This is a genomic window from Streptomyces cinereospinus (genome assembly GCF_042430725.1).
In the GTDB taxonomy this organism is placed as follows: Bacteria; Actinomycetota; Actinomycetes; order Streptomycetales; family Streptomycetaceae; genus Streptomyces; species Streptomyces cinereospinus.
The window spans coordinates 1-50,103 of record NZ_JBHMCY010000055.1; the positions used below are offsets into that span (position 1 = coordinate 1).

At 73.2% G+C, this 50,103-nt stretch carries 38 protein-coding genes and 3 pseudogenes; 18 read left to right on the top strand and 23 right to left on the bottom strand.

Going from position 1 to position 50,103, the window contains the following annotated elements; translation table 11 throughout:
• The first annotated feature begins 741 nt into the window (after positions 1–741).
• Positions 742–1,494 (top strand): SDR family NAD(P)-dependent oxidoreductase, encoded by a 753-nt coding sequence (locus ACFF45_RS24900; RefSeq protein WP_381348680.1) that lies wholly within the window; start codon positions 742–744, stop codon positions 1,492–1,494.
• 718 nt (positions 1,495–2,212) lie between these two features.
• On the opposite strand, the gene ACFF45_RS24905 is transcribed toward ACFF45_RS24900, so the two are convergent.
• The gene (locus tag ACFF45_RS24905; protein ID WP_381348681.1) at positions 2,213–2,902 is read right to left on the bottom strand and encodes a GntR family transcriptional regulator; all 690 of its coding nucleotides are present in this window, start codon (positions 2,900–2,902) and stop codon (positions 2,213–2,215) included.
• Between the two features lie 522 nt (positions 2,903–3,424).
• Here ACFF45_RS24905 and ACFF45_RS24910 point away from each other — a divergent pair.
• The 6 genes from ACFF45_RS24910 (at position 3,425) to ACFF45_RS24935 (ending at position 10,355) form a co-directional block, all read left to right on the top strand.
• Positions 3,425–5,062 carry a bifunctional 3-(3-hydroxy-phenyl)propionate/3-hydroxycinnamic acid hydroxylase gene (locus ACFF45_RS24910; protein ID WP_381348682.1) on the top strand — a complete coding sequence of 546 codons (1,638 nt, stop codon included), beginning with the start codon at positions 3,425–3,427 and terminating at the stop codon, positions 5,060–5,062.
• 522 nt (positions 5,063–5,584) lie between these two features.
• Positions 5,585–6,928, top strand: a complete 1,344-nt coding sequence (locus tag ACFF45_RS24915; protein ID WP_381348683.1) for an MFS transporter — start codon at positions 5,585–5,587, stop codon at positions 6,926–6,928.
• Positions 6,929–7,014: 86 nt separating this feature from the next.
• Positions 7,015–7,602 (top strand): nuclear transport factor 2 family protein, encoded by a 588-nt coding sequence (locus tag ACFF45_RS24920; protein ID WP_381348684.1) that lies wholly within the window; start codon positions 7,015–7,017, stop codon positions 7,600–7,602.
• Positions 7,603–7,715: 113 nt separating this feature from the next.
• A complete protein-coding gene (locus tag ACFF45_RS24925) occupies positions 7,716–8,603 on the top strand; it encodes a cyclase family protein (RefSeq protein WP_381348685.1) in 888 nt (295 codons plus the stop codon).
• 69 nt (positions 8,604–8,672) lie between these two features.
• Positions 8,673–9,281, top strand: a complete 609-nt coding sequence (locus ACFF45_RS24930; protein WP_381348686.1) for a nuclear transport factor 2 family protein — start codon at positions 8,673–8,675, stop codon at positions 9,279–9,281.
• Between the two features lie 210 nt (positions 9,282–9,491).
• Positions 9,492–10,355, top strand: a complete 864-nt coding sequence (locus ACFF45_RS24935; protein ID WP_381348687.1) for a phosphotransferase enzyme family protein — start codon at positions 9,492–9,494, stop codon at positions 10,353–10,355.
• Positions 10,356–10,650: 295 nt separating this feature from the next.
• On the opposite strand, the gene ACFF45_RS24940 is transcribed toward ACFF45_RS24935, so the two are convergent.
• The 8 genes and pseudogenes from ACFF45_RS24940 to ACFF45_RS24975 all read right to left on the bottom strand — a co-directional run bounded on the left by ACFF45_RS24940 (position 10,651) and on the right by ACFF45_RS24975 (position 19,252).
• Complete coding sequence (locus tag ACFF45_RS24940) at positions 10,651–12,099, bottom strand: MFS transporter (protein ID WP_381348688.1); 1,449 nt, start codon at positions 12,097–12,099, stop codon at positions 10,651–10,653.
• Positions 12,096–12,773, bottom strand: coding sequence for an HAD family hydrolase (locus tag ACFF45_RS24945; RefSeq protein ID WP_381348689.1), 678 nt, complete (start codon positions 12,771–12,773; stop codon positions 12,096–12,098). Before ACFF45_RS24945 ends, ACFF45_RS24940 begins: the two co-directional genes overlap by 4 nt.
• Positions 12,770–13,261 carry a nucleotide triphosphate diphosphatase NUDT15 gene (locus ACFF45_RS24950; RefSeq protein ID WP_381348690.1) on the bottom strand — a complete coding sequence of 164 codons (492 nt, stop codon included), beginning with the start codon at positions 13,259–13,261 and terminating at the stop codon, positions 12,770–12,772. Before ACFF45_RS24950 ends, ACFF45_RS24945 begins: the two co-directional genes overlap by 4 nt.
• Positions 13,258–14,526 (bottom strand): FAD-binding protein, encoded by a 1,269-nt coding sequence (locus ACFF45_RS24955; RefSeq protein ID WP_381348691.1) that lies wholly within the window; start codon positions 14,524–14,526, stop codon positions 13,258–13,260. Before ACFF45_RS24955 ends, ACFF45_RS24950 begins: the two co-directional genes overlap by 4 nt.
• A gap of 76 nt (positions 14,527–14,602) precedes the next feature.
• Positions 14,603–15,133 (bottom strand): hypoxanthine phosphoribosyltransferase, encoded by a 531-nt coding sequence (gene hpt, locus ACFF45_RS24960; RefSeq protein ID WP_381348692.1) that lies wholly within the window; start codon positions 15,131–15,133, stop codon positions 14,603–14,605.
• A gap of 647 nt (positions 15,134–15,780) precedes the next feature.
• Positions 15,781–16,503, bottom strand: coding sequence for a 3'-5' exonuclease (locus ACFF45_RS24965; RefSeq protein ID WP_381348693.1), 723 nt, complete (start codon positions 16,501–16,503; stop codon positions 15,781–15,783).
• A 123-nt stretch (positions 16,504–16,626) separates the two neighbouring features.
• Positions 16,627–17,865, bottom strand: coding sequence for a DUF5919 domain-containing protein (locus ACFF45_RS24970; RefSeq protein ID WP_381348694.1), 1,239 nt, complete (start codon positions 17,863–17,865; stop codon positions 16,627–16,629).
• A gap of 110 nt (positions 17,866–17,975) precedes the next feature.
• A pseudogene (locus ACFF45_RS24975) lies at positions 17,976–19,252 on the bottom strand (copper amine oxidase).
• A 182-nt stretch (positions 19,253–19,434) separates the two neighbouring features.
• Between ACFF45_RS24975 and glgX the strand changes: the two are divergent.
• The 3 genes from glgX (at position 19,435) to ACFF45_RS24990 (ending at position 25,968) form a co-directional block, all read left to right on the top strand.
• Positions 19,435–21,543, top strand: coding sequence for a glycogen debranching protein GlgX (gene glgX / locus ACFF45_RS24980; protein WP_381348695.1), 2,109 nt, complete (start codon positions 19,435–19,437; stop codon positions 21,541–21,543).
• Between the two features lie 279 nt (positions 21,544–21,822).
• Positions 21,823–24,174 carry a malto-oligosyltrehalose synthase gene (gene treY, locus ACFF45_RS24985; protein ID WP_381348696.1) on the top strand — a complete coding sequence of 784 codons (2,352 nt, stop codon included), beginning with the start codon at positions 21,823–21,825 and terminating at the stop codon, positions 24,172–24,174.
• Positions 24,175–24,714: 540 nt separating this feature from the next.
• Positions 24,715–25,968, top strand: a complete 1,254-nt coding sequence (locus ACFF45_RS24990) for a M14 family zinc carboxypeptidase (RefSeq protein WP_381348697.1) — start codon at positions 24,715–24,717, stop codon at positions 25,966–25,968.
• Between the two features lie 155 nt (positions 25,969–26,123).
• Here the strand turns inward: ACFF45_RS24990 and ACFF45_RS24995 are convergent, their stop codons facing one another.
• The 3 genes and pseudogenes from ACFF45_RS24995 to ACFF45_RS25005 all read right to left on the bottom strand — a co-directional run bounded on the left by ACFF45_RS24995 (position 26,124) and on the right by ACFF45_RS25005 (position 28,617).
• Complete coding sequence (locus ACFF45_RS24995; RefSeq protein ID WP_381348698.1) at positions 26,124–26,543, bottom strand: SSI family serine proteinase inhibitor; 420 nt, start codon at positions 26,541–26,543, stop codon at positions 26,124–26,126.
• A pseudogene (locus ACFF45_RS25000) lies at positions 26,540–27,892 on the bottom strand (M14 family zinc carboxypeptidase). The gene ACFF45_RS24995 and the pseudogene ACFF45_RS25000 overlap by 4 nt, the downstream one beginning before the upstream one ends.
• Positions 27,893–28,065: 173 nt before the next feature.
• Positions 28,066–28,617 (bottom strand): FHA domain-containing protein, encoded by a 552-nt coding sequence (locus ACFF45_RS25005; protein ID WP_381348699.1) that lies wholly within the window; start codon positions 28,615–28,617, stop codon positions 28,066–28,068.
• Positions 28,618–28,788: 171 nt separating this feature from the next.
• On the opposite strand from ACFF45_RS25005, the gene treZ reads away from it, so the two are divergent.
• Positions 28,789–30,534 carry a malto-oligosyltrehalose trehalohydrolase gene (gene treZ, locus ACFF45_RS25010; RefSeq protein WP_381348700.1) on the top strand — a complete coding sequence of 582 codons (1,746 nt, stop codon included), beginning with the start codon at positions 28,789–28,791 and terminating at the stop codon, positions 30,532–30,534.
• A gap of 167 nt (positions 30,535–30,701) precedes the next feature.
• Here the strand turns inward: treZ and ACFF45_RS25015 are convergent, their stop codons facing one another.
• The 3 genes from ACFF45_RS25015 to cyc2 all read right to left on the bottom strand — a co-directional run bounded on the left by ACFF45_RS25015 (position 30,702) and on the right by cyc2 (position 34,888).
• The gene (locus ACFF45_RS25015; protein ID WP_381348701.1) at positions 30,702–31,634 is read right to left on the bottom strand and encodes a phosphotransferase family protein; all 933 of its coding nucleotides are present in this window, start codon (positions 31,632–31,634) and stop codon (positions 30,702–30,704) included.
• 423 nt (positions 31,635–32,057) lie between these two features.
• Positions 32,058–32,627 (bottom strand): PDZ domain-containing protein, encoded by a 570-nt coding sequence (locus ACFF45_RS25020; RefSeq protein ID WP_381348702.1) that lies wholly within the window; start codon positions 32,625–32,627, stop codon positions 32,058–32,060.
• Positions 32,628–32,722: 95 nt separating this feature from the next.
• Positions 32,723–34,888 carry a germacradienol/geosmin synthase Cyc2 gene (gene cyc2 / locus ACFF45_RS25025; RefSeq protein WP_381348703.1) on the bottom strand — a complete coding sequence of 722 codons (2,166 nt, stop codon included), beginning with the start codon at positions 34,886–34,888 and terminating at the stop codon, positions 32,723–32,725.
• Between the two features lie 158 nt (positions 34,889–35,046).
• Here cyc2 and ACFF45_RS25030 point away from each other — a divergent pair, with 158 nt between their 5' ends.
• Positions 35,047–35,841: an alpha/beta fold hydrolase gene (locus ACFF45_RS25030; RefSeq protein WP_381348704.1), complete on the top strand. Its 795-nt coding sequence runs from the start codon at positions 35,047–35,049 to the stop codon at positions 35,839–35,841.
• Between the two features lie 72 nt (positions 35,842–35,913).
• Here the strand turns inward: ACFF45_RS25030 and ACFF45_RS25035 are convergent, their stop codons facing one another.
• The 3 genes from ACFF45_RS25035 to ACFF45_RS25045 form a co-directional block, all read right to left on the bottom strand.
• A complete protein-coding gene (locus ACFF45_RS25035; protein ID WP_381348705.1) occupies positions 35,914–37,122 on the bottom strand; it encodes a damage-control phosphatase ARMT1 family protein in 1,209 nt (402 codons plus the stop codon).
• 22 nt (positions 37,123–37,144) lie between these two features.
• Positions 37,145–37,792: a ScbR family autoregulator-binding transcription factor gene (locus tag ACFF45_RS25040; RefSeq protein ID WP_381348706.1), complete on the bottom strand. Its 648-nt coding sequence runs from the start codon at positions 37,790–37,792 to the stop codon at positions 37,145–37,147.
• A 67-nt stretch (positions 37,793–37,859) separates the two neighbouring features.
• A complete protein-coding gene (locus tag ACFF45_RS25045) occupies positions 37,860–38,762 on the bottom strand; it encodes a ScbA/BarX family gamma-butyrolactone biosynthesis protein (protein WP_381348707.1) in 903 nt (300 codons plus the stop codon).
• A gap of 192 nt (positions 38,763–38,954) precedes the next feature.
• On the opposite strand from ACFF45_RS25045, the gene ACFF45_RS25050 reads away from it, so the two are divergent.
• Together ACFF45_RS25050 and ACFF45_RS25055 are read left to right on the top strand one after the other, a co-directional pair.
• On the top strand, positions 38,955–39,605 hold the full coding sequence (locus ACFF45_RS25050; protein WP_381348708.1) for a ScbR family autoregulator-binding transcription factor: 651 nt from the start codon (positions 38,955–38,957) through the stop codon (positions 39,603–39,605).
• Between the two features lie 94 nt (positions 39,606–39,699).
• Complete coding sequence (locus ACFF45_RS25055; protein ID WP_381348709.1) at positions 39,700–40,233, top strand: hypothetical protein; 534 nt, start codon at positions 39,700–39,702, stop codon at positions 40,231–40,233.
• A gap of 451 nt (positions 40,234–40,684) precedes the next feature.
• Here the strand turns inward: ACFF45_RS25055 and ACFF45_RS25060 are convergent, their stop codons facing one another.
• On the bottom strand, positions 40,685–41,647 hold the full coding sequence (locus ACFF45_RS25060) for an ABC transporter substrate-binding protein (protein ID WP_381348710.1): 963 nt from the start codon (positions 41,645–41,647) through the stop codon (positions 40,685–40,687).
• 440 nt (positions 41,648–42,087) lie between these two features.
• On the opposite strand from ACFF45_RS25060, the gene ACFF45_RS25065 reads away from it, so the two are divergent.
• From ACFF45_RS25065 to ACFF45_RS25080, 4 genes are read left to right on the top strand one after another with little or no spacing between them, the layout of a single operon-like run.
• Positions 42,088–44,862, top strand: a complete 2,775-nt coding sequence (locus tag ACFF45_RS25065) for an ATP-binding protein (protein WP_381348711.1) — start codon at positions 42,088–42,090, stop codon at positions 44,860–44,862.
• The gene (locus tag ACFF45_RS25070) at positions 44,859–45,335 is read left to right on the top strand and encodes a roadblock/LC7 domain-containing protein (RefSeq protein WP_381348712.1); all 477 of its coding nucleotides are present in this window, start codon (positions 44,859–44,861) and stop codon (positions 45,333–45,335) included. Before ACFF45_RS25065 ends, ACFF45_RS25070 begins: the two co-directional genes overlap by 4 nt.
• Positions 45,336–45,369: 34 nt before the next feature.
• Positions 45,370–45,789, top strand: coding sequence for a DUF742 domain-containing protein (locus ACFF45_RS25075; protein WP_381348713.1), 420 nt, complete (start codon positions 45,370–45,372; stop codon positions 45,787–45,789).
• Entirely contained in the window at positions 45,776–46,375 is a 600-nt protein-coding gene (locus tag ACFF45_RS25080; protein ID WP_381348714.1) for a GTP-binding protein, read from the top strand. The genes ACFF45_RS25075 and ACFF45_RS25080 overlap by 14 nt, the downstream gene beginning before the upstream one ends.
• 15 nt (positions 46,376–46,390) lie before the next feature.
• Here ACFF45_RS25080 and ACFF45_RS25085 read toward each other — a convergent pair whose 3' ends face one another.
• The 4 genes and pseudogenes from ACFF45_RS25085 to ACFF45_RS25100 all read right to left on the bottom strand — a co-directional run.
• A complete protein-coding gene (locus ACFF45_RS25085; protein ID WP_381348715.1) occupies positions 46,391–47,059 on the bottom strand; it encodes an ABC transporter permease in 669 nt (222 codons plus the stop codon).
• A complete protein-coding gene (locus ACFF45_RS25090) occupies positions 47,056–47,742 on the bottom strand; it encodes an ABC transporter permease (protein WP_381348716.1) in 687 nt (228 codons plus the stop codon). The genes ACFF45_RS25085 and ACFF45_RS25090 overlap by 4 nt, the downstream gene beginning before the upstream one ends.
• On the bottom strand, positions 47,739–48,884 hold the full coding sequence (locus tag ACFF45_RS25095; RefSeq protein WP_381348717.1) for an ABC transporter ATP-binding protein: 1,146 nt from the start codon (positions 48,882–48,884) through the stop codon (positions 47,739–47,741). The genes ACFF45_RS25090 and ACFF45_RS25095 overlap by 4 nt, the downstream gene beginning before the upstream one ends.
• A 140-nt stretch (positions 48,885–49,024) precedes the next feature.
• Positions 49,025–49,519, bottom strand: a pseudogene (locus ACFF45_RS25100) (FAD:protein FMN transferase); the annotation flags it as partial.
• Positions 49,520–50,103: the final 584 nt, after the last annotated feature.

Below are 50,103 nucleotides of genomic sequence, written 5' to 3' on the forward strand. Positions count from 1 at the left end.
GTCCAGCGGCGTGGGCCGGCTCGGCGGACTCGCCTCCATCGAGGACTTCCTGGAGTACAAGCAGATCACCCAGGACTACGTGCCCGTCAGCCACTGACGTCCTGATCGTCCTGTGCGTCGTGGGGGCGGCACCGAACGAGCGGCGCCCCCACGACACCCCCATCCCCCACGACACACCCGTCCGGCACCACACCCCCGCCCGGCACAGCACCCCCGTCCGGCACGACACCCCCGTCCGGCACGACACCCCCGTCCGGCACAGCACACCCGTCCGGCACAGCACACCCGTCCGGCACAGCACCCCCGTCCGGCGCGACACCCCCGTCCGGCGCGGCACCCCGGTGCCGCGGCGGCCGTCCCCACCAGACGCCGGACGGCCGGACGGCCGGACGGCCGGACGGCCGGACACCACCCGCTGCCCGGTCGTCGCCGCCGCGGCACCGCCTCGCCGGCGCTCCCGCCCCAGCCGGCGGCACCCCCTGCCGAAGCCGTCCCGGCCCCCGCAGGGACGCGCTTCACCCAGCCCGGCGCCTCGGTCCAGCCCGGCATCCGTCACCGGAGCGGCCCGTCACGGCAGGGCGGCCGAACCACCGCTCTCCACCCCCTCCCCCCTCCCCTTCGTCTCCCCTCCCCTTCGTCTCCCCTCGCCTTCGTCTCCCCTCGCCTCCCCTCCCCTCGCCTCGCCTCGCTGACATGCGACGCGCCGGCAGCCGCACCGTCCACCCGATGAGGAGCACTTCCATGTCAAGCACGCTTTCCCACAGCGGCCGGGTGGCCGTCGTCACCGGTGCCGCCGGTGGCTTCGGCCACGCCATCTCCACCGAACTCGCCCGGCGCGGCGCCGACATCATCGCCGTCGACCTCAACCCGGCGGACCACACCGTCGCCGCGGTGGAGGAGGCCGGACGCAAGGCCGTCCAGCTCCAGGCGGACATCTCCGACCCCGCGCAGGTGGCGGCCATCACGCCCGAGATGCTGGGATTCGCCGGCCGGGTCGACATCCTCGTCAACAACGCCGGCATCTTCCCCTTCGAAAACCTCTTCGAACTCGACTTCGCCCGCTGGAAGCGGATCCAGGAGATCAACCTCGACTCGCAGTTCCTCATAACCAAGGCCGTCATCGGCTCCATGCGGGACAACGGATGGGGCCGGATCGTGAACCTGGCCTCCAACTCACTCGGCCTCGCCGTGCCGAACATGGTCCCCTACATGGCCAGCAAGGGCGCCGTCATCGGCTTCACCCGCGCCCTCGCCAGCGACCTGGCCCCGTACGGCATCACCGTCAACGCGATCTCCCCGACCGCCTCGCGCACCCCGGGCGGCGAGCATTTCATCGGTGAGGACACGCTGACGATGGTGGCCGGCATGCAGGCCATCAAGCGGGTCGGCACCGCCGCCGACATCGTCGGCGTCGCCTGCTTCCTGTCCAGCGAGGACAGCTCCTTCGTGACCGGCCAGACGATCGTCGCCGACGGCGGCCTGGTCCGCGTCTGACGGCGCGACGGCATGGGGACCGGCTCGGCACCGCCGAGCCGGTCCCCGTCGTGCTTCGGGCGGCTACAGGGTGCCCGTGGCGCTTCGGGCGGCCACAGAGTGCCCACGGCTCTCCGGGCGGCTACAGGGTGCCCACGGCTCTCCGGGCGGCCACAAAGTGCCCGCGGCGCCGGAGCCCGAAGCCGTCCGCCGCGCGGACGGGCGTCCCACACCGGGCCGACACGCTTCCCCGTCGCCTTCGCGGGGTTCCACCCGGCCGCTCCCCGTGCAACGGTGATGGACGCCTCCGGAGCGGTACCCGCAGCGCGGGAGGCGCCGGTGCGCCGACGTCGTCCCACCGGGAGTGCCGGCGTGGCGCGGGAGGGCGGGCGCCGGCCCGGCCGGCACGGCACGGCACGCGGCCCGTTCTGCGCCCATGTCATCGCCCTCGTCCACGTCAGGAACCCCGCCCGCGCGCGACCCGGTCGAGGACGCCGTGACGGACCACCGGGCATCCCCTGCTTCCCGGCACATCGAGTCCGCGACCGCGGTCGGGCCGCGTCTGCGGGCGGCCGGCCCGGCGGGCGGCGTGCCCGCGCCGGGCCGCCCGCCCGGCGTGGCGACGATCAGCGCGGAAGCCGGGCCCCGGGCGGCCTTCCCCTCGCCCGGGGCCCGGCGGCGAGCGTGGCGGCCGGCTCGGGCGTGCGCCGGGCAGGCGGCCGGAGAAGACCCGCGGACGTCAGTCCAGAAGCGAGGCGAGGCCCCGCAGGGCGATCTGCTCGTTGGTGTCCAGGTGGATCAGTGTGGCGTGAGCGGCACTGCCGGGATCGCGCTCCATCATCGAGGCGAGCAGGTGGGCGTGGGCGGCCTCGCGGCGCCGGGGCTCGTCCGGATCGCTGTCGCGGCTGCCGAAGGCCAGCCGTACGTACCGCTCGGCCGCGTGCCGGAGCGTGTCGAGGATGCGCAGGTCCCAGTCGGTGGCCGCGGGGCGCAGCAGGCCCAGGTGGAACTCGTGGTGGACCTCGTATATCTCGTCGAGTCCCAGCGTCGCGTCGCCGAAGACCGCCAGCTGCTCCGCGAGCCGGTCGTGGTCGCGCTTGGTCAGGAGCAGGGACGCCCGCCCGGCGATCTCCGGCTCGATCTGCCGGCGCATACGGTAGATGCCGCGCAGATCCTCGCGGCTGAGCGGCGCGACCGTCGCGCTCTTGCCACGGGTGGCGACGACCAGCCCCTGTCCCTCCAGTCGGCGCAGGGCCTCGCGCACCGGGACGACACTGACGCCGAGGTCGCCGGCGATTTCCCGGAGGGACAGCTCCTGAGCGGGGCGGAGGTCGCCGGCGAGGATCGACCGCCGCATCTCGTTCGTCACCTGATCGGCGACCGACAGGGGTTTCACGCGGCGCACGCCGACCGCGCTTACGTCAGCCATGATGGGCCCTCCCTCTGGGTTGTTTCCGCAGCATTCTCAAGAGGTGCTGTTATAACAGATAAAAGATCCGCCACCGTCGTCCGAAAGACATTTTACGAAGGCGACTCAATGGAGTTATCGCGCCGAAGTCACCGGCGCCCCGGACCGGCCGACCCACTGCCGCAGGGCCTTGATCAGCACGTTCGTCCGCGAAAAGCATGTTCCTGGTGGCCACCGTAGCGCCGGCCACCGGGCCGGACCTAGACACAACCCCATCTTAATTTTCTCTTCAACCCCCGTCCGTTATTACATGGGGCTTGCGCATTCTCCTGGTCAGATGGTGTGCTCTTCGTCGGCAAGCGCTCGTCCGGCGCCCCATTCCAGCCGTTTACCGCGCTTCGCCCGAACCCGGCTCGCTCTCATGAGGAGAGTCGCAGCAAGTGTGCCCTTAATGCCGGGTTCGACATGCCGGTATCTCGTTATCTGTGATCACACCTTCGATACCGGCCCTACACCACTCACTTCGAACGAAAGGTGAGCCGCATGTCCGCTCTGCACGACACCACCGTGGCGCTCCCTCCCGGCCTCACGGTGTGCGACGTGGCGATCGTCGGCTACGGTCCGGTCGGGATGACCTGCGCCGCCCTTCTGGCGCAGGCCGGGCTGGACGTCATCGTGGTCGAGCAGCACCCCCAGCGCTACGCGCACTCCCGGGCCGGCCATCTCGACGGCGAGACCATGCGCACCTTCCAGCGTCTCGGGATCGCCGAGCGGATCGAGCTCATAGCCCGCCCCATGCTCTGCTGGCAGCTGGTGACGGCCGAGCGGGAACAGCTGGCCACCATCCGGCTCGGTGAGAGCGGTTCGGGCTGGAAGGCGGACTACCTGTCCCATCAGCCCGAGCTGGAGGCCATCATCGACTCCCGCGTCCTGGAACTGGGCGGGCGCGTGATCATGGGGATGACGGCGGAGCAGGTGAGCCAGGACGCCGACGGAGTGCGGCTGACCGTCCGGCCCACCGCCGACCCGGAGGCCGGGACGCGCACGATCCAGGCCTCCTACCTCATCGGCGCCGACGGCGCGCGCAGCTTCGTCCGCACCACCCTGGGGATCAGGCGTGAGGACCTGGGCTTCTCCGCGAACGACGAGTTGGTGATCGACTTCGAACACCACGACCCCGACCGTGACCTGCCGCAACTGCCCGACGTGTACCAGGTCCTCGATCCCGCCCGTCCCCAGCTCGCGGGCCGGTGGAGCGGCGGCCGCTGGTCGCGCTGGGAGTTCCACGCCGTCGGTGACGAGACCCGCGAGGACCTGGACAACGAGGAGACCTGCTGGAAGCTGCTCGCCACCTGGGGGATCACCCCGGAGCACGGGCGGATCGACCGGCGCGCGGTCTACCGGTTCGAAAGCACCCTCGCCGACCGCTGGCGGATCGGGCGCGTCTTCCTCATGGGCGACGCCGCGCACACGATGCCGCCCTTCATGGGCCAGGGCATGCTCTCCGGCGTCCGGGACGCGGTGAACCTGTCCTGGAAGCTGGCCGCCGTCTTCGCCGGTGAGGCCGAGGAGACGCTGCTGGACACCTACCAGGCCGAACGGGCGCCGCATGTGCGCGCGCTCATCGACGCCTCCGTGGCGGTCGCGGAGACCGCCCTCCTCACCGATCCGGAGCGGGCTCGGCTCCGGGACGACGCCCTCCGCAGGGGCGAACTGCCCACGCCACCGCGCTTCCCCCGGCTCGGTGCCGGCATCGTCCGCCCCGAGACGGCGGAGGGGGCGGTCGAGTCGGACGGCCGGCCCTCGCCCCAGGCCCGGGTCGCGTTCGGTACCCGCGTCGACCGGCTCGACCAGTTCCTCACGCCCGGCTGGACCCTGGTGTCGCGGCACGCGGTCCCCGAAGAGCTCTTCGACGCGCGGCAGCGGCGCCTGCTCGAAGAACTGGACGTCACGTTCGTCCACGTCACCCCGGGGGACGTACCCGACGCCTACCTGGACATCGACGGCGAGTACGACCTCTGGTTCCGCCAGAACGGACAGAAGGCGTTCCTCCAGCGCCCCGACGGATACGTCTTCGGCGGCGTACCCTCGGTCGACCAGGTGCCCGCCCTCCTGGACCTGCTGGTCGACCGGCTGGTCGAGCACGGCTGGTCCAAGCCGCAGCTCGGCGTCGCGGCCTGACGCCGCAGGGGTCCGTACCGACGTCCCGGCCCACCCGGCGGCGGGACTCTCTCCACCCCGGCTCACCCGCCCCGTCCTCGGGGGCATGACGCCCCTCTCCCGCACCCGGTCCGCACCCGCCGGCCCGACGCGCCTCCAAGAACGCCACACCCGAACGGCGCCACCCGCCCGGGGGCGGACAGGACCTCCCCGGCACGGCCGACACCGCCGAGCCCGTCGTCATCACCGCTCCGCCCGGGCCGCCATGCGGCCCCCGTCCGCCGGACTCGCACCACACCGCGAGACCGCCACCCCGGGAAAGACAGACCCCTCGGCGCGCTTCAGGGCCGATGTCCCCGCGAACCCGGCGGTTCCGGCCCTGCGAGACCCCCGCGGACGCCGCCCACCCCCGGCAACCGCACCGGGACCGACGTCCCACCCGTCACACGGCCACAGCACACGTGGTGCCGTGCCGCGTCACCTGCTCCCTTCTCCACACTCCCTCGCTGTCCCCAGCCGTCCCGTGCTCGATGAGGAGTACAGATGCATCCGTCGAAACACCGCAGCCCCTGGCTGGTCGTCATCGGTTCCGGTCTCGCCCAGACCGTGGCCTTCGGCCCGCTGCTGCTCAACACCTTCGGCCTTTTCCTGCTGCCCATCACCGACGAGACCGGCTGGAGCCGGTCCACGGCATCGATCGCGTTCACCTGCGCCGCCGTCGGCATCGCGTCGGGCACCCCGCTCGCCGGCCGGTTGCTCGACCGCTTCGCGTTCCGCCTCGTCCTCATCCCCGCCTGGATCCTGTACGCCGTCGCGGTCGCGTCCATCGCCGTCGTACCCCGCGATGTGCCGGTGTTCTACCTGCCGTTCTTCTTGGCGGGCTTCTTCGCCGGCGGCACCTGGCTGCCCCTCACCAAGGTGGTGCTGGGCTGGTTCGACAACAAGCGGGGAACGGCCATCGGGCTGATGGCGGCGATCGGTGCCGTGGGCACCGTCCTGACCCCCATCCTGGCGCGTTTCCTGATCGACGCGGTCGGCTGGCGGCAGGCGTACGCCTGGATGGCCCTGGTGGCCGTGGCCGTCTCCCTGACGATGATCCTCACCCTGGTACGGGTCCGAGGCGAACGCAGCGTCCGCGGCCGTCTGGTTCGCGATCCCGCCGACGCACAGCGGCAGGGAAGCCTCTCCCTGCCCGGCCTCAGCGTGCGGGAGGCACTCGCCGGCCGTCACTTCTGGATGATCGCCGTGGTCCTCTGCGTCAGCGGGATGGCCGTGATCGGCATCCAGGTGAACGTCGCGCCCATGATGACGGACGAGGGCCTCACCGACGGCCAGGTCACCTCCCTGCTGAGCATCTACGCGCTGGCCTCGCTGGCCGGCAGGATCGGCACGGGCGTCCTGCTCGACCGTGTCCAGGCCAGGTACCTGGCCGCCGTCGTGCTGCTCACCCCGGTGGCCGGCATGTTCCTCCTCCAGCCGTCCTTCGCCAGCTCGGCGGTCGGCATGGCTCTGGTCGGAGTGGCCTTCGGTATGGAGATCGACCTGCTGGCGTTCCTCGTCAGCCGCTATCTGGGGATGCGCTGGTTCGGCAGCCTGCTGGGCATGGTCCACTGCGCCGTCCTGCTCTCCTCCGCCTTCGGTCCTCTGATCATCGAAGTCGGCCGCGAGGCGGTCGGGGACTACCGCGCCCTGTTCCCCTACCTCTCCGCCGCGTTGGTGCTGTGCTCGGTGACGGCACTGTGCCTCGGCCCGTACCGCTATCCCGCCATCGACGGCTTCGACCAGGCCGCGGCCGCGGAGGCGCCGGTCCCCGCGCCGCCGGCCGACACCCCTCAGGACCAGCCCGCTCCCGTCTCCGCGCCTTCGCCCGGAGCCGACTCCCGGTGACCTGTGAGCCGCGGCCCCCCACCGGCCGCGGCGACGCCGCGCGGGATCCCGCCCGCGCGGCGGCACGAAAGGAATTCCCCGCCCCGATGAACGCCGTCAGCGACATCACCCAGCTCGTGCTCAAGGAACGCCAGGGCCGCGACCGCGGCTGGTGGCAGCAGATGCACGACTCCTTCCACCCGGACTCGACCGTCACACTGAGCTGGTTCGACGGCACCGGGCCCGAGTTCACCGCCCGCTCGAAGGACATGTACGACAGCGGCCTGCGTCCCCTGCACCGCCTGCGCCCGCCGGTCGTGCACGTGGACGGGAACCGTGCCGTCGTGGAGCTGCCCGCCGCCGTCTCCGCGAACTTCCTGATCGACGGGGTCGAAGCGCAGGTGGTCTCGCACGCCCGGCTGCTGTACCGGGCGGAGGACCGCGGCACCGGCTGGCGCATCCAGTCCCTGGACTCCGTCTACGAGCAGGACACGCTCGCCCCGGTCGTGCCCGGCACCACTCTGGTCATCGACCAGGACCTCCTGGCGACGTTCCGCAAGCCCTACCGCTTCCTGGCCTACCACATCACACTGGACCAGCGGGACGTCCGCGACGACCTCTACGCCGACGACCGGCCGGACGAGGTCGACGCCCTCTACCGGCGTCTGTTCACCTGGCTGCGCGCCCCCCGCTGACTCCCCCGGCCCCGGCCGGTCCGCCGGGCGGCCGCTCCCCGACGGCCTGCGTGACCTACTCGACCACTCGATCACTCGATCACTCGGCCTACTCGACGAAAAGACGACAGCAGATGGCGACCAGCGAGAACCCGCCCGATTCCCTCCCGACCAACTGGGGCCGGTGGGGCGAGAACGACGAGAAGGGAACGTTGCACCACATCACGGCCGCGGCACGCCTCCGCGGTGTGACCGAAGCCCGCGAGGGCAGGGTCGTCCCCCTGGGCCGCCCGGTGTCCCCCGTCCTGCTGTCCGGAGGCGGTCCCACCGCGCACGGCTCGGCCGCCATGCCGTCGCCGGTCCTCCAGGTGGTGAACACCGGTGTGCCGGCCAAGGCCGTCACCGACGTCCTGGTGCTCAACACCCACCACGTCGGCATGACACACATCGACGCGGTCGCGCACATCCCGTTCGACGGCCATGTCTATCCGGGAGTGCCGCTGGCCGAGGCGGTGGCGGGCGGAACCGTCCGGCACGGTGGCACCGGCGCGTTCACCGACGGGATCCTGACGCGCGGGGTCCTGCTCGACCTGGCGCCGGGCGACCGGCTCTCCCCGGGTCACCAGGTGACCGGGCGCGACCTGACGGACGCCGAGACCCGGGCCGGTGTCCGCGTCGAGCCGGGGGACGCCCTGGTGGTCCGCGCGGGCTGGTCACAGCTCAATGATCCCAGCGGGTCGTTGCCCGCCGTCTCCCTGGACGCCGTCGCATGGATGGCGGAGCGGGAGGTGGGCCTGTACGCCGGAGACATCGGCGACCGCCCGCCCGCGCCGGGCACGCCGCTTCCCCTTCACCAGGTGGCACTCGCACGACTCGGCATGCCGATCATCGACTGCGCGGAGGTCACCGACCTGGCCGACACCTGTCGGCGACTCGGCCGCTTCTCCTTCCTGTTCGTGGCCGCGGTACCGGCCATCCAGGGGGCGAGCGGGCTGCCCGTCAACCCGCTGGCCGTCTTCTGAGGCGCCGGAACACCGGACGGCGCTGTCACACCCAGCTTTCGAGAACCTCCCCGAAGAAAGGCCAGAACGATGCAGCAGTCACCCGTCGCGGCTCACGCCGACGATGCCGCCCTCGTCTCCCAGATCGTGCTGCTGGAGCGGCAGGGCCGTGACCGCGGATGGTGGGACCAGATGACCGACGCCTTCTGGCCTGACTCGGTCGTGCAGCTCAGCGCCTATCACGGTGACGGACCGGGATTCGTGGCGCACTCCCGGCGCCTGTTCGGGCGCGGCAGCCGACCGGTGCACCAGATGTTCGCGCCCGCCGTGCGGGTGCGCGGTGACAGGGCCCACGTCGAGGTGGGCACCATGGCCTGGTCGACCATGGACGTCGACGGCGTACGGGCCAACTTCCACACGTTCATGCGGCTCAACTACCGGTGCGAACGCCGCGCCGGCGAGTGGCGCATCCTCCGCCTGGACGTCGTCTACCAGTCCTCCTCGATCTCCCCGGCCGCCCCCGGCACACCGCTCGTGATCCCCGCCGGGGAACTGGCCCCGTACCGGCCCTCCTACGACGTGCTGGCCTGGCACCTGGCCCACCTCGGCGTCCCGGTCAGCGACGACGAACTCGGCGACGACCGTCCGGAGGAGCTCGACACCTTCTACGACGAGACCAACCGGTGGTTGAACGGCTGAGTCCGTACCGGGGTGACGGCGGCTCCCGGCGCCCTCCCGCCCGTTCCGGTCCGCCGAGGACGTCCGGGACCGCCGGGAGGGTTCCGTGGACCACCGCGCACGGCGTCCCCGACCTGTGCGAATGCGACACTGGCCGGCGAACGGCGGGAACGCGGCACCGCGCGGGGTGCGGTGCGCGGACCCCTGGGCGACGGACCACGGAGGCGAAGGATGGACGAGGCACGGGCGCGCGACGTACTGGCCGCGGCGGGGGTGCTGTCCGGTCCGGCACGGGACGCGCGGCTCCTCGCCCTGGGCGAGAACGCGGTGTTCGCCGCCGGTGACCTGGTCGTGAAGGTGGGCCGCGACGCCGAACTCCTCGACCGGGCGCGCCGGGAGCTGGCCGTCGCGCTGTGGCTGGCGGACACCGGCGTGCCCGCGGTCCGCGCGGCCGGGCCGGACGCCCTGCTCGTCGAGGGGCACCCGGTGACCGTCTGGCACCGGCTGCCCGATCCCGTACGGCCCGCCGAGCCGCGGGATCTGGCCGGACTGCTGCGGCTCGTCCACGCACTGCCCTCCCCCTCCTTCGACCTGCCGTCCCGCGATCTGCTGGGCGGTGTGGAACGCTGGCTGCGGCTCGCCGGCGACGCGATCGACCCCGCGGACGCGGCGTATCTGCGCGAGCGGCGTGACGGGTTCACGTCGGCCGCCGCCGCGCTCACCCCGCATCTGACGCCCGGACCGGTCCACGGCGACGCGCTGCCCCGCAATGTGCACGTCGGCCCCGACGGGCCGGTCCTGGTCGACCTGGAGACCTTCGCCACCGACCTGCGCGAGCACGACCTGGTGGTGCTCGCCCTCTCCCGCGACCGCTACGGGCTGCCCGCCGAGGCCTACGACTCCTTCACCGAGGCCTACGGCTGGGACGTGCGCGCATGGAAGGGGTGTGCGGTGCTGCGCGGGGCGCGCGAGACGGCCAGTTGCGCCTGGGTTGCCCAGCACGCGCCGGGCAATCCCCGGGCGCTGGCCGAGTTCGAGCGCCGCGTCGCCTCGCTGCGGGACGGGGACCCGGCCGTGCGCTGGTATCCGTTCTGAGCCGCGCTGAGCCGCGATGGAGGGCAGCCGGAGTACGCCGGAAACAGGCAACAGGACCACAGGGCGCGTGATCTGACGCTTTGATCGTGCTCACCCCGCGCAGGGGTAAGACCCGTCGGCAGTCCGCGCTGGGCCTGGAGGCGGGGATCCTCAAGCGGCTGCCGGAGTGGAGCCCGCTGGACGTGCTCGCCCGGACCGCGTACTGGATCCAGTGGTGGCGGCGAAGTACATGCACGTCGACCCGCTGTTCGGCGACCCTGAGACGAGAACCTCTGTTGGTGCGCCGATCCCAGGGTCAGTGGATGTGTTGCGTAGGCGTCGCGGTGTGTTGTGTCCTGGTCATGGCCTTGTTCGTACGGTCCTTCCCCGGGAGCAGAAGCAGGAGGCAGCCGAGCAGCGATGCGGCGGCGAAAGCGAAGCACCCCCATAGGCTGTACGGGCCGGTCCAGAAGGTGCCGGGGGCGGTGCTCTGGATGCCCGTCACTGCTGCGACTCCGATGGCCCCGCCTGCCTGTTGGCAGGTGACCAGGAAGCCGGACGCGGTGCCCTGGTCGTCGAGGGATGCGGCCGCGCTGGCGAGCATGACCGCTGCCGGGTAGGCGATGGCGATGCCCGTGCCGACCAGCAGGGCCGCGGGCAGCAGATGTGTGGTGTAGCCGCCTTGCTCCACGGTGGTGTACATCAGCTGCCCGGCGGTGATGACGGTGAGTCCGGCAAGCAGTAGCCGAGGCGCGGGTCTGCGGTTGGCCATGCGGGCAGCCGGCGTGGAGAGAAGGCCCACGGCGAGTCCCTGCGGCAGGAAGGCCAGTCCGGCTGTCAGCGCGGAGTATCCCTGCTGCTCCTGCAGATCGGTTGCCACCAGGAACATGGCACCTGTGATTGCCGCGAAGGCACCTGCGAGCGCGAGACATGCCGCTGCCATACGGCGGTTGGTGACGAGAGAGAGTGGCAGCAGCGGCACAGTGGCCTTGGCCTGGAGTAGGAGGAACGTGAGGATCCCCGCCGATCCCACGGCTGCGATCAGCGCGATCTCGGCGAGGGAGCCGGTGCCGACGCGCCCCACGGCGTACACGACGGCGATGAGCCCGCCGGTGACCAGCAGGGCGGGCAGCCAGGGGATACGGTTCCTCGGCGTTCCTGTGTCGCTCTCGCGTTCGAGTACACGCCCGCCGGTGATCAGAACCACCAGGCTCAAGGGGACGTAGAGGAGGAAGGCCCCGCGCCAGCCGACTCCTTGGGTCAGGAGGCCGCCGATGACGACGCCCAGCGAGAAGCCCGCCGCGCCCATGGCGCTGAAGACTCCGAGCGCTCGGTTGCGCGCGGCTCCTTCCGGGAACCCTCGGACGATCAGGGCGACAGCCGCGGGTGCGGTGATCGCGGCGCCGACTCCCTGGATCGCCCGGGCCGTGATGAGCAGGACCGCCTCTTGGGACAGTGCCGCGCCGAGCGACCCGGCGCCGAAGATTCCCACGCCGGTCAGGAACATCCGCCGGTGTCCCCACTGGTCCGCGCATTTGCCTCCGACCAGGAGCAGTGCCGCGTACATGGTGAGAAACGAACTCGCGACCAGCTGGAGTTGGTCGGGGCGCAGGTCGAGTGCGTGCTGGATACCGGCCAGCTGCACATTGATACTGGACAGGCTCATCCCCTCGAAGAGGATGGCGGTGCACAGCACCAGCAGTTTGGTCCATGCGTGCCCGTCGAACCGGAAGTCGTCCGTGGCTGCCTGAGAAGTGGTCGTCACTGACGCTCCTTGGAGTCGAGGGAGGACGCTCCGCCGCGCTCGGGTGACTGAGCCCGGGCGATCCAGTAGGCCCTCCGCAGATCGTCACCGTCGTACTGATAGCGGGCGAGTCTGCGAAGGGCGTCATCGGCGTTCACGGCCACGGTGTGTTTCAGCTCCCGGAACAGGGGGATGTCCGACCCGGAGTCTCCATAGGCGGTGCAGGAGTCCCGGCCGAGCCCCAGCGCCGTACGGACTCGGTCCACGGCCGTGACCTTGTCCGCGGGCGTGAGAATCCCCTTGGGATCGAGCGCGGTGCGAAACGGCAGTGAAGGAAAGCCGGAGGCCACCACCTCGTCGACGCCGTAAGCCCTCAGCCGGTCCGCGAAGAAGTCCGGGGACATGGTCACCACGATCGACCGCTCACCGCGTCGGCGGATGTCCGCAAGTACCTCCCGCAGTCCGCCGATCCAGGGCGCCTGTGCGAAGACGTCCGCCGCGAGCTCGGGGGTCAGCTCCCGCCACAATCGGCAGATCTCCGCCGCGAAACCACGGGTATCGACTGCGCCGAGTGCGAAGTCCGCCTCCAGCCGGATCAGGTCGGGCAGACAGCCCAGACGGCGTGCTATTTCCAGGCTCGCCGTGGTGCCACGCAGCAAGGTGCCGTCCATGTCGAAGACGTGGAGGCGGCTCATTGTCCTTCCCCCAGAAGGGTCACGGCGTCTGCCGTGGCATACACCGTCCATCCGTCGGGTACGGGCTTCGCCTGCCAGGCGGCGAGCAGAGCCGCGCTCGCGGGGAACAGCGGCACGGGAAGCTCCTCGGGCCGGGCCCACACCCAGCGGTCGAAGACCTCGGGCTCTGGGGTGGCCGCCACGGCACCCACGTCCGCCGACCGCGCCACCACACCTGCGGTCACCTGGGTCCGGTCCGCGTCAGTGTGGAGCACGACGGCGAACACCCGCGCCCCTGTGACCTCCCGGATGCCGCTCTCCTCGGCGATCTCCCGTAGGGCGGCGGTCTCGAAAGCCTCGCCCGCCTCGACATGCCCACCGGGCAGGCACCAGGACGCGGTCTCTCCTGGCTTGATCCGGTGGCCCATCAGCACGGCGCCGTCGGACCGCACCACGATGGCCCCGACACCAACCACCGGCTCACGGCGCTTCATGGGCGTGCCCGTCATCGCAGCGCTTCCAGTTCCAGCAGCGCGGAGCCGGCCGCATAATGGCCGCTGATCATTGCCGCGACTATGCCGCGGAACAGCCCGCACGCGTCACCGGCCACCCAGGCGGGGGTGTCGAGAAGCCGGAGGTCACCGTCCACCTTCGGATACCAGCCGACGCCTTCCAGGGTGGGGCCGATCAGCTGTGTGCCGTTGTCCCTGATGGCGGGGTACGCAGCCGCGAGCCGGGACAGACCACGCACCATGATCTCGCGCAGCTCCGGCCCATAGACACCGTCGAAGGCGGCAACCGTTTCCGGCTCGCCGTCCAGGAGTGCGTCCAGGGACAAGTTGAAGTAGGACTCCTCCTTGGCCATCGCGGCGAGCGCGAGTGCCATGGCCCGTGCCGCCACCGCCTCATCCAGGATGCGGGTGTTGAAGCCCACGTTGGACCGGCCAGTTGACGGGCAGTCCGAGCGGCCGGACACGGTCCACAAACCCTGGGTCTCGGTCAGTGCCGCCTCGCCGTCACGGCAGGCGCAGAACGTACGCCACTCCACACTGCCGTCCTGCTCGCGGAATCGCAGCTTCGGGTCGAGTTGCTTCATGTCTTTGAAGAATGCCTTGTCGGCCGGCTGCTCGATACGGAACCCGACCTCCAGGCGGCGGAACGACCGCTCCTTCGTGAGGGTGCGCAGGCCCAGGGGGCCGAATCTGCCGCTGGCCAGGACGAGACGCCGGGCGAGCACCTGCGATTCCTGTCCCTTGGAGTCGCACAGCGTCAGCCGGAACACATCGGTGGCGGGCTCGTGCTCGGCCCTCAGTACCTCGGTCTCGCTGAGTACCGTGGCGTCCGTGGCGGCGACCATGTCGGCGGTGAGCCGCAGGCGTGCCTCCAACGAGAGGTAGTCCGAGGGGTATTCCTTGAGGATCCACTCACCGCTGCCCACCGTGTAGGCCGTGGGATCGGACGGGAACGGAGGGGTGTCCAGGCCGTAGGAGCCGAGCAGTTCGCAGGTCCAGTCGTATGCGGCCCGCAGATCGGCGGGACGGGGCAGTGTCCATAATTCGCTGGCCGAGGGGAAGAACGAGAACTTGCCGTCCGAGAAGAGCCCGGCCCCGCCATGCCCACGCGTCATATCGACCGCGGCATGCCGGTCTCGCTCGGCGACGGGTTTTCCCCCGTCGACGAGCGCGATGCTGTAGGGCGATCCAGCTAGCCGCTGGGCGGCGGCGAGTCCGGCGGGACCGGCACCGATAATGACGAGGTCGAAGGTGCTCATCATGCTCACTCCAAGCAGGCAGGACTGGTCACTGCCGGGCAGGTTGAGCGCCGGGCAGCGTCTTTGATGTAGAGGTCTTTCAGGAGGAAGACGCCGACAGCGCGGCTGAGGGAAGACGCACCTCGTGGATGTCGCCGAGGTTGCGGTGCCGCTCGGCGTAGTCGATGCCGTAGCCCGCGACCCAGTGCTCGGTGATGTCGAACCCGACGTACCGGGGCTCCACCGGCTTCGCGACGGCATGCGGCTTGCGCAGCAGCACGCAACAGTTCACCGAGGCGGGAGCCCGCTCCCGCAACCGTGCCATGAGCCACGACAGCGTGGTGCCGGTGTCCAGGATGTCCTCGACGATCAGGACGTCGCGTCCGGTCAGTTCTTCGCCGATGTCCTTGAGCAGCCGGGGCGTTCCCGCTGTGCTGCCCCGCCCGTATGTGGATACTGCGGCCCAGTCCATGACGACCGGCAGGTCTATGGCCCGAGCCAGGTCGACCGTGAAGGTAGCCGCCCCCTTGAGCACGCCGATGATCACAAGGTCCCGGCCTTGGTAGTCCCGGGTGATCTCGGTGCCGAGTCGCCGGACACGATTCGCTATCTGCTGGCTCGTTAATATCACGCGAGTGAGTTCCCCGTGGGCAGTCACGCCCTACCCCCTCTGTCGTTTGCTGAGCTTCCACTTTCTCGGGCAGGCTCAACGCGCCCGTTGCGTCCAGTCGTACGTCAGCGCGCAACAGGCACAACAGATCGTCAACTTACACGAGGTGCGGAAGCAGCGCAGTAAACGCCGGATTCACTGCGGCAGGGCCGACGCGCTCCGTCGCACCCCGGCGATGACCTTCGCGGAGAGCACCCGACTGCTCGCCAATCCGCTCGCGCCAGGCCCGAGGTCGTCGACAAGCTGGAGGGGTGGACGCTGCACCGACTCCGGCACAGTGCGCTCACCCACGACGCAGAGGACGGCACGTCCACCGATGTGGCCGGCTCGCTCCCGCCGCGCCTCCGTACGCTCCCTGGAACGGTACGCACGGCCAGGTGTCGGCGCGGTTGCTCGGCACGTCGCCTCCCGCGCCCCGGCCGCCCGCCGCAAAGCACCGCTGACCAGCAGACCGCGCCTGTTGCCTGTTTCTGACGCACTCCGGTCGGCCTCCCAAGATGAGGCACGGACGTGCTTTTCGAGGCACTCCGAGCGCTCCGATCCGCCGGCCGCCGCGGGGCGCGGCCCGGACGGGGATCGGCGGCGGGGCCCGCCGGGACCCGCCGGGCTCAGACCCTCTCGCCGGCCGGCTCGCGCAGCGGCCACACCCCGTCCACCACGGCGGTGGCGTCGCCCTTGCGGCGCAGGAAGCTCTGGAAGTCCGCCGCCCACTCGGCGTACCACTCGACCTGGCGGCGGTGCAGCTCCGCCGGGCCGAGGGCCGCGATCTTGGGGTGGCGGCCGGCTATCGCGCAGGCCAGCCGGGCCGCGGCGAGCGCGTCGGCACCGGCGTCGTGGGCGCCGTCCAGGACGATGCCGTACTCCGTGCAGACCGCTTCGAGGTTGCGCTTGCCGCGCCGGTAGCGGTCGACCCGGCGGTCGATGGTGTACGGGTCGACGACCGGCGCCGGCTCCCGGCCGCCGAGGCGGTCGCGCAGCGACGGCAGTCCGTGCCGCCGCAGTTCCGCGGAGAGCAGGGTGAGGTCGAAGGCCGCGTTGTAGGCGACGACCGGGACGCCCGCCTGCCAGTACGTCACCAGCACGTCCGCGATGGCGTCCGCGACCTGGTCGGCCGGGCGGCCCTCGGCGGTCGCGCGTTCGTTGCTGATCCCGTGGACCGCCACCGCGTCCGCCGGGATCTCCACTCCCGGGTCCGCCAGCCATTCCCGGCGTCCGAGCGGCTGTCCGCCCCTGACCTCTATCACGGCTCCCGTGACGATGCGCGCCGCACGCGGATCGGTCCCGGTCGTCTCCAGGTCGAAGCCGATCAGCAGCTCCTGGTGCCAGCCCATGGGCGGCCCCCCTTCTTGGTGGTGCTTTCCCCCAGTGGTCTCCACGATCGCATGCGGCACTGACAATCAGAGGAGAGCGTTCCGCTCGGGGCGCCCGGCGATGGCGGGTCAGGTGACGTCATTTCAGGACACAGGCCGCGAATCCACCCATGCAGCCTCGAACTCCTCCCGGTACGTTCCGAAGAGCCCGCTTTCGTCCATTTCATCCGACTTGACCACTCGGCTGCCGTTGCGCAGCACCAGCACCGGCGCCTCCATGCCCCGGGTGCGGCGCAGATAGGACTGCACGACCGCGATGCCGTCGGAGCCGTCGCCGTCCACCAGGTAGGCGGTGAAGCGGGGCGTCTCGTCGTAGACCTGGATCTCGAAGGCGCCCGGGTCCCGCAGCCGGGCGCGCACCCGGCGCATGTGCAGGATGTTCGTCTCCACCGCCCGGCTCAGCTCACCGCGCTTGATGCCGAGCTCGCGCTCGCGCCGCTTCACCGCGCTGGAGGCCGGGTTGAGGAAGAGCAGCCGGACCCGGCAGCCGCCCTCGGCCAGGCGCAGCAGGCGGCGCCCGGAGAAGTTCTGCACCAGCAGGTTCAGGCCGATACCGATGGCGTCCAGGCGGCGGGCGCCGCCGAAGATGTCCTCGGCGGGGAACTGGCGCATCAGCCGCACCCGGTCGGAGTGCACCGCGACCACGTCCGCGTAGCGGTCGCCGACCAGGTCCTCGACCGCGTCGACCGGCAGCCGGCGCGCCGAGGGCACGTCCCCGCCCGCGCCCAGGGTCTCCAGCAGCCGGGCCGAGGCCCGCTCGGCCTGGCTGAGCACGGCCTCGGACAGGGCCCGGTTGCGGGAGACGACGTTCCGGGTGACCTCCAGCTCGTCGAGCGCGAGTTCGACGTCGCGCCGCTCGTCGACGTACGGCTCGAAGCACGGCCAGTGCTGCACCATCAGCTCGCGCAGCTGCGGCAGGGTGAGGAAGCTGAGGACGTTGTCGTCGGCGGGGTCGAGCAGATAGCCCTTGCGGCGGCTGACCTCCCGGACGGCGGCCGCGCGCTGGACCCACTCCTGACCGGCCGGGCCGGCCGCGGCGACCACCCAGTCGTCGCCGTGGACGGGTTCGTAGACGGGCCGCAGGACCGCTGCCACGACCGCACGCAGCCGCTGTTCGACGAGATTCAGCCAGATGTACGCGCGGCCGGCGCGCTGGGCGCGGGTGCGCACCTCGTGCCAGGCGTCGGCGTCCCACTCCAGCTCCGGGCCGATCGAGTGGGTCTCCATCGGTCTGGCCAGGGACACCGTGCGGGGCGGGACGTCTGCGGAGGTTCCCTCGTGACCCTCGTCACCAGGGGGCAGCTCCAGCCCTCCCGAGCCCACCCGCGCACCGCCTTCCGCTCCCCCGAGCACTCCGTCCCAACGATCAAGGAAGGGTACTCCGGGAGCGGTCGGCGGTGCAGCCGGATGGGCAGGCTCGTCGGCCAACTTCCCTATTCCGGGCGCCCCTTCCGACCGGCCGGCTCGGCCGGCGTGAGCGGATTCATGGCGGTGACGTCGCGCGGGGCCACGGACAGCCCCTGCCAGTGGACCGGCATGGGCCGCTGGTCCTCGTCCCGCACCACGTGGTGGTAGCCGATGTTGGCCCAGACCACGGGGTCCCTCGGCGTCCGGCCGTCGACCCATTCGTCGACGGACTTGCCGTGGCCCGCGCCGCAGTCGGGCAGGTTGTCTCCGGCGTACTGCTCGCACTGGGCGTACTCGGTGAAGTACACGTCGTGCCGGGTGCAGGCGCGGCCGGGGTACGTGGCCGGCGCCGGGCACGATCTCGTACGAACGCGCGGGCCCGTCCTTGTTCCTGCCGGTCGCGCCGACCACGCGCCACCAGGGCATGGTGCGGGCGTCGCCCGCGAGTTCCCTGGTGACCGGCGTGCGGACGGTCTTGCCGGCGGGCGCCGGGCGGCCGTTCGCGGGGGCGCTGACCGTGGAGTCGTACTGCTCGATCCTGGCCTTGGTGGAGCCGTCCAGGTGGAAGTGGAGCCGCCGGACAACGTTGCGGCTGTGGCTGGTGGCGTAGGCCTTGGCCTTTTGCCGATCGGCCGGCCGCGGCCGTCGCCGGCGTCGTGGTCGAAGGGCGACAGGGAGCCGGTGGCGCCGACGTTCGTGGTGATCGTGCCGTCGTCCTGGAAGCGCCACTCGGAGATGTACTCGTACCAGCCGACCTGGTTGACGGTGGGGACGAGCAGGTCCCTGCCCTGCTTCCGGAAGACCTTGCTCGCGGTCTCACCCTGCATACGGTAGGCGTGGCCACGCGAACGGGTGGTGACGCACAGTCCCTTGACGTCCGGGTGGGACGGATCCCAGGCCCGCGGGACCCGGACCGTCTTGATGGTGCCGCCGGGGCACTCGCCGGGCGCCAGGTCCTTCAGGCCCTGGCCGAAGCCCGCCTGGGTGAGGTCGTGGTACTCGTTCCTGCCGTCGTCGTACGGCGCATGGATCTGGCCGAGCCTGGCGGAGGCCAGCACCTCGACCGGGCGGGCCTCGCCCCGGCGGCTGGTAGCCGATGTGCTCCAGGACGAGACCGGCCTCCTGGTGGTGGCGCCAGCACATGCGCCAGGGTGGTGCCGGTGGAGCGCTTCTGCTCGATGCGGTAGGCGGCGCTGCACTCGGCGGCCGGGGCCGGAGCGGCCGGGGGCCGGGCGACCGGCGACCGCGACGGCGGCGCCGGCCACGACCTTGCCCGGGTGGCGGTGCACCATGTTGCGCACAATGTCCCCCCTGCTCCCCCTGGTCGTCATGGGAGTACGTGTCTGCCCCACCGCTTCGGCATACCTCGTATGCACTGGCCGACCGGTAAGAGGGCAGTAAGTCATGGGTGGTTCCCTCACTTTCGGGGAGACTCGGGGTCAAGGCGACCCCCACCGGCACGAGACACCTGGAAGAGTCGTATCCATGCAGGTCTGGCCTGGAGAGGCATATCCGCTCGGCGCCACGTACGACGGCGCCGGCACCAACTTCGCGGTCTTCACGGAGGCCGCGGACCGAGTAGAGCTGTGTCTGCTGCACGACGACGGCTCGGAGACGGCGGTGGAACTGCGGGAGAGCGACGCGTTCGTGCGGCACGCGTACCTCCCGGGCATCATGCCGGGGCAGCGGTACGGCTACCGCGTGCACGGCCCGTACGCGCCGGAGCGGGGGCTGCGCTGCAACTCGGCGAAGCTCCTGCTCGACCCCTACGCCCGCGCGATCAGCGGTTCGATCGTGTGGGGCGAGGAGGTGTACGGCTATCCGTTCGGCTCCCCGGGCCGGCGCAACGACCTGGACTCCGCACCGCACACCATGACGTCCGTCGTGGTGAACCCGTACTTCGACTGGGGCGACGACCGGCCGCCCCGCACCGAGTACCACGACACGGTGATCTACGAGGCCCATGTGAAGGGCCTGACCATGCGCCACCCGGGGCTGCCGGACGAGCTGCGCGGCACCTACGCCGCGCTCGCCCACCCGGCGGTCATCGAGCACCTCACCGGGCTCGGGGTCACCGCCCTGGAGCTCATGCCCGTACACCAGTTCGTCAACGACCACCGCCTGGTGGACATGGGCCTGAACAACTACTGGGGCTACAACACCATCGGCTTCTTCGCCCCGCACAACACCTACGCCTCCTGGGGCGACCGCGGGCAGCAGGTGCTGGAGTTCAAGTCGGCGGTGCGGGCGCTGCACGAGGCCGGCATCGAGGTGATCCTGGACGTGGTCTACAACCACACCGCCGAGGGCAACCACCTGGGCCCGACGCTGTCCTTCCGCGGCCTGGACAACCCGTCGTACTACCGCCTGGCGGACGATCCCCGGTACTACATGGACACCACCGGGACCGGGAACTCGCTGCTCATGCGGTCCCCGCACGTGCTCCAGCTGATCATGGACTCGCTGCGGTACTGGGTCACGGAGATGCACGTCGACGGCTTCCGGTTCGACCTCGCGGCCACCCTGGCCCGGCAGTTCCACGAGGTGGACCGGCTGTCGTCGTTCTTCGACCTGGTGCAGCAGGACCCCGTGGTGTCCCAGGTGAAGCTGATCGCCGAACCCTGGGACGTGGGCGAGGGCGGCTACCAGGTGGGCAACTTCCCGCCGCTGTGGACGGAGTGGAACGGCAAGTACCGCGACACGGTCCGCGACCTGTGGCGGGGCGAGCCGCGCACACGGGCGGAGTTCGCCTCCCGGCTGACCGGCTCCTCCGACCTGTACCAGCACGACGGGCGCCGGCCGCTGGCCTCGATCAACTTCGTGACCTGCCACGACGGCTTCACACTGCACGACCTGGTGGCGTACAACGAGAAGCACAACGAGGCCAACGGGGAGGACAACCGCGACGGCGAGAGCCACAACCGGTCCTGGAACTGCGGCGCGGAGGGCGAGACCGACGACCCGGACGTGCTGGCGCTGCGGGGCCGGCAGATGCGTAACTTCATCGCCACGCTGATGCTGTCCCAGGGCGTGCCGATGATCAGCCACGGCGACGAGTTCGCCCGCACCCAGCAGGGCAACAACAACGCCTACTGCCAGGACAGCGAACTGTCCTGGGTCCGGTGGCCCGAGGACGGCAGCGACCTGCTGGACTTCACGCGCGCGATGGTGTGGCTGCGCAAGGACCACCCCGTACTGCGCAGGCGGCGCTTCTTCCACGGGCGGCCGGTGGAGGGGACGCACGACGAACTGTCCGACATCGCCTGGTTCACCCCCGAGGGCAAGGGGATGACCCCGCGCGACTGGGAGTCGGCGCAGGCGTCGGCGCTCACGGTGTTCCTCAACGGCAACGCCATCTCCGAGCCGGGGCCGCGCGGGGAACGGATCACCGACGACTCGTTCCTGCTGATGTTCAACGCCTCGCCCAAGGCGCTGGACTTCGTGGTGCCGGTCAACCACGGACGGCAGTGGCAGGTCGTGGTCGACACCGCCCGGCCCGAGGGCGTGCCGCCGGGCACGGGCCCGAAGGTGGCGGCCGGGGACCGGCTGACGCTGGTCGACCGGAGCCTGACGGTGTTGCAGCGGCCCGCCTAGACGCGGGGCCGCTGCCGGTCACGCGCGCGCGGGAGGCGTGCTCGGCGCGTCCGGTGCGGTTCGCCGGGCGCGCCGCGCCGTGCCCGCCACGGCGGCGGCCGTCACTCCCCTGGCGGCGTACCGTCCAGGGCGCTGCCCCGGGGCGGGGCCGGGCCCGCCCCGCCCCGGGAGGAGCGGCGCGCCGACGCGCCGACCGCCGCTCGAAACCGGCCACGCGTGCGGGCGCACCCGCAGGCGGACGATGACACGAAACCCGGCGAGGCGGGTACGTAGCTCTCCATGACACCTGAGCGTCCTGACCCGGTGGTGCCCACGGCCACGTACCGGTTGCAGCTCCAGCCCGAGTTCCCGTTCGCGGCCGCGGCGGCGGCCGTGCCGTATCTGGCCTCGCTCGGCGTCTCGCACCTGCACCTGTCCCCCGTCCTGGAGGCCGTGCCGGGCTCGCTGCACGGCTACGACGTCGTGGACCACGCGCGCGTGCGCGCGGAACTGGGCGGCGAGGAAGGGCTGCGCGCGCTCGCGCACACCGCGCGCGGGCACGGCCTGGGACTGGTGCTGGACATCGTGCCGAACCACATGGCGATGGTGCCGCGGCACAACCGCGCCCTGTGGGAGGTGCTGCGCGAGGGCCCCAAGTCACCGTACGCGCGCTGGTTCGACATCGACTGGGAGGCGCAGGGCGGCCAGGTCCTGCTGCCGGTGCTCGGGCGTCCCCTCGGCACCGAGCTGGAGCACCTGAAGGCCGACGGTGACGTCCTGCGGTACCACGACCACGCGTTCCCGCTGCGCGAGGGCACCGAACGGCTGCCGCTGCCGCAGCTGCTGGACGCGCAGTGGTACCGCCCGGTGTGGTGGCGGCTGGCCCGCACCGAACTCAACTACCGGCGCTTCTTCAGCATCTCGGAGCTCATCGGGGTACGGGTGGAGGACCCCGAGGTGTTCGAGGCGACGCACGCCAAGATCCTTCAGCTGCTGCACGACGGGGTGGCCGACGGACTGCGCGTCGACCACCCCGACGGCCTCGCCGATCCCGGCGCCTACCTCCGGCGGCTGCACGAGGCGACCGGCGGCCGCTGGACGGTCGTGGAGAAGATCCTGTCCGACGGTGAGCGGTTGCCGGCCTCCTGGCCGGTCGCCGGCACCACGGGCTACGACGCCCTGCGGCACGTCGACGGCGTGTTCACGGATCCCGCGGGCGCCGGGGAACTGCTCGGGCAGTACCGCAGGTTCGCGGCCCCGCAGACCGACCGGGGCGGCCACTGGGAGGCGACGGCGCGGCGGGCGGCGTACCGCGTGCTGGAGCACGAGCTGGCCGCCGAGATGGACCGGCTGACCCGCTCGGCGAGCCGCCTGTGCGCGGCGTCGCCGGACCCTGCGCTGCGCGACCGCGCGCCCTGGGCGCTGCACACGGCGCTGCGGGAGCTGCTGGTGCGGCTGGAGGTCTACCGGCCCTACTCCGCCGCGGACGCGGCGGCCGTCGTCACGGAGGAGGCCGCGGCGGAGGCCAGGGCGGCCTTCGCGGTCCCCGAGGAGGCCGGCGCGGTCGACGTCGTGCGCGGGCTCGTGCTGGGCCGCTACGGCGACGCGCCCGGGCACCGGCGGTTCCGCGCCCGGTTCGCGCAGACCGCCTCGGCGCTGCGCGCGAAGTCCGTGGAGGACACGGCGTTCTACCGCTACGTGCCGCTGCTGTCGGCGACCGAGGTGGGCGGCAACCCGGGGGTCCCGGCCCTGGCCCCGGAGGAGTTCCACGCGTACTGCGCGCGCGTGCAGCGCGACTGGCCGCTCACCGGGACCGTCGTGTCGACGCACGACACCAAGCGCAGCGCGGACGTGCGGGCGGCGCTGACCGTGCTCACCGAGTGCCCGCGGCGCTGGGCGGACGTGCTGACCGAGGTGACCCGCACGGGCGAGGGCGTGCCGGACGCGCAGCTGGCGTGGGCGGCCTGGCAGACGGTGTTCGGGCTCGGCCCGGCCGACGCGGACCGGGTGCGCCAGGCGCTGCTGAAGCACGTGCGGGAGGCCGGGCTGTACACCAGCTGGACGGAGCAGGAGCCGCCCTACGAGGAGGCGGTGACGGCGTTCGTCGACGCGGGCCCGTGCGGGCCGCCTGGGGAGCCGGTGGCGGCTCTGCGGGCCGCGCTGGAGCCGCACGTCCGGGCCAACGTGCTCGGCACGGCGCTGGTCCATCTGACGATGCCCGGGGTGCCGGACCTGTACCAGGGCACGGAGGGCGAGTACCGGGCGCTGGTCGACCCGGACAACCGGCGGCCCGTCGGCTTCCCGCCCTCCGAGGACCCCGGCGTCAAGGGGGCGGTGACGGCGGCGGCGGTGCGGCTGCGGGCCCGGCGGCCCGAGGTGTTCGGGGAGGCGGCGACGTACGCGCCGCTGACGGCCGAGGGCCCGGCGGCAGCGCACTGCCTGGCGTACGCGCGCTCCGGCGAGGTCGTCGCCGCGGTCACCCGGCTGTCGCTGCGGCTGGCGGAGGCGGGCGGCTGGCAGGACACCGTCCTGCCGCTGCCGCCGGGGCGCTGGGCCGATGTCATGGCTCCGGCGCGGGAGTTCACGGGGCACGCGCGCGTGGGGGAGCTTCTCGAGCCACTTCCGGTGGTACTGCTGGAGCGGGTGGGCTGAGGGGCGGCGGCCGCCGGGCGGGCCGTCGTCGTACGCGGGGCCCGGCCGAGGCCGAAGCGGCCCGACGCCTGACGGGTGGCTGGCGGGTGCTGTACGGGGGGTTGGGCCGATGGCTGCCTGGTGCCGGGCCGGTGCCGGCCGAGGGCTGAGCCGAAACCCACCGGTGAGCCGGGCCTGAACCCGCCGGAGGGCTGGGCCGGTGCCCGCCGAAGGCTGAGCCGGTACCCGCCCGGGGGCTGGGCCGAAACCCGCCGGGTGCCGGCCCGACGCCGCCCGAGTCCCGGCCCGACGCCTGCCAGGTGCCTGCCAGGTGCCTGCCGGGCGGGGGTGCCCGCCGGGCCGGTGGGCCGCCGGCGGCCGGGACCGGCGGCGGCCGGGTGCCCGGCGGGGAAGCGTGGACATCGTGCCCGGACACGCACGCGCCTTCGCGGGGCCGCGTGCGTGTCCGGGCGCCCCCTGATGGCTCCCCCGCCCTCTCCTTGACACTGCTCGGACGGCGTGCGGTACTGCGGATGCGAAGCCGGTCGGAACACATCGGGGGTGAGTCTCCTGCCGGAGCCGCGGTACCCCACCGTTACCCAGATCGTGTCGTCCGCCCGGGCGTTGGCCGCCGGCGATCCCGGCCTGTGCGCCCTCCGGCAGATCGGGGTCTCCCGCGCGGGCCGTCCGCTGCACCTGCTCTCCGTGGGGCGCGCCCGGCGTGCCGTCCTGGTCGTCGCGGGCGCCCACGCGAACGAACCGACCGGCGGTTCGACGCTGCTCGCGGTCGCCGGGCAGGTGGTGCGCGAGCCGCGGTTGCGGTCCGGCACGGCGTGGCACTTCCTGCTGTGCGCGGACCCGGACGGGGCCAGCCTGCACGTCACCCCGGCGCCGCGCAGCCTGTTCGACTACCACCTGGGGTTCTTCCGGCCCGCCGGCCCGGAGCAGCCGGAGTGGTCGCCCGCCGTGCTGCCGCCGGACCGGCTGCCGCCCGAGACGCGGGCCCTGACCGGGGTCATCGACGAGCTGCGCCCCTACCTCCAGGTGACCCTGCACGGCACCGACCTGGGCGGCAGCTGGGTGCAGCTGACGAAGGAGATACCGGGCCTGGCCGAACCGTTCGCCAAGTCCGCGGCGGAGTTGCACATACCCGTGGAGACGGGGGCGTCGGACGCCGCGGGCTGGCCCGCGACCGGGCCCGGGGTGCACGTGATGCCGGCCGCCGGTGCGGGACCGGCCTATCCGAGCCTGCCCGCGGACGACGCGCGGCACAGCACCTGGTACCACGTGCACCGGTACGGCGGTTCGACGGCGGTGGTGGAGGTGCCGATGTGGGCGAGCGACCTGGTGGACGACCCGGCCCCGCATCCGGCGCCGGCCGCGGCGATGCGGCGCCTGGCGGGCCGGCTGGTGCGCGACGCGCGCCAGGTGGAACGGGTGCTGTCCGACGCGTCACCTCGCCTGGAGGGCGTCGACGGGCCCCTGCTGCGGGCCGCGAGATGGGCGCTGGAGCTGGTGCCGGGGCTGGCCGCCGACTGGACGTCCATGCCGCCCGCCGGGCACACGATGGCGTACGTCGGGAGCGTCGACGCCTTCGCCCGCCGCCTGCCCCTGCGGGCGGCGGCGATGCTGTTGCGGGTCCTTCAGGAGACCGACGACCGGGCCGCCCCGCGGCTGGAGCGGCTCGTCGCCACCTGGAGCGAGGCCTTCGCCGACCGGTTCCGCGCCCGCTGGGTGCCGCTGGAGAACCAGGTCGAGCACCAGGCCCGCACCGTCGTGGCGGCGGCCCTCCACGCGCGCGACCGGGCGGCGTGAGCGCACGGCGGCACGCGCGCGTGCGGGACTCCCGCCGCGAGCCGCCGTCCGCCGCCCGGCAACCGCCCGTCAGCGACCGCGAGCCGCCGGTCACCGGCCGCCCGGCGACCGGCCGTCGGCCGGCGAGCGCCGGCCGTCGCCGGCAACCGCCCCGGTCAGCCGTCCCACGCGAACACCGCCCCCGTCCGCGCTGCCATCTCGCAGTCGTTCGAGAACGTCCGCCGGTAGTCGACCGGCTGCCCCCGCCACTGCCCGAGCGCGTGGACGGTCACCGGTGCGAGGACCATCGGGCAGTAGGCGTGCTTCAGCGGGATGCGGCGCAGGTCGCCGTCCACGGCGTCGAGCTGGGCACAGGCCTCGGCGGCCCGCCGGTGCCCCTGCGGCGGGTCGCACAGGAGCAGGGCGCTGCGCGTGCCGCCGGACCCGGTGTCGCCCCGGGTGACCGAGAGGTGGAGCCAGTCGCCGACGCGCTGCTCCTGGACCGTCGCCCGCGCGGGCACGGCGCCGACGGCGAGCAGGGCGGCCGCCGCCAGGAGACCGCCCCGGACGGCGTTCGTGGTGAGGGTGTACGTCATTCCCGGTGCATCGGCACGACCGGCTCGCAACCCCAGCCCGACTCACCCGAACGAGAACCCCCGGGCGTGCTCCGGAGAGCCGTTCCGGCCGCGGCGAGGACCAGCCGGGACTGGTACTCGGCCTGGCGCGCGACGGGGATCCAGCGGGCGCGCAAGCCGTCCCGGTACTCGGCGCACCACCGGTCGACCAGCTCGTCCAGCTCCGGCAGCACCCCGCCCGGATCGCGCCCCGCGCGCGTGACGAGCTGGTGCAGCAGCCCCGCCGTCCGCAGGGCCAGCCGCCGTCCCGCGATGCGCAGGCCGGTCAGACGGGCGCTCGTCAGCGGCGGCAGGGGACGGCGCGGCGGGCCGTCGAGGCCGGGGTCCCAGGCGTCGGCGAGCCCGGGGCCGACGAGCAGGTAGTCGTCGACCGGGGCGAGCAGGCGGGCGGCGTCCGGGACGGCGGCGACGTGCGGGCGCACGCGCGCGAGGACGTCCCGCAGCAGCCGCATGTCGTGCCGCAGCGTGCGGCTGACGGCGCGCAGCGCGGCGTCCGGACCGGCCGGCACGGAGTCGTCCTCGACGGCGTCCACGCCTCACATGGGCGCCTCCACGACGGCGGTGACGGTGCCGTGCCGGTGCGGGTGGTACCACGTCGACCCGACGGCCGCCTCGGTGATGGCCTCGACCCGGTCGCCCCGGCGCGGCGGCGGTATCCGGTAGACCGCGGGGCCCAGGACCGGCCAGTGCAGGGCGTCGTACGCGCCGAGTTCGCGCGGGACGCCGAGGTGCGCCGACGTGCGCTCCACGGACCGCGCGAGGCCGGGCAGGTCCCGGGTGAGCTCGACGAAGCCGCCGCCGACGTCGACGCCGTGCAGGGAGCACTGGAGGAAGGGTCTCAGTTCGTCCTGGACGGCGAGCAGGGCACGTGTCTCCGGCAGTACGGCCCCGTCCGCGCCGTCGGGCAGCCACTCGGGCTGTTCCAGGAAGCCGGGGCGGAAGAACCCGCGGAAGTAGCGGTCGAGGGTGTACGGGCCGGTCAGCCAGCCCTCGTTGTGCCGCAGGCCGTCGGGGTCGAGGCAGAGCAGCAGGTTCCAGGTCGTGTCGGCTCCCTCGGTCAGGCGCGGGTCGGCGAGGGCCCGCTCGGCCAGCAGCAGGACGGTGGCGGCGCCGGCGGGCTCGTTGGCGTGCGGTCCGGCGACGACCAGGACGTGGCGGCGGCCGCGGCCGACGGACAGCAGCCACAGGGGGGTGCCCGCGCGCGAGGTGCCCACGCGGCGCAGCCGTGCGGTACGGGGGTGGCGGGCGGCCAGCGCGGCCGCCCGCGCGCCCAGCTCGTCGACGGTCGGATAGCGCGCGAGGGGCGGCAGGGCACACCTCCGTGGCGCCGCGGGTCCACCGGGAGTGCGTGGTGTACGCACAGTCAGTCACGAGTTCGGAGGTGCGTCAACACCGCACGGTCGGCGGCGGTTTCGGGCACGGCCGCCGGTCGGGCGGCGGTCCCGGGGTCCGGTGCGACCGGGTCCGTACGTCGTGCCGCCGGTCAGCCGGCCGCGAGGCGGAACGCCATCTGCCCGAAGCCGACCTGGTCACCCTCGCGCACCACGGTGGCGCCGGTGACGCGCCGCCCGTTCACGGTGGTGCCATTGGTCGAACCGAGGTCCCGCAGGACCCACATGCCGCCCTGGCGGGTGAGTTCGGCGTGCACCCGGGAGACCGTCTCGTGGGTCAGCCGCAGACCGCTGGCGGGGTCGCGTCCTATGCGCAGGGGGCGGCCTGCGGCGGGGTGGGGCAGCAGCAGCTTCGGCAGCCGTTCGGCCCGCCAGGCGCTGCGCAGCCGCCCGGTGAAGCCCGACACCGCCTCGACCGTGCCGAACACCAGGCGGGCGACCCGGCCCTCGGACGGCAGGTCGGCGGTGAGGACGGCGAGCTCGTCGGACCGGCGGGCGGCGAGCGCCAGTTCCATGCGCCGGACGAACGTGTCGTGCGACAGACGCCCCATGGCGACACCGTCGCGCAGCACCTTCAGCGCCTTGTCGCGCTCCGCGTCGGACAGCCGCGCGGGGTGGGTCGAGAACTCGAAGGACGACGTCACACGGGTGATTGTCGGGCAGTGAACCGCGGGTGTCCAGAAGTCGGGGAATCGGCCACCACGCGCGCGACCGGACGACACCCGCCGCAAAAGGGGGTATGCACCAGCGGATTGATCTCGTGTGGAGCACGATGATCGAGCTACATCACGGTGAGCAGACGAAGGGGAACGTCCGTGCAGTTCGAGGTGTGGGCACCGCAGGCCGGCCGTGTGACGCTCCATTGCGACGGAGCCGCACACGCGATGGCGCACGATCCGGAGCGGGCGGGGTGGTGGACCGCGGAGGCGGAGGCGCGGGACGGCACCCGCTACGGCTTCGCCGTGGACGACGGCCCGGCGCGGCCCGATCCGCGCTCACGGCGGCAGCCGGACGGCCCGGACGGGCTGAGCGCGGTCGTCGACCACGGGCTGCACACGTGGCGTGCCGCGTGGCCCGGCCGCCCGCTGCGGGGCGCCGTGCTGTACGAGCTGCACGTGGGCACGTACACGCCCGAGGGCACGCTGGACGCGGCGGCGGAGCGGCTCGGACATCTCGTCGAACTGGGCGTCACGCACGTCGAGTTGATGCCGTTGTGCCCCTTCCCCGGGCGGCACGGCTGGGGTTACGAGGGGGTCTCCCTGTGGGCGGTGCACGAGCCGTACGGCGGGCCGGCGGCGCTGCAACGCTTCGTCGACCGGGCCCACGAACTCGGCCTCGGCGTGGTGCTGGACGTGGTGCACAACCACCTGGGCCCGTCCGGCAACTACCTGCCCGAGTTCGGCCCCTACTTCACCGACCGGCACCACACCCCCTGGGGCGTGGCCGTCAACCTGGACGCGCCCGGCTCGGACGAGGTGCGGGCGTTCCTGGTCGGCAGCGCGCTGGCCTGGCTGCGTGACTACCGGCTCGACGGGCTGCGGCTGGACGCCGTGCACGCGCTGGTGGACACGCGCGCGGTGCACTTCCTGGAGGAGTTGTCGGCCGCGGTGGACGACCTGTCCGCCGATACGGGCCGCCCGCTGTTCCTGATCGCCGAGTCCGACCGGAACGACCCGCGGACCATCACTCCCCGCGAGAACGGCGGGCTGGGGCTCCAGGCGCAATGGAACGACGACTTCCACCACGCCCTGCACGCGGCGCTGACGGGCGAGTCGCAGGGCTACTACGCGGACTTCGCGCGCGCCCCCGTCAGCGCCCTCGCCAAGACCCTCACCGGCGGTTTCTTCCACGACGGCAGCTACTCCAGCTTCCGCGGCCGGTGTCACGGCCGGCCGCTGGACCGCACCCGGGTCGCCGCCCACCGGCTGCTGGGCTACACCCAGACCCACGACCAGGTCGGCAACCGCGCGCAGGGGGACCGTCTCGCCGCCCGCCTCTCCCCCGGCCTGCTGGCCTGCGCCGCCGCGCTGGTGCTGACCGCGCCGTTCACGCCGATGCTGTTCATGGGCGAGGAGTGGGCGGCCGGCACGCCCTGGCAGTTCTTCACCGACCACACCGACCCCGGGCTCGCGGAGGCGGTACGGCGGGGCCGTCGTCGGGAGTTCGCGGCGCACGGCTGGGCCGAGGAGGACGTGCCCGACCCGCAGGACCCGGCGACCAGGGACCGCTCCTGCCTCGACTGGTCCGAGCCCGGCAGCGAGCCCCACGCACGCGTGCTGGCCTGGTACCGCCGGCTCATCGCCCTGCGCCACGACCAGCCGGACCTCACCGATCCCGACCTCACCGACATCCGGGTGGCCCACGACGAGCAGGCACGCTGGCTCGCCTTCCGGCGCGGGGACGTCCGCGTGGCGGTGAACCTCGCCGGCACCACCGCCGAGATCCCCCTGGGCACCCGCCCGGCCGAGGTCCTCGCCGCCTGGGAGCCGGTCGGGCCGCCGGACGAGGAGGGCATCCTGCGGGTGCCCGGGGAGTCCTGCGTGGTGATGAGGCAGCCGTAGGGGGTGGGTGGTGCCGCGGGCCGGCTCGGGAGGCGCGGAGGGCCGCGCGGGGGCTCGGGGGACCCGGGGGGCCGCGCGCGGGGCGGGCCCGGGTGGGCGCGCGGGGTCCGCACGGGGCACGCGCGCGGGGGCACGCGGGCGGGAGTCGCCGGTCGCCCGAGTCGCCCCTACAGGGCGTCCTCCGCGCCGTCCCCGCGGAGTTCCGTGACCCGTTCCAGCAGGATCGCCTCCCACGCGTGCCGCAGTTGCGTGCGCAGGCGGGGCAGCGGCGGACCGGCCTGGCCGGCGAGGCGGTCGGCGAGGCGGACGACGCTGTCGCAGCGGGCCAGCCACAGGCCGCGCAGGCAGGGCCGGGCACCGTACCCGGCGAGGGTGGCGGCGCGTACGGCGGCGGGGGAACCGACGGCGAGGGCGAGGGCGGCGATGTCCTCGGCGGGGTCGCCGACGACCGTGTCGGCCCAGCCGAGGACGCCCCGGACCCGGCCGTCGGCGCTGAGCAGCAGGTGCTCGCCGCCGAGGCCGTGGTGGACGAGGACCGCGCTGCCGGGCTGGGCGGCGAGCTGCGCCGCCGCGGGCGGGGCGAACTGGTGCAGCCGGGCTGCGTCGAACTCGTCGGCCGCGGCGAGGCGCTGAGCGGCCCGTGCGGCGGCCCTGCGCAGCGCCTCCAGGGAGCGCGGGGAGGTACGCGGCACGCCGAGCGCCTCCGCCTGCCGTACGGGCACCTCGCGCAGCCCGGTGAGGAGTCCGGCCAGGTCGGCCTCACCGAGGGCGGAGACCTCCTGCTCGGACGCCGGGCCGCCCGGCAGTCTGGTGTCCAGCGTGAAGGTGAGGCCGGGCGCCCACTCGCCGTGCGCGACACTGGCCGGCACGGCGACCGGGACGTGCGGGCGGACGAGGTCGCGCAGGCGCAGTTCGCGGCGCTGGCGCGCGGCCGCCTCGCGGTCGGGGGCGAGGCGCAGCACGTGCCGGGTGCCGATCCACCACGTGGCCCGGCCGCCTTCGGCGGCCGGCCGCACGTCGGGACCGGCCGCGCCTTCCTTGAGCAGGGAGCGGACCAGCCGGCGGACGGTGTCCTCGGTGGGTGTCGGTGCCTGGGTCATGGTCGGACCGTTGTCCCTCGGGTGCGTACAGGGCTCTGGATCGGGTCACTCCACTCTCAGCATCCCCCGGCTGAGGCGGGTGGGCGCCCCGCGCCGTCCGTCCGGTCCCGCGGCGCGCCCGGACGGCCGCCGGCGGCGGGAAGCGCGCCGCACTGCGGTCATCCGGACCTCCTCGAACCGGTACGGGAGCCACGGGCAGCATCCTGCCCGCCCGGCGGGGACGACGCGAGCCGGTGAGGGTGACGCGGGGCGGGAGGGCCCCGGAGCACCGTCAGGAGTGGGCCCGCGCTCCACCCCTGCTGCTCCGAGGGCCGTGGCCTCAGACACTCACCAGGAGGGCGCGGCGCGGCGTGAGCCGAACGGGTGCGCGACCGGCTGGGGCGGCCGCCGGGGCACGGGGACGCGTCGCCGGTGACCGGATGGTCACGTGACGATCCCCGGGGTCACCGCGACCTGCTGGTAGCCGCCGCTGACGTGGCGGACCGTCACCCTCACCCCGGTCCCGGGTCGCGCCCGGTCGACGGCCCGCGCGAGGTCCGCCGCGGACTCGACGGGTGCGCCGTCGAAGGTGAGCAGTACGTCGCCCGGCACCAGGTCCGCCGCGGCGCCGGGGCCGGGGACGTGCACGCCGACGACCAGGGCGCCGGGCTTCTCGGCGTCCACCACCTCGACACCCAGCATCGCGTCCGGGGAGGGGGACGGCCCGGCGGCGCGCTGACCGGGCGCGGCGGCAGGGTGCGGCGGCGGTGCCGGTGCCGACGGGCCGGTCGGGCCGGACCGCTCCCGCAGGCCGGCGGGCCCGCCGGTGCCGAGCACGGTGCCCAGTCCCACCCCGGACAGCACCAGGGCCGCTGCGGCGAGCAGCCCGGACAGCAGGGTCAGGAGCCGGCGCCCGCGCCGGCGGGCGGCATGCGGGCGCCGGGTGTGTTCGCGGCCGGTGCCGCCGGGTTCCCGGCCGGGCATCGGCTTGGGACGCAGCGCGATCTGTTCCATGGTTTCGCCTCCGCTGGTGCCCTACCCGGCCCGCCGGCCCGGAACGAGCCACGAACGGGTGAGACCGACTGCCGACGGCCGGGCGGCGGGGCGGGTCAGCTGACCGGCAGGGGCACGGACGGCGCCCGGTCCGGCAGGAATCCGTGGGCGCGTCGCTCCAGGTAGCCGGACTTGTAGCGGTCGACCTCCCGGTGCCAGTTCAGGATGCCCGCCATCCAGTTCTGCAACGCGGTCACGTACCCCGCCATGCTCTGCCGCTCCTGCTCCGAGAGCCCGAAGTCCTCGTACACCACCGGCAGTTCGGTGGCCACCACGTGCTCGAACTGCTGCATGCGCTGGGTCATCAGGTCGTTGACGACGGTCAGGGCGGTCGGGTAGTCGGTGCCGAAGAAGTTCTGCACCACGAGGACGGCGTTGTGGATCTCCCCCTCGTACTCGATCTCCTTCTGGTAGGAGAAGACGTCGTTGAGGAGGCACGCGTAGTCCATGGCGGCGTTCTCCAGCGAGCGGACGGGGCCGCTGCGGTAGACCTCCGGCGGGATGCCGGGGCCGTGGCCCATCCGGCAGAGGCTGAGGGTGAGGTCGGAGCCGAAGGTGGCGCGGCGCATCTCCAGGTAGTCCACGGGGTCGGGGATGCGGTGGTGGACCTGGTTCGCCACCTCCCACACCCAGCTCTCCGTCATCACCTCGATCGAGGCCTTCAGCCGGCGGCGGGCCTCCTCGTCCATGCCGGCCGTGGTGCGCTGCCACAGGTCGATGAGGCCGCGCTCCATCGCGTTCCCCGGGACGACGGGTGCGGCGCCGTCGACGGCCATGCAGGCCGAGAGGCGTTCCGTGCACAGTCTGGCGGCGGCGAGGTCCCGGCGGTGCCCGAAGACAAGGGGGTAGTAGTCGTCGCCGTAGGTGCCCCAGGCCAGCCAGCAGGCGCTGAGGTCGAGGGCCTCGGGGGTGCCGTCCGGGTCGAGCCCGGCCGAGCAGAGCGCCAGGTCGCCGGCGGCGAGCTTGTCCTCGTCCCACACGCCCTCGCTGAGCATGCCGACACCGTGCGCCCAGGGCAGCAGGCGCGCCCGGGCCCCGTCCAGATCGGGGTTGAGGCGCACCTGGAACGGCATGTGGAAGTCGGGGATGCGGGACGGTCCGACCTTCTGGTACGGCACGTGCGTGTGGGCGCGCAGCCGCTCGGCGCCCGCCGAGGCGAGCAGCGACCGGATGTCGGTGCCCGAGGTGCCCGGTCCGGTGGCGTGGCCGGGCCGGAAGGCGGTCGCCCTGGCGTTCCCGTTCATGTAGCGGCTGGAGCGCATGTGCCACTCGTGGCCGCCGGACTGCCAGTCCTGCAGGCCCTTGGTGTAGGCGGCGATCGCGGCCAGCTGGTCCGGGGCGAGGCCCCGCTCCAGGGCCAGCGCGGGCACCTCGGTGAACGCGGTGTGCTCGAACTGGTGGAGCCGGGAGGTGAGGATGTCGTTGACGGCCTCGGCGGCCTCCTGGGTGGTGCAGCCGAAGAAGGTCTCCAGGACGAGCACCCCATTGCTCAGCTCGCCCTCGTCCTCGACCTCCCGCTGGTAGGAGAACAGGTCGTTGCGCAGGTGGACGCCGTCGGAGAACGTCTCCATCAGCACCCTCAGCGGGCGGGTCCCGGCCACGGACGCGGGCACCTCGGCGGTCGCGTACTCCACCAGCCCGGCGGACCAGGGGGCCCCGCCGACCTTGCGGCGCATCTCGATGTATTCGACGGGGTTGGCGATCCGGCCCTCGTTGATGTTGGACAGCTCCCACAGGGACTCGTTCAGCAGGTGCTCGGTCGCGACGGCGAAGCGGCGGCGCCAGTCCATCGACATGGCGGGCACCGTGCGCGCCCACAGGTCGGCGAGGCCCGCCTCGACCGGGTTCTGCGGCGCGGGCACGGGCGTGGCCAGATCGAGCGGCATGAACAGCGGCAGCCGGTCCAGGTAGGCCTTGCCGCCGGCCCGGTCCTGGCTGCGCTTGAAGATCTCCAGGAAGTGGTCGTCGAAGAAGAAGACCCACACGTACCAGTCGGTGACGAGGGAGAGCGCCTCGGCGTCGCAGTCGGGGTGCGTGTAGGCGCAGAGCAGGCCGTAGTCGTGCGCGTCGAGGTCGGCCTGCTCCCAGATCCCGGACCCCTCCAGCATGCCCATCTGGCGTGCCCACCCGGTCGAATGGGCCCGGGCCTGCTCGACATGGGGGTTCAGCCGCGCGGGATACGGCATGTAGAAGTGCGGGAGTTCGAACGGCTGCTGCGTCATGGCCGGGCCCTACCCGTGACCCGGCAGGGGCATCCACGGGCCGGGACATGATCACACCATCGCGTGAATCGGGGCTGAATGCGCACCGCCGACGTCACCGGCACCGCGCCGTCGCACGCGCTCTTGCCGCGTCCCGGCGCACCGGCCACGGTGTGCGCATGACCTCCTTCCTGCTCCCCCATGAGCTGCACGGCGACGGCACCCACAAGGTGTTCGCGGTGCACGGCTGGTTCGCCGACCGGTCCGCGTACGCGCCCGTCCTGCCGGACGTGGACCGTACGTCCTTCCAGTACGCGTTCGTCGATCTGCGCGGCTACGGACGGGCCAGGGACGCGGACGGCGCGTACACGACCGGTGAGGCGGCGCGCGACCTGGTGGCGCTGGCCGACCGGCTCGGCTGGGCGCGCTTCTCGGTCGTCGGGCACTCCATGGGCGGCGCGGTCGCCCAGCGGCTGCTGGCCGTCGCCCCGCACCGGCTGCGCGCGGTGGTGGGCGTCTCCCCGGTGCCCGCCTCCGGGCTGGCGCTGCCGCCGGAGCAGTGGGAGCTATTCGCGGACGCCGCCCACCGGTCGGAGAACCGTCGCGCCATCATCGACGTCACCACGGGCGGCCGCCGTCCGGACGCCTGGCTGGACCGCGTGGTCGCCCGCTCCTTGACCAGCAGCGACCCGAAGGCGTTCCGGGCCTGGCTGGACTCCTGGGCGGGTGAGGACTTCCACGCGCAGGTCGCGGGGTCGGCGGTCCCCGCGCTCGCCGTCGCCGGGGCGCTCGACCCCGCCCTGCCGGCCGGCCTGCTCCGCCGGACGTGGCTGACCTGGTACGCACGCGCCGAACTCGTCGAGCTGCCGAGCGCCGGCCACTACGCGATGGACGAGACGCCGCTCGAACTGATCCGTGTGGTCGAGGACTTCCTCCGCCGGGACCGGGACGAGGAGGTGGCCGAGCGGACCTGACGAAGCATCAGCACGGATGCGGTGGCCGGGAGGGCGGGGCGGCGCGGCGCCACCCGCCCCGACGGGGCCGTATCAGGGGGCGCCGGAGGTCCTGCCCGTGCCCGCACCCGCGTTGACCTGGATCAGCGCATGGGTGCCGGCGGTCCGCCAGCGCTGCCCCTCCGCGGCCACCAGCGCCGCCTCGGTGCCGGCGTCGAGCCCGCAGATCACGTCGGACTTCAGGGTGCGCAGGGCGGCGACCGGGCCGGGGAAGTAGTCGGTCAAGTCGGCGAAAGGGGTGGTCGGGGGCCAGCGCCGGTCGCCCACGAGGCGACGGTAGTTGAGGTCGCCCTTGACCACGGTGAGCGCCGCCGCGGCGAACTCGGCGCGCAGGTCGCCGGGCATCTCGGCGTACGGCAGGGGCCCGCAGGAGAACGGGTGGGCCCGTACCGTCAGCCGGCCGTCGGTCACCGCCGACCACAGGAGCCGCCCGTACGCGCCGGCCGCGCCCGGCGCCGCCGTCAGCCGGCGCAGCGCGTCGAGCAGGTCGGCGGGGGTGGCGTCGGAGACGTAGTACGGGTACGGCTTGACGTGCAGCACGACCCGCCCGATGCGGCCCTCGGCGAGGAGGTGGGCGACGAGGAGCAGGTCGGGGACGAGTTCGCGCCCGGCGTTGTCGGCGACCAGGCAGAGGGTGCCGGAGCCGGCGGGCGGCAGCAGCGACCACAGGATCTCGCTGTCGTCGGCGACCAGGCCGGGGGCGGCGGCCGGGGTGTCACCGCCGGCGGACAGCCGGAAGCCGAGGTCGGCGCGGTTGCCCCAGAGCGAGCCGTGCAGCAGGGCCCGGGCGCGTTCGCCGGCCGGTCGGGACTCCAGGCGGTCGAGGGCGGACAGTTCCTCGTCGGTGCGCGGCGCGTCGAGTTCGGCGGTCTTGACCGGGCGGAACGGGTCGACGGCGTGCTCGGGTCCGGGGCGGAAGTAGCCGACGGCTTCGAGGAGCCGGCGGTAGAAGTAGCTCTCCGACCACAGCCAGGGCACGTCGAACCAGGACTGCCCGGCGTACGTGTCGAGCCCCCAGGCGGCCCACCGGTCCCGGTCGTGCGCGTCGGCCGGGAGGGGTTCGATCACGCCGTCGGCGCAGCCGGCGAGCAGTGCGTCGAGGGCGCGCTGCCGGTGCGGGCCGTACGGGAGGGACGCGCGCACCTGCCGGATGATCGCGGGATGGCGTTCGGCCAGCACGCTGTGCGGGAAGGAGCCGGTCTCGTTGCCGAGGATCACGGGCGCGGGCGCGGTGTCGGGCATGCGGCTCACCGTACCGCGCGCCTCAGTAGACCCTGATCTCCCGTTCGAGCTGCGTGGCGAGCCCCAGGTAGCGCGGGCGCCTGGTCACCGGCACCAGGCCGCGGATGAGCACGTACCACATCTCGGTGAGCCGGCGGGGCAGCCGCCGGACGGGGTCGAGGGTGCGGCCCGTGACGCGTATCCCGATGAAGAAGCTCAGCAGGGAGTGGGCGATGGCGTCGAGGTCGACGTCCGGGTGGATGTCGGACTCCTTGACGGCGCCGAGCAGTTTCCTGGACACGATGTCGAGCCACTCCGCGAAGGGGTGCGGCATGGGCGGGCGCACCCCGACGCCGCCGGTGGCCAGCCGCAGGCCGGCGCGGGCGACGGGCCCGTCCACGGTGAGCCGCACGAGGCCGAACGTGATGCGCATCAGGCCTTCCAGCGACGAGCACTCCCGGTCGTCCGCCTCACGGGCCAGCCGCCGCGAGGCCTGCGACTGGATCTCCATGATGGCGTGCGCCAGGTCCTCCTTCGCCGCGAAGTGGAAGTAGAGGGCCCCCTTGGTGACTTGGGCGTGCTCGACGATGTCGCTGAGGCTGGTCGACTCGTAGCCGTGACGGTCGAACAGGTCGGCGGCAGCCGTGATGATCGTGGCGCGGGTCTGCTCGGCTCGTAACTGCCTCGCCATCGGCTGAACTCTCCTGGGAATGAAAACGGGTTATGCCGTTTGTTTCTTACCCCACGCACACGATATCTCACGCCCCGGCCATGCCGACCAGACACTCGAAGACCGCCGACTTTCCCTGGGTGGCGACGACGCGTACGCCCGTGCCGTTCTCGTCGCTCGCCTGGATCCATACGGGCTGGTCCAGTTCGGCGTAGCGGTGGAAGACGGACCGGAAGGCGGCCGGCGTGCCCGCCCCGGGTGCCGTGACGCGAGCCGCCTGGCGGGCGGACTCCAGCAGCAGCATGCCGGGGGCATGGTCGAGCGGATGGTCGAAGAAAACGGGATGCGCGGTATCAATTCTCAGGCGCCAGTGGTCGTTCCGGCCGGTCGGCGCCAGGACGACGTCCGCGTCCAGCGCCCGGCCCACGGCCCGGGGCGGCAGTCCGCTCGGTGGCGGCGGCACGGACACGGTGGCCGGGGTGCGGCCGCCGCGCAGCCTGCCGTAGACGGACTCCGTGACGCAGGTGAAGGCGACCCGGGCGGTCGCCACGCGGACGCCGCCGAGCGTCACGTCGGCGGTGTAGCGGGCGCCGGCGGGGCGGCCGGCCCGGTGCCGCACCTCGGCGAAGTGCACGTCCACGACCGGCTCGGCGGGCGCCGGGCCGACCTCCAGGTACTCGGGGGCGGTGTCGACGTCGAACTCCTGGAGCACGAAGTGGTGGCCCAGGGGCACGTCGTACTCGGTGTGCGCGATCAAAGTCCCGCTCTGGCGCACGGTCTCCACGACGAGCAGCGGCTCGTACGCGGAGCGGTCGGACGACACGTGCAACCCGTGGGCCCGGGGCCACTGGGCGGACACGGCGAAGCGGTCGGTTCCCGTCTGCCGCCAGCCGGTGAGGAAGGTCTCGGCGACGGCCGCGCGGTGCACGAACTGCCGGGGAACGGTCGCCGTCAGAGTCGGGGTCTCGGCACGTGGCCGCGTGTATGGCATGTTTCTCCCTACGGTTTCCCCGGAGGGCTCTGCGGACGGTGGGCACATCCATGGCGCGTGGGCGCCAGAATACGAGGCGACCGGTTTGTTTTCAATGCGATCACTCCGTAGCACCCTATGATCAGGGCAGTTCCGGCACGATCGTGGCGCCACCGGCATGAACCGGCCACTGGGCGCAGGAGAGGGTCTCTCATGGCGAAACAGGAGCGCGCCATCAGGACACGCAGGGCGATCCTGGAAGCCGCCGGCGCGGTCTTCGACGAACACGGCTACACCTCCACCACCATCGCCATGGTGCTGGAACGCGCCGAAGTCACCAAAGGGGCGCTGTACTTCCACTTCCCCTCCAAGGAGTCCCTCGCCCAGGCGGTACTCGACGAGCAGGTGCCCTTCGGGGCGATTCCCCCCCAGCCCTGCAAGGTGCAGGAGATCATCGACATCACCTTCGTGGTCGCCCAGCGGCTGCTGAGCAACGCCCTGCTCCGGGGCAGCATGCGGATGGCGGTGGACCAGTGCGCGCCGCAGGGGGTGGACCACACGGGGCCGTTCCGGCAGTGGGTCGACCATCTGACGCCGCTGATGGAACAGGCCCGGAGGCAGGGGGAGTTGCTGCCGACGGTGGAGCCGCGGGCGACGGTGGAGCTGCTGGTCGGTTCGTTCACCGGCATCCAGCTGATGTCGCGGGCGCTGACCGAGCGGGAGGACCTCGGGCGGCGCCTGTCGGTGCTGTGGTCCCACATGCTGCCGAGCATCGCGGTGCCCGGCTTACTGCTCGGCCTCGACAGCCGCGCCGACCGCGGGGCCCGCGTACTGGCCTCGCTGGAGAGCCGCGTGGCGTCCTGACTCCGCCGGGCGTCCGCGTCCATGTCAGTGGGGCCTTCTACGGTGGTCGTACGCCGGCGGGAACAGCCGCCGGAAGTCCGGCCCTGGAGACACAGTGGACACCTCGTACTCGCCCGTCGCGGAGCTCAACGCGCTCAAGGAGCTCCAGGACGAACTCGGCTTCGGGAACTACGCCGACGGCTTCGGCCTGTTCGCCTACGGGGACACGTCCTGGGTCGACACCTGGTCGCAGGCGCCGGAGTTCGCCGCCCGCCTCGTGCCCTTCGCTCGGGCCAACGCCTCCGGTTCGTTCTACGCGCTGTGGCGGCTCGACGACCGGACGGACCTCGCCACCCTGCCGGTGGTGGTCTTCGGGGACGAGGGCGGAATGCACGTCGTGGCGCGCGACCTGCGCGAGCTGTTCCGGCTGCTCGGCTTCGACGCGGAGATACGGGTGTTCTGGGACTGCGCCTACTTCTACCGGGAGCCGGGCGAGCGGCACACCGACGGCCACTCCGCGTACGCGGCCTGGCTGGACCGGCGCTTCGGCCTGCTCCCGGCGGACGCTCCGGACGCCCTCGTCGCGGCGGCGCAGGAGGAACTGGGGCGGCGGTTCGAGGACTGGGCGGAGCCCTGGCTGGCCGGGTGACCCCGCGGGGACGCCGGCCGCCGCCGGGCCCCACGCCGGAACGGCCGTGCGCCGGGCGGGGCCGGTGCCCCGTCCCGGCGCACGGCCGCTGGTCGCGGCTCGTCGCGTTCCGCCGACTCCGCCGGTCGCCCGGCCGGTCGTCCCGGCTCGTCCTACTCGCCCTGCTCGTCCCGGAAGGTCAGGCTCCAGCTGTTCAGCCGGCCCGTGTCCTGGGCGGCCACGTGCTGGACACGATGCTCCCCAGGTGCCGTTGGCGGCCTCGCCGGACGCGTTCACCGTACAGGTGGTCCGGACGTCGCCCGCGGAGTCCGGGCCGCTGGAGGACTCCAGCCGGTACACCGAGCCGTCCGGCGCGACCAGGCCGACGACCGGATCACCGCGGCAGGTGTGGGCGAGGTGCGAAGAACGGCAGCGACCGTGTGGGGCGCTGCCGTCCGGGGTACGCCGTGCGTCAGTCCAGACCGACCGACTTCAGCCACGCCTGGGCCACGTCCAGCGGGTCCTTGTTCTCCAGCTGCACCTGGGAGTCCAGGTCGAGCAGCGTCTTGGTGTCGAGCTTGGCGGAGACCGCGTCGAGGGTGTCGACGCCCTCCTGGGAGAGGCCGCTCTTGTACACCAGCGGGGTCACGTTCGCGAAGCCGAAGAGATTCTTCGGGTCCTGGAGGACGACGAACCTCTCCTTGGTGATGGTCGGGTCGGTGGTGAAGATGTCCGCGGCCTGCACGGTGTTCTTCGTCAGCGCCGCCTGGGTCAGCGGGCCGCCGGCGTCCAGGGCCGTGAAGGACTTGAACTTCAGGCCGTACTCCTTCTCCAGCCCGATCAGCCCCTGCTGCCGGGTCTGGAACTCCGGCGAACCGCCGATGACCAGCTCGGGAGCGACGTCCTTGAGGTCGGCGAGAGTGGACTGGGCGGTGAGGCCGTACTTCTCGGCCGTCTCGGCGTTGACGGACACCGAGTCCTTGTCCTCGGCCGGCGCCGACTCGAGGAGCGTCAGCTTCGCGTCCAGCTTGGTCTTGACGGCCGCGTTGACGGCCGCGGCCGACTCCTGCGCGGCGTCGGGGTCGAGATAGGCCAGCAGCGAGCCGTTGTACTCGGGCAGGACGGTGATGCTGCCGTTCTTCAGCAGGCCGTACGTGGTCTCGCGGCTGCCGATGTTGGGCTTGTACTCGACCTCGATGCCCTTGGCCTTCAGGGCCTCGCCGTAGATGTCGGCGAGGAGGATGCTCTCGGCGAAGTTGTTGGAGCCGACGACGACGGTCCTGCCGTCCGACGAGCCCTCCGCGAGCGGGTTGTCCGACGTGTCGTCGGAGGACGAGCCACAGCCGGCGACCAGCGCCGCCGCGACGGCGAGGCCGACGGCGGCCGCGCCGCGGTGTCTCGTACTGGACCAGGTGCTCTTCACGGTTGAAGTCACGATTCCCGTTCCGGGCTTGGTGATGTGGCGGGGGAACATGGCGATGGCGTGACGTGCGGACCCGTGCGGGCCCGCCGTGGTACGCGGCGCGCACACCGCACTCACTGATCCAATCCAGCTTGTTCTCGCCCAGTCAAGAGCGGCCAGGTCACCAAATGGCTTCGATGAGTGACCGGTTGTGGAGGCAGGCCGAGCGGATGACGTGCCTCCGCAGAGCGGGTCGTAACGGATTCTTGACGTTGAGTGCCGGGATCGGGCCTCCCGGGAGGCGATAGTCTCACCGGGAGTTGGCCTTCCGTCACAGCAGTGACACAGGCCCCCTCGGTCACTTCCGCACCAGCGAACCCGATCGGACACGACCCGCGAACGGAACCGACGCGCGTGAACGGACACGCGCGTTCCGCTCCGCGCGCGGTGCGACACCCCAGGAAGGAGGCTCGGTGTCCACGAACGGAGTGGGCGCGCCCTCGGCCGGGCGCCCGGCCTCGCCGGGACCGGGGGAACCCGCACGGCCGGCACCACCGCCGGCCCGGGGCGGCCTGCGCGGCTTCGCCGATCGCCGGCCGTTCCGGCAGAAGCTCAACGTCCTGGTCGGCGTGCCGCTGGCCGGGCTGGGTGTACTGCTCACGTACCTCATCTCCGGGCAGGTGTCACAGGCGCGCAGCGCGGCGGAGGCCGCCGCGCTGGTCCGGGACAGCGCGCAGGTCGCCGAACTCGTCGACCGGGTGGAGACCGAGCACCAGCAGGCCATCCTGCTGTCCGTGCGCCACGAGGCCGACGGCAGTGGCGCCACCCCCTCGCTGTCCGCCTACCGCGCCGCCCAGCGGGAGACCGACGCCCAGGTCGAGAAGGTGCGCGCCGCGTTCGGCGACCGGCTGCCGCGGACCGAGGCGCAGGCGCTGCGGGAGGTCAACGGCCTGGGCAGCCTGCGCCGGACCGTCGAGGGCGGCTATCTGCCCGCCGACAACATCGACCCGGCCTACCACAACGCCGCCCAGGGCCTGATCGACGGCCTCGGCCTGGACCGCAACGCGGCTCTCGCGGCCACCTTCACCGGCAACCTGCTGGACTCCCTGCTGCGCGCCGACGCCGCCCACGGCTCGTTCGAGACCAGCGTCTTCTCGGCCACCACCGGTGACTCCAACGCGCTCATCGAGTTCATCGGCGCGGTCGGCGCCCACGAGCTGTGGGAGCACCAGGCCGAGCGCTTCGGCCGGTTCGCCACCGAGGAACAGGCGGCCGAGCTGCGCGGCATCGAGCACAACCCCGCCCAGGCGACCATCCTGCGGCACTACGCCGAGCTGCAGATCGACCCGAGCTCGTTGCAGGCCGCGACGCCCGCCGTGATCCGCGCCAAGGTCAGCCTGGCCCTGTCCGGCTACCCCACCTACGGCCGGCAGTCCGAGACCCGGCTGGCCATCACCGGCTCGCTCATCGGCCAGATCGCCGACCGGGCCGACGACGCCTCCGACGACGCCTGGTGGAACGCCGCCTGGCTGCTGGTGCTCGCCGTGTCCGGCTTCCTGCTGTGGGGCGCGGTGTCGGTGGTGGTGCGCCGCTCGGTGGTGCGGCCGGTGCAGGCGCTCACCGGGGCCGCCCGGCAGGTCGCCGACGTGGCCGGCCGTGAGCTGGCGCGGGTGGCCGACGACGACACCGAGGACGACGCGCCGCCGCGGCTGCGCGAGGTCCCGGTCACCGCCAGGGACGAGATCGGCGACCTCGCCGACGCCTTCAACCAGGTGCAGACCACGGCCGCCGCGCTGCTGGAGCGGCAGGTGCTCAGTCGCCGCAACGTCGCCGAGATGTTCGGCAACGTCGGCCGCCGGGTCAGCAACCTCACCACCCGGCAGCTCGCGCTCATCGACGCCGTCGAGCGCGGCGAGACCGATCCCGCGCTGCTGGAAAGCCTCTACAGCATCGACCACATCGCGGTCCGGCTGCGCCGCAACGCCGACAGCCTGATGCTGCTCGCGGGCATCCGCGAGAGCGTCCTGGACGCCGGGCCGACCGCGCTCACCACCGTGGTACGGGCCGCGCTGGGGCAGATCGAGGGGTACCAGCGGGTCCAGCTGCACGCCGGGTCCCAGGTCATGGTCGAGCCGGATGCCGTGGGCGACCTCACGCTGATGGTGGCCGAACTGCTGGAGAACGCCGTGTCGTTCTCGCCCGAGGGCAGTCCCGTCGAGGTGACGGTCCAGGCGGCCGCGGAGGGCACGACGATCACCGTCGCCGACCACGGCCTCGGCATGAGCGCCGAGCGGCTCGCCGAGGAGAACGCCCGCCTGATCCGCCGCGAACGCCTCGACCTGGTCCCGACCAAGGTGCTGGGCCTGTTCGTGGTGGGCAACCTGGCCCGCCGCTGGAAGATCGGCGTCACCCTCACCCGCACGCCCGGCGGCGGTGTGACGGCCGAGATCGCCGTCCCGGCGGCGCTGCTGCCGGCGACGGGCGCGGTCGCCCCCGGCGGTACGACGGCGAGCGGTACGACGGCCGAGGCGGCGCCCGGCCGCGCGGCCCCGGGCGGCACGAGGGCCGACGCGGCCGCATCCCGTACGGCCCCGGCACCGCCGAGCGGCACGGCGGTGCACCGTACGACGGCCGTTCCGCCCCCCGGCGGTACGGCCCCGGGCCGTACCGCGGCCGAAGCGGCGTCCGGTGACGGCGGGCCAGGCAGTGGCCCGGCGGGCCGCCGGTCCGGCCCGCCGCCCCCAACTTCCGTACCGGGCGGGCCGGCCGACCCGGTGGACGCCGCGGCCGGCCCCCCGCGCGGGCGGTACGGCACCGCCGCGGACGGCCTCGGCCCGCTCCCCCGGCGGGTCCCCCGGCGCGGTGCCGCCGCCGGTGACGCCGGTTCCCCGCGCATCCCCCGGGCCCGCTCCGCGGCAGAGCCCGCGAGCGGTTCCCGCCCGCTGCGCCGCCGGGTCCGGGGCGCCACCCTGCGGACCACCGCCGGCGCCGAGGGCGAGCACCCGGCCGCACGGCAGGCCGCCGCGCCCGCCGACGCCGAGGCCGTCCGCGACGCCCTGGAGGAGTTCGAGGCGGCCGTGGAACGCGCCCACCGGGACACCGCGGCGGACCGCGCCCGCGCACCGGACGGCCCCCGTACCGGCACGGCACCCGACCGCGCCCACCCGGCGGACGGGGACGGCCCCCGCACGGCACACGACAGCGACCCGCACGACCCCCAGCACCTCCCGGAAGGAGCGGAGCAGTGAGCACGTCGACAGGTGGCACTCCGACGGAAGGCGCCACGCCGGACGAACTGCGGTCCGCCGCGGCCGACTTCACCTGGCTGCTCAACCGGTTCGCGACCGGGACCGCCGGTGTGGTGGACGCCATCGCGGTGTCCTCGGACGGACTGCTGATCGCCGTCGCGCAGCTGCGGGAGCGCGCGCACTCCGAGCGGCTGGCGGCGATCGTCTCCGGTCTGACCAGCCTGGCCGCGGGCGCCTCCGGCAACTACGGCCTCGGCGCGCTGAACAAGGTCATCATCGACCTGGAGGGCGGGCACGTCCTGGTCTCCGCGATCGGCAGCGGCGCGGTGCTCGGCGTGGTCGCCGACAAGGAGGCCAAGCTGGGCAACATCGCCTACGAGATGACGCTGTTCGCGAACCGGGCGGGTGCCGCGCTCAGCCCCCAGCTCGTCCTCGAACTGAAGAACAGCGTCGGCGCCGCGTCGACGGGCTGACCGGTCACCGCCCGGCCGAGGAGGAAGACACCTGATGGCGGACGACCCGACGCCCCCGGGCCCGGTCGGCCCGGTCCCCGCCGTACGGCCGTTCCTCGTCACCGCCGGCCGGGTGGCGGGCGCGGGCGAGGCCGCGTCCGCCCGGGCGTTGCCCGTCGAGACCCAGGTGGTGGCCACCGCCGAGGGCCTCGACGCGCTCGACCGGCTCTCCTTCGAGCGGCACGACATCGTCGCCGCCTGCGAGCGGCCCCAGTCCATCGCGGAGATCGCCGCGTTGCTGCGGCTGCACCTCAACGTCGTCCGGGTCCTCGCCGAGGACCTGCGCACCGCCGGGCAGCTGGCGGTGTACGTGCCGAACGCCGCCGTCACCCACGACGCGTCCGTCCTGCGAAGGGTTATCGATGGCCTGCGCGCCATCCCCGACTCCCGGGGGGTACTCCGTGACACCGACTGAAACGCCCGCCGCCGGCACGGCCGCGCAGCGTGCCGTACGGCCGCCGCTGCCGGTGAAGCTGGTGATCGCGGGCGGCTTCGGCGTGGGCAAGACCACCGCCGTCGGTGCCGTCTCCGAGATCGAGCCGCTGACCACCGAGGCCGCCATCACGGAGGTCGCGGCCGGGGTGGACGACCTGTCGCACACCCCGCGCAAGACCACGACCACGGTCGCGATGGACTTCGGCTGCATCACCATCGACCCGACGCTGAAGCTGTACCTGTTCGGCACGCCGGGACAGGAACGGTTCGGCTTCATGTGGGACGACATCATCGAGGGCGCGGTCGGCGCGCTGGTCGTCGTCGACACCCGCCGGCTGGACGACTGCTACGCGGCCGTGGACTACTTCGAGCACCGGCGGATCCCGTTCGCGGTGGCGGTCAACGCCTTCGACGGGAAGGTCGGGCACGCGCTGGAGGAGGTCCGCTGGGCGCTCGACGTCGGCGAGCACGTCCCGGTGGTCGTGTTCGACGCCCGGGAGCGCGGCTCGGTGCGGGACGCGCTGCTGGTCGTCCTGGAGCTGGCGCTGGCCCGCACCGGGGGCTGAGGTCCTCCGGCGGGGTCAGCCGCCGCGGCGGACCCCGCGCGACACGGTCAGGCGCCCGGCCGCCCAGAACGCGCCGAGCGTGACCAGCGCCAGCACGGCGACCAGCGTGGCGCCGCCCACGACCTTCTCGTAGTCCCGCTGGTAGAGGCCGTCGACGATGTAGCGGCCGAGGCCGCCGAAGCTGACGTACGCGGCGATGGTGGCCGTCGAGACGATCTGGATGGCCGCCGAGCGCAGGCCGCTGAGGATCAGCGGCAGCGCGACCGGGAGTTCGACCCGGAACAGGACCCCCGTCTCGGCCATGCCCATGCCCCGCGCGGCGTCCACGGGGGCCGGGTCGACCGAGCGCACCGCCTCGTAGGTGGTGACCAGGATCGGCGGCACCGCGAGGACGACCAGCGGGATCATCACCGGGGCCGGACCGAGGCCGAGCAGCACGAACATCAGCACCATCAGCCCGAAGCTGGGCAGCGCGCGGGCGGCGGTGGCGATGAGGGCGAGCGTGTTGCCGCCGCGTCCGGTGTGCCCGGTGAGCAGGCCGACGGGGAGTCCGACGCCGGCGGCGATGCCGAGCGCCGCCAGCGTGTACTGGACGTGCTCCAGGAGGCGGGTGGGGATGCCGTCGTACCCCTCCCAGCGGGCGCTGTCGCTGAAGAAGGCGTTGATGAAGTCCAGTACGTTCACCGGGCGGCGTCCTTCGGGGCGGTCGGGCGCGCGGACCTGCGGCCGCCGCGCGGCATCCAGGGCGTGACCAGGATCCGCAGGCCGATCAGCGCGGCGTCCACGAGGATGGCGAGGACGGCGGTGCCGATGACGGAGAGCCACACCAGGCGCGGCTGGTTGTAGATCATGCCGCTGTTGAGCAGGTTGCCGAGGGCTCCCTGGTTGCCGATCAGCATGCCGACGCTGACCAGGGAGATGCTGGACACCGACGCCACCCGCAGTCCGGCGATGATCGCGGGCGCGGCGATGGGCAACTGCACCTGTACATAGCGGCGTACGGGGCCGAAGCCCATGGCGGTGGCGGCGTCGAGGGTCTCGCGCGGCACCGAGCGGACGCCGTCCACGATCGCCGGGACGAACACCACCAGGCTGTACACGGCGAGCGGGATCATCACCGTGGTCTCGCTCAGTCCGGTGTAGTCGATGAGGACGACGAAGAAGGCGAGCGAGGGGATCGCGTACAGCACGGTCGTCACCCACAGCACGGGCGGGTACAGCCAGCGCAGCCGCACGCACAGCTGGGCCGCCGGCAGCGCCACGAGCAGCCCGGCCAGCACCGGGATCAGCGCCTCGCGCAGGTGCAGGGCGATCAGGCCCCAGTAGGTGTTCTGCAGGTCGCTGGGCAGGTCGAAGAGGCCGTTCACGGCGCGGCCTGCGCGGGGGTGTCCGCGGGGTGCGCGGCGGGTGCGGCGGCGTGCGCGCCGCGGATCGCCTCGGCGATGGTCTGCTGGGAGACGACGCCGGCGGCCCGGCCCTCGCCGTCCACGGCGACGGCCCAGCCGGTGGGCGACAGGACGGCGCCGTCGAGCGCGGCCCGCAGCGAGTCGCGCTCGGCGACGAACGGGCGGCCGTACGGCAGCAGCCGGTCGCGCTCGATCCGCCCGGCGGCGAGGTCGCCCGGCGCGCTCCAGCCGAGGGGCCTGCCGTCCAGGCCGGTGACGAGGAGGTAGGGGGCGTCCGCGCCGCGGTCGGCGATCTGCTCGGCGGTGGCGTCGACGGCGACGATCGGCGTGGTGAGCAGTTCCAGCCCGGCGGACGGGAAGAACGACAGCCGGCGGATGCCCCGGTCGGCGCCGAGGAAGTCCTCGACGAACTCGTCCGCGGGGCTGGACAGCAGTTCGGCGGGCGGGGCGAACTGGGCGAGCCGGCCGCCGGTGCGCATCACGGCGACCATGGTGCCGAGTTTGACGGCCTCGTCGATGTCGTGCGTGACGAAGACGATGGTTTTGCCCAACTCGTCCTGGATGCGCAGCAACTCGTCCTGGAGGCCCTTGCGGACGACCGGGTCGACGGCGGAGAACGGCTCGTCCATCAGCAGTACCGGCGGATCGGCGGCGAGCGCCCGGGCCACGCCGACGCGTTGCTGCTGGCCGCCGGAGAGCTGGTAGGGGTACCGCCTGGCGAGGGAGGCGTCGAGGCCGACCCGCTCCATCAGCTCCCGTGCCCGGGCCCGCGCCTTGTCCTTGCCCCAGCCGAGCATCCGGGGCACGGTGGCGATGTTGTCGACGATCGTGCGGTGCTGGAAGAGGCCGGCGTGCTGGATGACGTAACCCATGGACCGGCGCAGGGTGTTGACCGGCTGCTGCATGATGTCGACACCGTCGAGCAGGATCGTGCCCTCGCTGGGGTCGACCATCCGGTTGATCATCCGCAGGGTGGTCGTCTTGCCGCATCCCGAGGGCCCGACGAGGACGGTGATGGAACGGTCGGGTATCTCCAGTGACAGCCGGTCGACCGCCACCGTGCCGTCGGGGTACCGCTTGGTGACTGAATCTATCCGTATCAAAACGCCGAACGCCCTTCGGGTGTGGCAGTCGCCGCCCGCGCTCGCCTGGGGGGGCGGGCCGTTGCGGGGGAGAGTCTAGACCCGTTGTGTTGCGGGACTTTGGCGGCCCGCGTTCGGTTCTGCGCGCCGGCGCGGGGCTGCGCGGCCATCGGCAGCCCCGCCGTACGCCGCACCCGGCGCCCGGTGTCCACGGCGTACACCTCGCAGCCCGCCCGGTCGGCCGACCGGGCGACACCCTCGGGGCCCGTCGCGAAGGCGGCCGTGGCGGCGGCTTCCGCCTCGGTGAGGGTGGGGGCGACGACCGTGACGCCGGCAAGGCCGGCCGCCGGGCGCCCGGTGCGGCCGTCGAGGATGCGCTCGCCGCGTTCGTGGCGGGCGGCCGTCGCCACCGCCCCGTCGGTCAGCTCCAGGACGGCGCACACCCGGCCGGCGTGCTCGGGGTGCCGTACGCCCCCGCGCCACGGGCCGCCCGCGACGACCACGCCACCCCCGCGTCGAGGCAGCGGTGCCGCACCCCGGCGCCGGTCCGCAGCTCGGCCGCCCGCCGCGCCGCCCGGCCCTCGACCACCGCGCACGGGTCGAGGCCGCGGCCGGGCAGGCGGGCGTCGGAGGCCCCCGCCGGTCGCGATCCGGTACGGGTTCGCCTGCCACCAGCGGCCACGGGCCGGGAACCGCCACGGGGAGAACCGGCCGGCCCGGGCGGGCCGCGACGCCGGACCCGGGACACCGGCCACCGACCGGTACCCGGTCGTCGACCGCTTCTGCCGGGTCGACGAGGCCCGCAGCCGCGACCGCGGCGGTGGCGGGCTCGGCCTGTCGGCGGCCGGCTCCCTGGTGCGGGCGCACGGCGGCACCGTCGAGCCGACCGGCGGACCGGGGCGACGGTGTTCACGGTCCGGCTGCCGGTCACCGCCCCGGTGCGGGAGCACGCGACGCCTCGGCCAGGGGGTGTCTCGTGATCAGGCCGGATCCGGGAGCGGCGTCCGGTGCCGTGCACCGCCGGGCGACGTGACGCAGGTCCGCCCGCTCGAACGCGGCCGGGAGCGGGGGAATCAGCGAGTGACGGCAGCGCGGCGAGGCCCGGAACCGGGCGTCACGAGCCCGGCCGGTGACCCGGGGCCCGGGGACGGGCGGTGACCCGGGGCCCGAGGACAGGCGGCGGCACGGGGCCCGAGGACAGGCGGCGGCACGGGGCCCGAGGACAGGCGGCGGCACGGGG

Bases quoted from the DNA above. Each gene is read 5' to 3' on its own strand.
- ACFF45_RS24900 (WP_381348680.1), top strand. From the start codon at position 742: ATGTCAAGCACGCTTTCCCACAGCGGCCGGGTGGCCGTCGTCACCGGT.
- ACFF45_RS24905 (WP_381348681.1), bottom strand. From the start codon at position 2,902: ATGGCTGACGTAAGCGCGGTCGGCGTGCGCCGCGTGAAACCCCTGTCG.
- ACFF45_RS24910 (WP_381348682.1), top strand. From the start codon at position 3,425: ATGTCCGCTCTGCACGACACCACCGTGGCGCTCCCTCCCGGCCTCACG.
- ACFF45_RS24915 (WP_381348683.1), top strand. From the start codon at position 5,585: ATGCATCCGTCGAAACACCGCAGCCCCTGGCTGGTCGTCATCGGTTCC.
- ACFF45_RS24920 (WP_381348684.1), top strand. From the start codon at position 7,015: ATGAACGCCGTCAGCGACATCACCCAGCTCGTGCTCAAGGAACGCCAG.
- ACFF45_RS24925 (WP_381348685.1), top strand. From the start codon at position 7,716: ATGGCGACCAGCGAGAACCCGCCCGATTCCCTCCCGACCAACTGGGGC.
- ACFF45_RS24930 (WP_381348686.1), top strand. From the start codon at position 8,673: ATGCAGCAGTCACCCGTCGCGGCTCACGCCGACGATGCCGCCCTCGTC.
- ACFF45_RS24935 (WP_381348687.1), top strand. From the start codon at position 9,492: ATGGACGAGGCACGGGCGCGCGACGTACTGGCCGCGGCGGGGGTGCTG.
- ACFF45_RS24945 (WP_381348689.1), bottom strand. From the start codon at position 12,773: ATGAGCCGCCTCCACGTCTTCGACATGGACGGCACCTTGCTGCGTGGC.
- ACFF45_RS24950 (WP_381348690.1), bottom strand. From the start codon at position 13,261: ATGACGGGCACGCCCATGAAGCGCCGTGAGCCGGTGGTTGGTGTCGGG.
- ACFF45_RS24955 (WP_381348691.1), bottom strand. From the start codon at position 14,526: ATGATGAGCACCTTCGACCTCGTCATTATCGGTGCCGGTCCCGCCGGA.
- ACFF45_RS24965 (WP_381348693.1), bottom strand. From the start codon at position 16,503: ATGGGCTGGCACCAGGAGCTGCTGATCGGCTTCGACCTGGAGACGACC.
- glgX (WP_381348695.1), top strand. From the start codon at position 19,435: ATGCAGGTCTGGCCTGGAGAGGCATATCCGCTCGGCGCCACGTACGAC.
- treY (WP_381348696.1), top strand. From the start codon at position 21,823: ATGACACCTGAGCGTCCTGACCCGGTGGTGCCCACGGCCACGTACCGG.
- ACFF45_RS24995 (WP_381348698.1), bottom strand. From the start codon at position 26,543: ATGACGTACACCCTCACCACGAACGCCGTCCGGGGCGGTCTCCTGGCG.
- ACFF45_RS25015 (WP_381348701.1), bottom strand. From the start codon at position 31,634: ATGACCCAGGCACCGACACCCACCGAGGACACCGTCCGCCGGCTGGTC.
- ACFF45_RS25020 (WP_381348702.1), bottom strand. From the start codon at position 32,627: ATGGAACAGATCGCGCTGCGTCCCAAGCCGATGCCCGGCCGGGAACCC.
- cyc2 (WP_381348703.1), bottom strand. From the start codon at position 34,888: ATGACGCAGCAGCCGTTCGAACTCCCGCACTTCTACATGCCGTATCCC.
- ACFF45_RS25030 (WP_381348704.1), top strand. From the start codon at position 35,047: ATGACCTCCTTCCTGCTCCCCCATGAGCTGCACGGCGACGGCACCCAC.
- ACFF45_RS25035 (WP_381348705.1), bottom strand. From the start codon at position 37,122: ATGCCCGACACCGCGCCCGCGCCCGTGATCCTCGGCAACGAGACCGGC.
- ACFF45_RS25040 (WP_381348706.1), bottom strand. From the start codon at position 37,792: ATGGCGAGGCAGTTACGAGCCGAGCAGACCCGCGCCACGATCATCACG.
- ACFF45_RS25045 (WP_381348707.1), bottom strand. From the start codon at position 38,762: ATGCCATACACGCGGCCACGTGCCGAGACCCCGACTCTGACGGCGACC.
- ACFF45_RS25050 (WP_381348708.1), top strand. From the start codon at position 38,955: ATGGCGAAACAGGAGCGCGCCATCAGGACACGCAGGGCGATCCTGGAA.
- ACFF45_RS25075 (WP_381348713.1), top strand. From the start codon at position 45,370: ATGGCGGACGACCCGACGCCCCCGGGCCCGGTCGGCCCGGTCCCCGCC.